49 protein-coding genes and 1 pseudogene (2 of these 50 running past the window's edge) are annotated in these 56,991 nt (G+C 71.6%); 24 read left to right on the top strand and 26 right to left on the bottom strand.

Translation table 11 applies throughout. The features are described 5' to 3' along the window. From ACIQHQ_RS04265 to lipB, 4 genes are all read right to left on the bottom strand, one after another. Positions 1-171: the 5' portion of a DUF4191 family protein gene (locus ACIQHQ_RS04265; RefSeq protein ID WP_390980422.1), read on the bottom strand. 531 nt of this gene lie to the left of the window's left edge; the window shows 171 of its 702 coding nt (coding positions 1-171); it begins with the start codon at positions 169-171; the stop codon falls past the left edge of the window. Positions 172-244: 73 nt separating this feature from the next. After that, complete coding sequence (locus tag ACIQHQ_RS04270) at positions 245-448, bottom strand: hypothetical protein (protein WP_352115899.1); 204 nt, start codon at positions 446-448, stop codon at positions 245-247. Between the two features lie 262 nt (positions 449-710). Beyond that, the gene (lipA, locus tag ACIQHQ_RS04275) at positions 711-1,676 is read right to left on the bottom strand and encodes a lipoyl synthase (RefSeq protein WP_402609906.1); all 966 of its coding nucleotides are present in this window, start codon (positions 1,674-1,676) and stop codon (positions 711-713) included. A 102-nt stretch (positions 1,677-1,778) separates the two neighbouring features. Next, complete coding sequence (gene lipB, locus ACIQHQ_RS04280) at positions 1,779-2,579, bottom strand: lipoyl(octanoyl) transferase LipB (RefSeq protein WP_402609908.1); 801 nt, start codon at positions 2,577-2,579, stop codon at positions 1,779-1,781. Between the two features lie 238 nt (positions 2,580-2,817). Between lipB and ACIQHQ_RS04285 the strand changes: the two genes are divergently transcribed. Then, entirely contained in the window at positions 2,818-4,296 is a 1,479-nt protein-coding gene (locus ACIQHQ_RS04285) for a regulator (RefSeq protein ID WP_402609910.1), read from the top strand. Positions 4,297-4,990: 694 nt separating this feature from the next. Here the strand turns inward: ACIQHQ_RS04285 and ACIQHQ_RS04290 are convergent. After that, positions 4,991-6,397, bottom strand: coding sequence for an NAD(P)/FAD-dependent oxidoreductase (locus ACIQHQ_RS04290; protein ID WP_402609912.1), 1,407 nt, complete (start codon positions 6,395-6,397; stop codon positions 4,991-4,993). A 283-nt stretch (positions 6,398-6,680) separates the two neighbouring features. Then, positions 6,681-7,583 (bottom strand): TIGR01777 family oxidoreductase, encoded by a 903-nt coding sequence (locus tag ACIQHQ_RS04295; RefSeq protein ID WP_402609914.1) that lies wholly within the window; start codon positions 7,581-7,583, stop codon positions 6,681-6,683. 71 nt (positions 7,584-7,654) lie between these two features. On the opposite strand from ACIQHQ_RS04295, the gene ACIQHQ_RS04300 reads away from it, so the two are divergent. Beyond that, complete coding sequence (locus ACIQHQ_RS04300; protein ID WP_402609916.1) at positions 7,655-8,152, top strand: GNAT family N-acetyltransferase; 498 nt, start codon at positions 7,655-7,657, stop codon at positions 8,150-8,152. Between the two features lie 7 nt (positions 8,153-8,159). Here ACIQHQ_RS04300 and ACIQHQ_RS04305 read toward each other — a convergent pair whose 3' ends face one another. Next, positions 8,160-9,344, bottom strand: coding sequence for a MarP family serine protease (locus tag ACIQHQ_RS04305; RefSeq protein ID WP_402609918.1), 1,185 nt, complete (start codon positions 9,342-9,344; stop codon positions 8,160-8,162). 277 nt (positions 9,345-9,621) lie between these two features. On the opposite strand from ACIQHQ_RS04305, the gene ACIQHQ_RS04310 reads away from it, so the two are divergent. Continuing rightward, the gene (locus ACIQHQ_RS04310) at positions 9,622-10,398 is read left to right on the top strand and encodes a peptidoglycan recognition protein (RefSeq protein WP_402610619.1); all 777 of its coding nucleotides are present in this window, start codon (positions 9,622-9,624) and stop codon (positions 10,396-10,398) included. Positions 10,399-10,712: 314 nt separating this feature from the next. Here the strand turns inward: ACIQHQ_RS04310 and ACIQHQ_RS04315 are convergent, their stop codons facing one another. After that, positions 10,713-11,231, bottom strand: a complete 519-nt coding sequence (locus tag ACIQHQ_RS04315; RefSeq protein ID WP_402610620.1) for a DUF4240 domain-containing protein — start codon at positions 11,229-11,231, stop codon at positions 10,713-10,715. 56 nt (positions 11,232-11,287) lie between these two features. Further along, positions 11,288-12,274, bottom strand: a complete 987-nt coding sequence (locus ACIQHQ_RS04320) for a helix-turn-helix transcriptional regulator (RefSeq protein ID WP_402609920.1) — start codon at positions 12,272-12,274, stop codon at positions 11,288-11,290. 112 nt (positions 12,275-12,386) lie between these two features. Here ACIQHQ_RS04320 and ACIQHQ_RS04325 point away from each other — a divergent pair. Further along, positions 12,387-12,551, top strand: a pseudogene (locus tag ACIQHQ_RS04325) (RNA-guided endonuclease TnpB family protein); the annotation flags it as partial. Between the two features lie 43 nt (positions 12,552-12,594). Here the strand turns inward: ACIQHQ_RS04325 and aceE are convergent. From aceE to ACIQHQ_RS04360, 7 genes are all read right to left on the bottom strand, one after another. Then, complete coding sequence (gene aceE / locus ACIQHQ_RS04330; RefSeq protein WP_402609922.1) at positions 12,595-15,297, bottom strand: pyruvate dehydrogenase (acetyl-transferring), homodimeric type; 2,703 nt, start codon at positions 15,295-15,297, stop codon at positions 12,595-12,597. A gap of 267 nt (positions 15,298-15,564) precedes the next feature. Continuing rightward, positions 15,565-16,188, bottom strand: a complete 624-nt coding sequence (locus ACIQHQ_RS04335; RefSeq protein WP_033312601.1) for a GntR family transcriptional regulator — start codon at positions 16,186-16,188, stop codon at positions 15,565-15,567. Between the two features lie 239 nt (positions 16,189-16,427). Then, positions 16,428-18,239 (bottom strand): 2-oxoglutarate dehydrogenase, E2 component, dihydrolipoamide succinyltransferase, encoded by a 1,812-nt coding sequence (gene sucB, locus ACIQHQ_RS04340; protein ID WP_402609924.1) that lies wholly within the window; start codon positions 18,237-18,239, stop codon positions 16,428-16,430. Between the two features lie 64 nt (positions 18,240-18,303). Beyond that, positions 18,304-19,692, bottom strand: a complete 1,389-nt coding sequence (lpdA, locus tag ACIQHQ_RS04345) for a dihydrolipoyl dehydrogenase (RefSeq protein WP_402609926.1) — start codon at positions 19,690-19,692, stop codon at positions 18,304-18,306. 491 nt (positions 19,693-20,183) lie between these two features. After that, positions 20,184-21,710 carry a leucyl aminopeptidase gene (locus ACIQHQ_RS04350; protein ID WP_402609928.1) on the bottom strand — a complete coding sequence of 509 codons (1,527 nt, stop codon included), beginning with the start codon at positions 21,708-21,710 and terminating at the stop codon, positions 20,184-20,186. A 572-nt stretch (positions 21,711-22,282) separates the two neighbouring features. Then, entirely contained in the window at positions 22,283-22,474 is a 192-nt protein-coding gene (locus ACIQHQ_RS04355; RefSeq protein WP_402609930.1) for a hypothetical protein, read from the bottom strand. Between the two features lie 190 nt (positions 22,475-22,664). After that, on the bottom strand, positions 22,665-23,447 hold the full coding sequence (locus ACIQHQ_RS04360; RefSeq protein ID WP_402609932.1) for an adenosylcobinamide-GDP ribazoletransferase: 783 nt from the start codon (positions 23,445-23,447) through the stop codon (positions 22,665-22,667). Between the two features lie 60 nt (positions 23,448-23,507). Between ACIQHQ_RS04360 and ACIQHQ_RS04365 the strand changes: the two genes are divergently transcribed. Then, on the top strand, positions 23,508-24,272 hold the full coding sequence (locus ACIQHQ_RS04365) for a hypothetical protein (RefSeq protein WP_402609934.1): 765 nt from the start codon (positions 23,508-23,510) through the stop codon (positions 24,270-24,272). On the opposite strand, the gene ACIQHQ_RS04370 is transcribed toward ACIQHQ_RS04365, so the two are convergent. Both ACIQHQ_RS04370 and cobT read right to left on the bottom strand, forming a co-directional pair. Beyond that, positions 24,212-24,910 carry a hypothetical protein gene (locus tag ACIQHQ_RS04370; RefSeq protein WP_402609937.1) on the bottom strand — a complete coding sequence of 233 codons (699 nt, stop codon included), beginning with the start codon at positions 24,908-24,910 and terminating at the stop codon, positions 24,212-24,214. The genes ACIQHQ_RS04365 and ACIQHQ_RS04370 overlap by 61 nt on opposite strands. 134 nt (positions 24,911-25,044) lie before the next feature. Continuing rightward, a complete protein-coding gene (cobT, locus tag ACIQHQ_RS04375; protein ID WP_402609939.1) occupies positions 25,045-26,172 on the bottom strand; it encodes a nicotinate-nucleotide--dimethylbenzimidazole phosphoribosyltransferase in 1,128 nt (375 codons plus the stop codon). Positions 26,173-26,356: 184 nt separating this feature from the next. On the opposite strand from cobT, the gene ACIQHQ_RS04380 reads away from it, so the two are divergent. Then, on the top strand, positions 26,357-27,403 hold the full coding sequence (locus tag ACIQHQ_RS04380) for a class I SAM-dependent methyltransferase (RefSeq protein WP_402610621.1): 1,047 nt from the start codon (positions 26,357-26,359) through the stop codon (positions 27,401-27,403). A gap of 28 nt (positions 27,404-27,431) precedes the next feature. On the opposite strand, the gene ACIQHQ_RS04385 is transcribed toward ACIQHQ_RS04380, so the two are convergent. Continuing rightward, a complete protein-coding gene (locus ACIQHQ_RS04385; RefSeq protein ID WP_402609941.1) occupies positions 27,432-28,631 on the bottom strand; it encodes a bifunctional adenosylcobinamide kinase/adenosylcobinamide-phosphate guanylyltransferase in 1,200 nt (399 codons plus the stop codon). Positions 28,632-28,852: 221 nt separating this feature from the next. On the opposite strand from ACIQHQ_RS04385, the gene ACIQHQ_RS04390 reads away from it, so the two are divergent. Then, entirely contained in the window at positions 28,853-29,065 is a 213-nt protein-coding gene (locus ACIQHQ_RS04390; RefSeq protein WP_352115922.1) for a hypothetical protein, read from the top strand. 55 nt (positions 29,066-29,120) lie between these two features. Here ACIQHQ_RS04390 and ACIQHQ_RS04395 read toward each other — a convergent pair whose 3' ends face one another. Together ACIQHQ_RS04395 and ACIQHQ_RS04400 are read right to left on the bottom strand one after the other, a co-directional pair. Then, a complete protein-coding gene (locus tag ACIQHQ_RS04395) occupies positions 29,121-29,822 on the bottom strand; it encodes a methyltransferase domain-containing protein (RefSeq protein ID WP_390980371.1) in 702 nt (233 codons plus the stop codon). A gap of 83 nt (positions 29,823-29,905) precedes the next feature. Then, positions 29,906-30,505, bottom strand: coding sequence for a DUF3043 domain-containing protein (locus ACIQHQ_RS04400; RefSeq protein WP_390980369.1), 600 nt, complete (start codon positions 30,503-30,505; stop codon positions 29,906-29,908). Positions 30,506-30,822: 317 nt separating this feature from the next. On the opposite strand from ACIQHQ_RS04400, the gene ACIQHQ_RS04405 reads away from it, so the two are divergent. The 6 genes from ACIQHQ_RS04405 (at position 30,823) to ACIQHQ_RS04430 (ending at position 39,562) form a co-directional block, all read left to right on the top strand. Next, the gene (locus tag ACIQHQ_RS04405) at positions 30,823-31,608 is read left to right on the top strand and encodes a PspA/IM30 family protein (RefSeq protein WP_402609944.1); all 786 of its coding nucleotides are present in this window, start codon (positions 30,823-30,825) and stop codon (positions 31,606-31,608) included. Positions 31,609-31,631: 23 nt separating this feature from the next. Continuing rightward, positions 31,632-31,910, top strand: a complete 279-nt coding sequence (locus ACIQHQ_RS04410; RefSeq protein ID WP_402609946.1) for a hypothetical protein — start codon at positions 31,632-31,634, stop codon at positions 31,908-31,910. A gap of 71 nt (positions 31,911-31,981) precedes the next feature. After that, positions 31,982-33,202, top strand: a complete 1,221-nt coding sequence (locus ACIQHQ_RS04415) for a sensor histidine kinase (RefSeq protein WP_402609948.1) — start codon at positions 31,982-31,984, stop codon at positions 33,200-33,202. After that, a complete protein-coding gene (locus ACIQHQ_RS04420; RefSeq protein WP_402609950.1) occupies positions 33,199-33,882 on the top strand; it encodes a response regulator in 684 nt (227 codons plus the stop codon). Before ACIQHQ_RS04415 ends, ACIQHQ_RS04420 begins: the two co-directional genes overlap by 4 nt. A gap of 160 nt (positions 33,883-34,042) precedes the next feature. Continuing rightward, on the top strand, positions 34,043-37,165 hold the full coding sequence (locus ACIQHQ_RS04425) for an efflux RND transporter permease subunit (protein ID WP_402609952.1): 3,123 nt from the start codon (positions 34,043-34,045) through the stop codon (positions 37,163-37,165). Positions 37,166-37,333: 168 nt separating this feature from the next. Then, complete coding sequence (locus tag ACIQHQ_RS04430) at positions 37,334-39,562, top strand: protein kinase (RefSeq protein ID WP_402609954.1); 2,229 nt, start codon at positions 37,334-37,336, stop codon at positions 39,560-39,562. A gap of 18 nt (positions 39,563-39,580) precedes the next feature. Here ACIQHQ_RS04430 and nadA read toward each other — a convergent pair whose 3' ends face one another. Then, on the bottom strand, positions 39,581-40,765 hold the full coding sequence (nadA, locus tag ACIQHQ_RS04435) for a quinolinate synthase NadA (protein WP_402609956.1): 1,185 nt from the start codon (positions 40,763-40,765) through the stop codon (positions 39,581-39,583). A 283-nt stretch (positions 40,766-41,048) separates the two neighbouring features. Between nadA and ACIQHQ_RS04440 the strand changes: the two genes are divergently transcribed. Then, positions 41,049-41,405, top strand: coding sequence for an iron-sulfur cluster assembly accessory protein (locus ACIQHQ_RS04440; RefSeq protein WP_031109243.1), 357 nt, complete (start codon positions 41,049-41,051; stop codon positions 41,403-41,405). Between the two features lie 91 nt (positions 41,406-41,496). Here the strand turns inward: ACIQHQ_RS04440 and ACIQHQ_RS04445 are convergent, their stop codons facing one another. Then, positions 41,497-43,266 carry a hypothetical protein gene (locus tag ACIQHQ_RS04445; RefSeq protein WP_402610622.1) on the bottom strand — a complete coding sequence of 590 codons (1,770 nt, stop codon included), beginning with the start codon at positions 43,264-43,266 and terminating at the stop codon, positions 41,497-41,499. Positions 43,267-43,796: 530 nt separating this feature from the next. After that, the gene (locus ACIQHQ_RS04450; RefSeq protein WP_402609958.1) at positions 43,797-44,006 is read right to left on the bottom strand and encodes a hypothetical protein; all 210 of its coding nucleotides are present in this window, start codon (positions 44,004-44,006) and stop codon (positions 43,797-43,799) included. 132 nt (positions 44,007-44,138) lie between these two features. Here ACIQHQ_RS04450 and ACIQHQ_RS04455 point away from each other — a divergent pair, with 132 nt between their 5' ends. Further along, on the top strand, positions 44,139-45,113 hold the full coding sequence (locus ACIQHQ_RS04455; RefSeq protein ID WP_402609960.1) for a carbohydrate kinase family protein: 975 nt from the start codon (positions 44,139-44,141) through the stop codon (positions 45,111-45,113). Between the two features lie 61 nt (positions 45,114-45,174). Here ACIQHQ_RS04455 and ACIQHQ_RS04460 read toward each other — a convergent pair whose 3' ends face one another. Next, on the bottom strand, positions 45,175-46,554 hold the full coding sequence (locus ACIQHQ_RS04460) for a cysteine desulfurase/sulfurtransferase TusA family protein (RefSeq protein WP_402609962.1): 1,380 nt from the start codon (positions 46,552-46,554) through the stop codon (positions 45,175-45,177). A gap of 264 nt (positions 46,555-46,818) precedes the next feature. On the opposite strand from ACIQHQ_RS04460, the gene coxB reads away from it, so the two are divergent. The 4 genes from coxB to ACIQHQ_RS04480 all read left to right on the top strand — a co-directional run bounded on the left by coxB (position 46,819) and on the right by ACIQHQ_RS04480 (position 51,296). Next, entirely contained in the window at positions 46,819-47,784 is a 966-nt protein-coding gene (gene coxB / locus ACIQHQ_RS04465; protein ID WP_402609964.1) for a cytochrome c oxidase subunit II, read from the top strand. Further along, the gene (gene ctaD / locus ACIQHQ_RS04470; protein WP_402609966.1) at positions 47,781-49,517 is read left to right on the top strand and encodes a cytochrome c oxidase subunit I; all 1,737 of its coding nucleotides are present in this window, start codon (positions 47,781-47,783) and stop codon (positions 49,515-49,517) included. Before coxB ends, ctaD begins: the two co-directional genes overlap by 4 nt. Then, positions 49,514-49,912 (top strand): cytochrome c oxidase subunit 4, encoded by a 399-nt coding sequence (locus tag ACIQHQ_RS04475; RefSeq protein ID WP_390990242.1) that lies wholly within the window; start codon positions 49,514-49,516, stop codon positions 49,910-49,912. Before ctaD ends, ACIQHQ_RS04475 begins: the two co-directional genes overlap by 4 nt. A 130-nt stretch (positions 49,913-50,042) precedes the next feature. Next, positions 50,043-51,296 (top strand): Ig-like domain-containing protein, encoded by a 1,254-nt coding sequence (locus ACIQHQ_RS04480; protein WP_402609968.1) that lies wholly within the window; start codon positions 50,043-50,045, stop codon positions 51,294-51,296. 79 nt (positions 51,297-51,375) lie between these two features. Here ACIQHQ_RS04480 and ACIQHQ_RS04485 read toward each other — a convergent pair whose 3' ends face one another. Continuing rightward, positions 51,376-51,777: a hypothetical protein gene (locus ACIQHQ_RS04485; RefSeq protein WP_402609970.1), complete on the bottom strand. Its 402-nt coding sequence runs from the start codon at positions 51,775-51,777 to the stop codon at positions 51,376-51,378. A 145-nt stretch (positions 51,778-51,922) separates the two neighbouring features. Between ACIQHQ_RS04485 and ACIQHQ_RS04490 the strand changes: the two genes are divergently transcribed. The 5 genes from ACIQHQ_RS04490 to trpD form a co-directional block, all read left to right on the top strand. Further along, positions 51,923-52,543, top strand: coding sequence for a heme-copper oxidase subunit III (locus ACIQHQ_RS04490; protein WP_033312739.1), 621 nt, complete (start codon positions 51,923-51,925; stop codon positions 52,541-52,543). An 81-nt stretch (positions 52,544-52,624) separates the two neighbouring features. After that, on the top strand, positions 52,625-53,437 hold the full coding sequence (locus tag ACIQHQ_RS04495; RefSeq protein ID WP_402609972.1) for a c-type cytochrome: 813 nt from the start codon (positions 52,625-52,627) through the stop codon (positions 53,435-53,437). Continuing rightward, positions 53,434-54,507, top strand: a complete 1,074-nt coding sequence (locus ACIQHQ_RS04500) for a Rieske 2Fe-2S domain-containing protein (RefSeq protein ID WP_402609974.1) — start codon at positions 53,434-53,436, stop codon at positions 54,505-54,507. Before ACIQHQ_RS04495 ends, ACIQHQ_RS04500 begins: the two co-directional genes overlap by 4 nt. Continuing rightward, on the top strand, positions 54,504-56,126 hold the full coding sequence (locus tag ACIQHQ_RS04505) for a cytochrome bc complex cytochrome b subunit (RefSeq protein WP_402609976.1): 1,623 nt from the start codon (positions 54,504-54,506) through the stop codon (positions 56,124-56,126). Before ACIQHQ_RS04500 ends, ACIQHQ_RS04505 begins: the two co-directional genes overlap by 4 nt. 138 nt (positions 56,127-56,264) lie before the next feature. Then, a protein-coding gene (trpD, locus tag ACIQHQ_RS04510) for an anthranilate phosphoribosyltransferase (RefSeq protein WP_402609978.1) crosses the window boundary here: on the top strand, positions 56,265-56,991 show its 5' portion. The gene runs 338 nt beyond the window's last position; only the first 727 of its 1,065 coding nucleotides appear in the window; its start codon is at positions 56,265-56,267; its stop codon lies off the right edge, out of view.

Here is a 56,991-nt window from a genome sequence, read left to right on the forward strand (position 1 = left end):
GTGACCGATCAAGAAACCGATCGCGAGGAAGACACCGAAGGTGACGATTCCGACTGCCGCGAGTACAAGACCGATCTTCTTGTCGGCCCTGCGGGTCATCTTGTAGGTCAGAGCGATCTGCTTCAGTCGCCCGGGGTTCGCAGCGTCCGCTGCGGGTTCCTTCCTCGCCATGCCACGCAGTCTACGTGGCCCCACAAGCGCCGACGACGGCAGTGTCCGCGGGGCTCCTGGGCAGGGCCGGAGGTCAGGGACGGACGGACAGGGACTGCTCGATGACGCGCTGCGCCTCGACCCGGTCCTTGGCGCGACGGCGATCCTCCAGCACGGAGGTCCAGGCGTTGCGGCGGGCGGTGCGCTGACCGCTGCTCATCAGCAGTGACTCCACGGCACGCAACGCGGTCGTGAAGGACGGAATCGCGGTGGCGCGGACGGGCGGCGCGGCCTGCATGGGTGAGGTCCCCCCTCGGGAGCGGGTGTACGTGCTGTGAGTTCAGCGTCACTGATTGGTGTTACCAGGGCGTGACCGGCCGGTCAAACACCCGTGAAGCCCCGGCGCGCAGTGGTGGAACGCCGACGCGGTCCTGACATGTGCCCTCATCTGCGAGGACGGTCAGGACCGCGTCAAATCGGTCGCTACCGGCGAGTAGTTCCTTGTGCGCGAATTCACACGCTTGTACCGCCCCTGGGTGGGCAGAGGCGGTGGCGGTTCGTCAGACGGCCTGCGCCGCGACGTGCCCGTCCCGCTTCTCCATGGCCATCCCGTAGAGCCGTCCGGCGCGGTAGGAGGAGCGCACCAGCGGCCCGGACATCACGCCGGAGAAGCCGATCTGCTCGGCCTCCTCCTTCAGCTCGACGAACTCCTGCGGCTTGACCCAGCGCTCCACCGGGTGGTGACGCACGGAGGGCCGCAGGTACTGCGTGATGGTGACCAGCTCGCAGCCCGCCTCGTGCAGTTGCTTCAGCGCGTCACTGACCTCCTCGCGGGTCTCGCCCATGCCGAGGATCAGGTTCGACTTGGTGACCAGCCCGTAGTCGCGGGCCTCGGTGATCACCTTCAGGGAGCGCTCGTAGCGGAAGCCGGGGCGGATGCGCTTGAAGATCCGCGGGACCGTCTCGACGTTGTGCGCGAAGACCTCGGGCCGGGAGGAGAAGACCTCCGCCAGCTGCTCGGGGATCGCGTTGAAGTCCGGGGCCAGCAGCTCGACCTTCGTCCGGCCGGCCTCGCGGCCCGCGGTCTGCTCGTGGATCTGGCGCACGGTCTCGGCGTACAGCCAGGCCCCGCCGTCCTCCAGGTCGTCACGGGCGACGCCGGTGATCGTGGCGTAGTTCAGGTCCATCGTGACCACGGACTCGCCGACGCGGCGGGGCTCGTCACGGTCGAGCGCCTCGGGCTTGCCGGTGTCGATCTGGCAGAAGTCGCAGCGCCGGGTGCACTGGTCGCCGCCGATGAGGAAGGTCGCCTCGCGGTCCTCCCAGCACTCGTAGATGTTGGGGCAGCCGGCTTCCTGGCAGACCGTGTGCAGCCCCTCGCTCTTCACGAGCTTCTGCATCGCGGTGTACTCGGGGCCCATTTTCGCCCGGGTCTTGATCCACTCGGGCTTGCGCTCGATGGGGGTCTGGCTGTTGCGGACCTCCAGGCGCAGCATCTTGCGTCCGTCGGGTGCGACTGCGGACACGACCGGCTCCCTAGCGATTGATTCTTCGGCGTCCTCAAGGGTACGCCCGTTGATTTGAATGCCTGTGTGGGCGCTACCCCTCTAGCTCCGCCACGGGCCGATTTATGCCGCCGGCGTCTTCTCGATCTCCCGGGGCTTCGGCTCGGCGTTCTCCAGGACCTCCCGCAGATGGCGTTCGACCACCGGAAGGACCTCCTCGATCGTCACGTCCCGGCCGAGTTCGCCGGCCAGTGAGGCGACGCCCGCGTCGCGGATGCCGCACGGGATGATCCGGTCGAACCACTTGTTGTCGGGGTTCACGTTGAGCGCGAAGCCGTGCATCGTGACGCCCTTGGCCACCCGGATGCCGATCGCGGCGATCTTGCGGTCCTCCCGGCGCTGGCCCGCGTTGGATGGCGCGTACTCGGGGCCGTTCATGCGCGGGTCGAACTCCTCGTCGTGCAGCCGGGGGTCGAAGTCCAGCGACAGCCCGCCGAGCGCGGGGCGCCGCTCGACCGGGTCGCCCAGGACCCACACGCCGCTGCGGCCCTCGACCCGGCTCGTCTCCAGGCCGAACTCGGCGCAGGTGCGGATGAGGGCCTCTTCGAGGCGGCGCACGTGCGCGACGACGTCGACCGGGCGCGGGAGCTTCTGGATCGGGTAACCCACCAGCTGGCCGGGGCCGTGCCAGGTGATCTTGCCGCCGCGGTCCACGTCGATGACCGGCGTGCCGTCGAGGGGCCGCTCGTTGTCCGCCGTGCGCCGCCCGGCCGTGTAGACCGGCGGGTGCTCCAGGAGCAGTACGGTGTCGGGGATCTCGTCCGCGAAGCGCGCCGCGTGCACCCGGCGCTGCTCGTCCCACGCCTCCTGGTACTCGACGGCCTCGTCACCGAACCCCATGCGGACGAACCGCAGCTCACTCACGGCAAGCGCCTCCCTCGGACGGGTGTGTAAGGCACGTATCGCGCCCAAGCCACTGTACGTCCGGCCCGGACGCGTCAGTCCCGGGGTCAATCCTCACACGATCGGATGAATGTCCCCCAAAATGTGTGATGGGGTGTTTACTCTCCGCTACATTCGCGCCGTTCGGCTAGGCATAAGGCCTGCTCACAGGCAATCCCGCGCACACCACAAGGCCGTAAGGCAGGAGACCGCACCGCAGATGACGGAACGACCCGCGCAGCGCACCCCCAACCGACAGCTCGCCGCGCTCATCGCAGAAGCGGGGTTCTCCAACGCGGGACTCGCCCGTCGCGTGGACCAGCTCGGTCTCGAACACGGGCTCGACCTCAGATATGACAAGACCTCCGTCACCCGGTGGCTGCGCGGCCAGCAGCCCCGGGGCACCACCCCCGCCCTGATCGCCGAGGTCTTCACCCGGCGGCTGGGCCGCCGCCTCACCGCCCAGGATCTCGGCCTGGACGCCTGCGCCCCCGTCTACGCGGGGCTGGAGTTCGCCGCCACCCCCGAGGAGGCCGTCGACATCGTCAGCGGGCTGTGGCGCAAGGACTCCGGCAGCCACACCGAGCTCCGCAAGATCGCCTTCACCCCGGCCGGGCTCGTGGTGCCCAGCCGCGACTGGCTGATCGGCCGCGCCGACGAGAAGGTCGCCCGGGGCGAGCCGGCCGCCGCCCGCATCCCGGCACAGGGCCGCCCCCTGCTGCGCCCCACGGCCACGGCCGAGCAGGGCGTGCCGTCCCTGCCCCGCCAGCGCGGCCAGGCCGAACGCGGCCCCGGCCAGAAGGTCACCACCGGAGACATCGCCGCCCTGCGCTCGGTCGGGGAGCTGTTCCGCACCCTCGACGACGCCTACGGCGGCGGCCACGCCCGCCAGGCCCTCGTGCGTTACCTGGAGCACGAGTGCGAGCCCATGCTGCGCGGCACCTACGGGGAGCAGACCGGCCGCCGGCTGTTCGCGGCCGCCGCCGACCTGACCCGGCTCGCGGGCTGGACGTCGTACGACATCGCCGCGCACGGTCTCGCCCAGCGCTACTTCGTGCAGGCGCTGCGGCTCGCCCAGGCGGCCGGGGACCGGGCCTACGGTGCCTATGTGCTGGTCACCATGAGCCGCCAGGCCGTCTACCTCGGGCACGGGCGGGAGGCCGTCCAGCTCGCCCGCGTGGCCCAGCAGGGCGTCGGCACCTCCGGCCCGCCCGTCGTCCAGGCCCTGCTGCACGCCTCCGAGGCGCGCGGACACGGGGTGCTGGGCGAGGTCCGGGCCTGCACCGCGGCCCTGGTCCGCGCCGAACGCGCCCTGGAGACGGCCCGGTCCGGCGACGACGTGCCGCACTGGGCGAGGTTCTTCGACGAGGCGCAGCTCGCCGACGAGTTCGGCCACTGCCACCGCGACCTGCAGCAGTTCCGCGCCGCGGCCCAGCACGCGGAACGTTCCTTGCAGCTGCGGGCCCCGTCCTACGCCCGCAGCCGCCTCTTCTGCCGGATCGTCCTGGCCACCGCCCGCCTGGGCCTCGGCGAACTCGACCAGGCCTGCCAGCTCGCCGCCGAAGCGGCAGGCCAGGCGGCCGAGATGCGCTCGGTACGGGCGGTGGAGTACGTGAGGGACTTCGAGCGGCGGCTGGAGCCGTACAAGGACGCGGTCCCGGTGCGCACGTACCGGGACAAGGTGGCGGCCCTTCTGTAGGAGCGCCGGGCTGTGCCGAGGTGCGGCCGCGCCGCGTGGGCGCGGCAGGCCGCACAGCGCACCCGCGCCCGGCGGGCAGTCCGATGCGCCGGGTGAGCCGGGCTCCTGGAGTGCCTGTGCGTCGCTGGCACCCGTGCCCGGTGCATCCCCGCCCGGTGCATCCGTGCCCGGTGCACCCCCGCCCGGTGCACCCCCGCCTGGCGCATCCGTGCCCAGTGCACCCGCGCACACGCACCCTCGCCGGCGGGCAGGCTGATGCGCCAGGTGAGCCGGGCTTCCTGGAGTGCCTGAGCGTCGCTCGCCCCCGTGCCCGGTGCACCCTCGCCCGGCGCATCCGTGCCCGGTGCACCCCCGCACAGTGCACCCGTGCACAGCGCACCCGTGCCCGGCGGGCAGGCTGATGCGCCGGGTGAGCCGGGCTTCCTGGAGTGCCTGAGCGTCACTCGCACCCGTGCCCGGTGCATCCGTGCCCGGTGCACCCCCGCCCGGTGCCCCCGCGCACAGTGCACCCGTGCACAGCGCACCCGCGCACCCGCGCCCGGCGGGCAGGCTGATGCGCCGGGTGAGCCGGGCTTCCTGGAGTGCCTGTGCGTCGCTCGCACCCGTGCCCGGTGCACCCCGCCCGGCGCATCCGTGCCCGGCGCATCCGTGCACAGCTCACCCGCGCACAGCTCACCCGCGCCCGGCGCGTCGCCTACGCGGCCCGCGGCACGGAGGGCAGGGGGTCCGCGGCGTGCATCGACCGCCCCGCCCCCAGGTCCGCCACGATCGCCGCGGAGGCCCGGTGCCCGGAGTGCAGGGCCCCCTGGACCGTGCTCGTGTCGCGGTGATCCCCGCACACGTACAGCCCGGCGATCAACCGCACCGGCCGCCGCAGGTCGTGCGGCGGCCGCATCGCCGGCACCGCCTCGGCCGTGTGGTGCACGGCCAGCGTCTCCCACCGGGCCGTCGACACCCCGTACAGCCGCGCCAGATGCATCCGCACCGCCGTGTCGACGTCCCCCGGCGGCCGTCCCAGCACCGTCGAGGACACCAGTGCCCGTCCCGCCGGTGCCCGGGACGGATCGACCCGGCTGATCACCGCCGTGTGCGCGACGGGCCCGCCCAGGTCCGCGTCGAGCAGCAGCGACGCCTCCGTCTCGGGCGGCTCGTCGGTCGTGTGGTGCACCACCGTCACCGGATGGAACTCCGGCACCCGAAGACCCGGCAACAGCTCCGCCGCGGCCCGGGCGTCCGTCGCCACCAGCACCGCCCGGCAGCGGATCTCGCCGTGTTCGGCGGTGGTCACCGAGGTCGTCGAGACGGAGGTGACGCGCACGCCGGTGTGCACCGTGCCCGGCGGCAGCGTGCGCGCGAGCAGCTCCGGCAGGGCCTCGGCGCCGCCCTCCGGCAGGCACAGCCGGCCCCGGGCGAAGGAACGCAGTGCGAGGTCCGCGCACCGGCTGGACGTCGTCAGGCCCGGATCGCACAGCAGGGCGGCGAGCAGCGGACGCAGAAAGCCGTCGATCGTACGGGCGGGCAGCCCGCGTGCCGCCAGGGCCTCACCGGCGGGCAACTCCGGGCGGGCCAGAAGCCGTTCGGCCGGTGTGCCCGCCAGCCGGGTCAGGGCGGCGCCCAGCCGGGCCTGGTCGACCGCCGTGCCGAGCGGGGCGCCGGACCGGCTCCGGGGGACGGAGACCTGCCGTCCGGGCACGGCCACCGGCCGCCTGGGCGGCCTGGGCGCGGACGACGGCCGGGGAGCACCCGCCAAGGCGCGCACCGCGTGCAGTGCGCCCCGTGCGCCCCCTGAGCCCGGCTGGACGCCGGCCCGGTGGTGGCGTCCGTCGCCGTGCAGCAGGACGCCGGGCGCGAAGGGCCGCAGCACCAGCCCGTCGAGACCCGGCGTCCGTCGTAGTTCCGGATACGCCGTCGACAGCAACTGGCCGACCCTGTCGAGCCGGAAGCCGTCGACCTTCTCCGTCGCCATCCTGCCGCCGACCCCATGGGCGGCCTCCAGGACCATGGTCGTCACTCCTGCGCTGGTCAGCCGGTGCGCGGCCGAGAGTCCGGCGACCCCGGCCCCCACGACGACCACGTCCGCCTGGTACGCGGGCTCAAGCACGTGCCCCTCCTCGAGGTTGCGCGGGCGCTGGAGACGTCATGCCCTCAACAGGCCGCCGGGATACGCGAGTTCTGGTCGAGGGTAGGGCCGTGATCGGTCAGCGGGAGTCGCGCATGAACAGGGCACGGTCGCACGGCGGTCGCATTCGGACGTCTTGTGGGCATGAAGTGGTCGCAGGAGGCTGGTGCGCGGATCGAGGAACTGTCTCGGACCTGTCGGTCGGATCTCGGACAGGCGGCCGGTCCGCGTCGCGCGGGCCCGTTCCGGCCGGACGCGGGGGCCGTCAGAGCGCCGCCCGGATCGCTCCCTCGATCTCCGGGAACGCGAACCGGAAGCCCGACTCCAGCAGGCGCGTCGGCAGCACCCGGGCGCTGCCGAGGACGTCCCCGGCCATCTCGCCCAGCACGCTCCGCAGGACGGGCGCGGGCACCGCGAACAGCGTCGGCCGATGCAGCACGCGTCCCATCGCCGCAGTGATCTCACGGTTCGTCAGGGGGGTCGGGGCGGTGACGTTGAACGGCCCGGACAGGCCGTCGGTGTCGACGAGATGCCGGATCGCGGCGACCTCGTCGTGCAGGGCGATGTACGACCAGTACTGCCGCCCGTCGCCCATCCGTCCGCCCATCCCCGCTTGGAACAGCGGAAAGAGGCGCTGCCAGGCTCCGCCCTCACGGGAGACGACCAGCCCGGTCCGCGTGAACACCGTGCGCACACCGGCCCCCTGGGCGGGCGCGGCGGCCCCCTCCCACTCCACGCACAGCTCGGGCAGGAAACCCTCTCCCGCGGGCGCGCTCTCGTCCACCGTCCGCTCGCCGGTCTCGCCGTAGTAGCCGATGGCGCTGCCGTTCACGAAGACCCGCGGCCGGTCCGCGCCCTCCAGCGAGGCGATCGCCTCGGCGATCGCCGCCGTGCCCTTCACCCGGCTGTCGCGGATCCGCTGCTTGTAGGCCTCCGTCCAGCGACGGTTGCCGACGCCGGCCCCCGCGAGGTTCACCACCGCGTGGCACCCGGCCAGCCCGGCCGCGTCCACGTGCCCGCCCTCGGGGTCCCAGCGGATCTCCCCGGCCGCCCGGGGCGTGCCGCGCACCAGGCGGCGCACCTCGTGTCCGTCGGCGATCAGGGACCGCACCAGGGCGCTGCCGATGAGACCGGACGCACCCGCCACCGCCACTCTTGAATGCTCCATGAACCCATCCTGCCGGGTGGCTCCGCACATCCCTTGTAAGGTCTCGGTCCGCTCGCCGTAGGGTGACGCCCATGCCCGAGCTCCCCGCACCGCGCATCCGCGCCGCCCGGCCCGACGACGACGGCGAGCTGGCCCTGCTCGACCGGCTCACCTGGTCGCACCTGCACGCGGTGATGCCCGAGCCGCAGCCGCCGTACGCTCCCTTCTTCAGCGAGCGGCACACCCCCGACGACTGCCTGGTCGCCGAGCTCGGCGACCGGCTCGCGGGCTATGTCCACCTCGGTTTCCCCACTCCGCTCGACTCGAACCGGCACGTCCGCCAGATCCAGGGACTCGCCGTCGCCGAGGAGGCACGCGGCCGGGGGGTCGGGCGGGCGCTGGTCCGGGCCGCCACCGACGAGGCCCGCCGGCGCGGCGCACGCCGCATCACCCTGCGGGTCCTCGCGCACAACACCCCGGCCCGGGCGCTCTACGCGGCCGAGGGGTTCGTGGTCGAGGGGATCCTGCCCGAGGAGTTCCTGCTCGACGGGAAGTACGTCGACGACGTGTTCATGGGGCGATTCCTGTGAACCGGTGCTACGAGGCGGCCGGCTCGCCCGTGTCCACCGGTGCCGTGGCGCCCGCCGCGTTGCGCGCGTCGGAGGCGACCTCGTCCGCCGTCAGGACGTAGCCCGTCTCGGCGTCCGAGGTGGAGCGGGCGAAGACCACGCCGAACACCCGGCCGTCCGTGGTGAGCAGGGGGCCGCCGGAGTTGCCCGGGCGGACCGTGGAACGGATCGAGTAGATCTCCCGGGTGGCCGTCCCGTCGTTGTAGATGTTCTGGCCCGTCGCCCGCACCCGGTTCGCGACCGTGGCCGCCTGGAGGTTCAGGTCGCCGTCCTGCGGATAGCCCGCGACGACCGCGGAGTCGCCGCGCTCGGCGTCGTCGTCGAACCGCAGCACGGGCGCCCTGAGACCCGGCACGTACAGCACGGCCACGTCCTTCTGCGGGTCGAAGAGCACCACGCGTGCCTCGTACGTCCGCCCGACCCCGCCGATCTGCACGGTCGGCTCGTCGATGCCGGCCACCACATGGGCGTTGGTCATCACCCGCTCGCGCGCGTACACGAACCCGCTGCCCTCGCGGCCCTGCGTGCCCGCGACGCCCTCGACCTTCACCGTGCTCCGCTTGGCGGCCTCGGTGGCGGCGGCCGTGACACTGTCGCCGGTGGGCTTGGCGACCTCGGCCGTCGACTCGTTCTCGAAGGGGTTGAAGACCTGCGGGAAGCCCGCCTGCGTGAGCGCGGAGGTGGCCCCCGAGAACCAGGCCGGCGTCGTGTCCGGCATCGTCCGCTGCACCGCGCCGAGCAGCCGCGAGTCCCGGATCGCCGAGGTGACCAGCGGCGACGAGGACGCGCCCAGGACACTGGCGACCACCCACGCCACGATCAGCACGGCCACCGAGTTGGCCACGGCCCCGCCGATCCCGTCCGCCACCCTGAGCGGTCCCCGGTCCAGCTCCCGCCGCAGCCGCAGCGCGAGGCGCCCCGCCAGCTCATGCCCCACCACCGCCGGGAGCAGCACCGTGAACACCGCCGTCACCGTCGCCCGCGTGGTCCCCGGCTCCACCAGGTCCATGACCCACGGCAGGATCCACACGCCGACGACCGCACCGCCCACGAAGCCCGCCAGCGACACGCAGCCGGCCACCAGGCCGCGCCGGTACCCGGACGCCGCGTAGGCCAGGACGACCAGCAACAGCAGGATGTCGAGCAGGTCCACGCACGCCGCCTTTCTCTCGGAACCCCTTAATACGCGGGGGGAGGGCCCGGTGATCAGTCACGCGCGCGTGGATGATCGGAATCGGCCACGCGAGCGTGCACACGGAGAAACGTCGCGGACCGTGACGATGGTTCCACCGGGTGGCACATCACACATCGCGGACGGACCGGATCAGGCCGACAGTGGGATCATGCGTGTCTCGCGAAGACGGCGTGGCGCACGCAGGCACTCCGTCGCCGGGACACCCGGCACAGCCGGTCTGCCGCGCGCGGCCCGGCTGGTGCTCGGCTGCCTGCCGGGCGTCGCCGCCGCCGTGGCGCTGCTGCTGTGCGCCCACGGCGTCGAGAACGCCGCCGAGACCGGCTCCCGCGCCGCCCCGGCCCGATCCGCCGCCACGCCCCACACCGCTCCCCGCCCGCCCATCGTGCCCAGAGCACGGTGGCTGGGCGACGCCGCCCGCGCGCAACCCCGCCCCCGCTACGACGACCGGGTCGCCGCCGTCTTCGTGCACCACACGGACTCGCCCAACGGCTACGACTGCGCCGACGCGCCCCGCATCATCCGGGACCTGTACACCGGCCAGACCGGCACCCGCGACTGGGACGACATCGGCTACAACTTCGTCGTCGACCGCTGCGGCACCGTCTACGAGGGCCGCGCCGGGGGCGTGGAGCGCGCGGTCACGGGCGCCCACACCCAGGGCTTCAACCACCGCACGGCGGGCGTCGCGGCCCTCGGCACCTTCACCGAGGGCATGCCCGTGCCGCACCCCATGATCCGCGCGATCGCCGCGCTGTCCGCCTGGAAGCTCGGCCTGACCGGCACCGACCCGCGCGCGGACGTCCGCCTGGTCTCCAGCAACGGCCTGAGCCGGTACGCGGCCGGCACCACCGCCCGGCTGCCCGCCGTCGCGGGTCACAACGACGGCTACATGACCAGCTGCCCGGGCGCCGCACTGCACGCCCGCCTGCCCGAGATCAGACAGCTCGCCGCCCGGCTCCAGGGCCGGCCGGACGGCCCACGGCAAGGTCACAGCGAACGCCCAGCGTCCTGAGATCCGCGCCCCCTACGGTCGGTCCCCACAGACAGCCGACCGGAGGCGGGGAGCATGAGCGACGGTCGTACGAAGGCGGGGGACGCGCGGCGCCCGGGGACGCGGGCGGAGGCCGTGCGCGGAGGCCGTGCGCGGAGGCCGTGCGCGGTCCCTGGGCGATGCTCCGCGCGGCCGTGACGGTCGCCCTGGGCCCGGCCGCGGTCACCGCGTCCGCCCTCGACCAGGCCAACGCGGCTCCGCTGCACCACGCGGTGCGGGCCGACCGGGCCCACGCGTGCCTTCCGTCCGGCGCGAGCCGCCGCAGGGCCGCCTGCTCAGCCCCTGAAACGCTGCCACAGCCGGGGGTAGCGCTCGGCGAGCAGCCCCTCGTTCTCGAAGTCGAGGGGCGTGCCCTCGGGTTCGGGCGGCGCCGGCGCGATTCCCAGGTCGGGGGCGACCACACCGGTGAGCTGCTCGTAGGCCTCGTCCGCCGCGTAGCCGAGTTCCTCGCCGTCGCCGTCGATCTCCTCGTCGAAGTCGCCCAGCAGATCGGCGAGCGCGTCCGGGTCGTGCACGGCACCCTCGAAGACGTCGCGGCCCTGGCCGATCAGCCAGCATCGGAAGAAGTCGAAGGCGTCGTCGCTCGCCCCGTCGAGCAGTACCCAGGCGGCGCCCCACAGGTCCCAGCGGTAGGCGCGGTTGTAGCGGGACTCGAAGTGCCGGGCGAAGTCCAGGACCGAGTCCGGGTCCAGCTGGGCGAGCCGGTCCACGAGCAGGTCGGCCTGCTCCTCCGGGTCGCCCTCGGCTGCCTCCCGGGCCTCGTCCACCAACTCCCAGAACTCCGTCTCGTCCATCACGGGTCAAGCATCGGCCCTGGGACACAGGGGCGCACCCGGAGTGCGCGGGATCGTTATGCGTCGTCCCCCGGCCGGTAGAGCCGGGCCAGCCGTGCCGCGTCCGCGGCGAACCGCTCGCGCAGGCTCCCCGGCGCCAGCACCTCCACCTCCGGTCCGAGGGTCGCCAGCTGGGTGTGGGCGACCTCCTCGGACTCCACCGGCAGGGTCACGGTCACCCACCCGTCACCGTCGGGGCCCTCCGCGTCCGCCAGCGCCTCCCGGGCAGTCATCGAGTCGAGGGCGTGGGGCAGTGCGCGCACACCGTCGGGGGACAGCCGCACCACGACCCGGGCCCGCAGAATGGACCGTGCGAACTGCTCCGCCCGCTCCTCCCAGAACGCGGGCAGGTCGAAGTCCGGTTCCCGCTCGAAGCGCTCGCCGCCCGCGTCCACGGCCGTGAACCGGTCGATCCGATACACCCGGAAGGACTCCGAGCCGGCCACCCGGGCGCACAAATACCAGACGCCCGCCTTCAGCACGAGCCCGTACGGCTCCAGCTCGCGGACCACCTCGTCCTCCCCGCGCCGGTAGCGCGCGCTGATGCGCCGGTCGTCCCACACCGCGTCGGCGACGGCCGGCAGCAGCGCGGGCGTCTTCGGCTCCTTGAACCAGCTGGGCGCGTCCAGGTGGAACCGCTGGGAGGCCGTCCTGGAAGCGTCCCGCAGGGACGGCAGCAGCGCCGCCGACACCTTCAGCCGGGCCGCCGAGGCGGCGTCCTCCAGGCCCATCTCGCGCAGCGCCCCGGGCACCCCGGACAGGAACAGCGCCTCGGCCTCGCCGCGGTGCAGGCCGGTCAGCCGCGTCCGGTACCCGCCGACCAGCCGGTAGCCTCCGGCCCGGCCCCGGTCCGCGTACACCGGCACGCCCGCCTCCGACAGCGCCTGCGCGTCCCGGGTGACCGTCCGCTCCGACACCTCCAGCTCACGGGCGAGTTCGGCGGCGGTCATGGAGGGCCGGGACTGGAGCAGCAGCACCATCTTGATCAACCGGGCAGCGCGCATGGCCACATCATGCAGCAGGCCCTCGCCGAAGCGAGGGCCTGCCGATCCAGCGGTCCGAGTTCGAGACGACCATGCGAACTCCGTGCCTGTGGTCGCTGGCCGGTGTCGTGACCATGCACGGCCAACGGGCGGGCGCACCTACAGGTGCGACGCGTGCGGAGCCGTGTCCCCACGGGACAAGAACTCCGCACGCGTGATGCCACACCGGGCCGGTCTTGACCCGGCCGGCGATGACGGCGCGAGGCCCCCTGGAGCGCTGCTCCAGGAGGCGGCCTGAGCCAGGAATCCCCGACCTGCGGGAAGGGGAGGACTCGAAGGACTCAAAGACCGTACTTCTCGCGCGCTTCCTTCACGGACACCGCCTTGACCTCGCCGCGCCCCGCGAGCTGGGCCAGTGCCGCGACGACGATCGACTCGGCGTCCACACCGAAGTGGCGGCGGGCCGCCTCACGGGTGTCCGAGAGTCCGAAGCCGTCGGCGCCCAGCGAGGACCAGTCCTGCTCGACCCACTGCGCGATCTGGTCCGGGACCTGGCGCATGTAGTCGGAGACCGCCAGCACCGGGCCCTCGGCACCCTGGAGCGCCTGCCGCACGAACGGCACGCGCTCCTCGCCGCGCAGCAGCGCCGCGTCCGCCTCCAGGGCGTCCCGGCGCAGCTCGCTCCAGGACGTCGCCGACCACACGTCGGCCGCCACGCCCCACTCCTCGGCGAGCAGCCGCTGCGCCTTGAGCGCCCAGTGGATCGCCGTACCGGAGCCGAGCAGCTGGATCCGCGGGGCGTTGGCCGGGGGCGTGATGCCCGCCGACTCCGCCGTGTTGAAGCGGTACAGGCCCTTGACGATGCCCTCGTCGACACCGGCGGCGGACGGCTTCTCGGGCTGCGGCAGCGGCTCGTTGTAGACGGTCAGGTAGTAGAAGACGTTCTGGTCCTCGTCCGGGGCCGCCTCGCCGTACATCCGGCGCAGACCGTCCTTGACGATCGTGGCGACCTCGTAGGCGAAGGCCGGGTCGTACGTCAGCGCCGCCGGGTTGGTCGCGGCGATGACGGGGGAGTGGCCGTCGGCGTGCTGCAGGCCCTCACCGGTCAGGGTGGTGCGGCCGGCCGTGGCACCGACGAGGAAGCCGCGGCCGAGCTGGTCGCCGAGCTGCCACATCTGGTCGGCCGTGCGCTGCCAGCCGAACATCGAGTAGAAGATGTAGAACGGGATCATCGTCTCGCCGTGCGTCGCGTACGACGTCGAGGCGGCGATGAAGTCGGCCATCGAACCGGCCTCGGTGATCCCCTCGTTGAGGATCTGGCCGTTCTTGGCCTCCTTGTAGTACATCAGCTGGTCGCGGTCGACCGGCTCGTACGTCTGGCCCTTGGGCGAGTAGATGCCGAGCGAGGGGAACAGCGACTCCATGCCGAAGGTGCGCGCCTCGTCGGGGACGATCGGCACCCAGCGCTTGCCCGTCTCCTTGTCGCGGACCAGGTCCTTGACGAGGCGGACGAACGCCATGGTGGTGGCCACGTTCTGCGAACCGGAGCCCTTGTCGAAGGACGCGAACGCCTTCTGAGCCGGGGCGGGCAGCGGGGCGACCGGGTGGACGCGCCGGGTCGGGGCCGGACCGCCGAGGGTGGCACGCCGCTCCTGGAGATAGCGGACCTCGGGGGAGTCGGCGCCCGGGTGGCCGTAGGGGACCACGCCGTCGACGAAGTCGCTGTCCTTGATCGGCAGGCCGAGCAGGTCGCGCATGTCCTTGAACTCGTCCACCGAGAGCTTCTTCATCTGGTGGTTGGCGTTCTTCGACGCGAAGCCCTCGCCCAGGGTGTGGCCCTTGACCGTCTGGGCCAGGATCACGGTCGGCGCGCCCTTGTGCTCGACGGCCGCCTTGTACGCGGCGTACACCTTGCGCGCCTCGTGACCACCGCGCGAGAGGTGGAAGCACTCCAGGATCTTGTCGTCGCTCAGCAGCTTCGCCATCTCCACGAGCGCCGGGTCGGCGCCGAAGAAGTCCTGGCGGATGTAGGCCGCGTCGCGCGTCTGGTACGTCTGGATCTGCGCGTCCGGTACCTGGCGCAGCCGGCGTACCAGCGCGCCCGTGGTGTCGAGCTGGAACAGCTCGTCCCAGGCTGTGCCCCACAGCGTCTTGATCACGTTCCAGCCGGCGCCGCGGAACTGGGCCTCCAGCTCCTGCACGATCTTGAAGTTGGCGCGGACCGGGCCGTCCAGGCGCTGCAGGTTGCAGTTGATGACGAACGTGAGGTTGTCCAGCTCCTCACGGGCCGCGAGCGCCAGGGCCGCCGTCGACTCGGGCTCGTCCATCTCGCCGTCGCCGAGGAACGCCCACACGTGCGAGGCGGAGGTGTCCTTGATGCCGCGGTTGGTCAGGTAGCGGTTGAAGCGCGCCTGGTAGATGGCGGAGAGCGGGCCCAGACCCATGGAGACGGTCGGGAACTCCCACAGCCAGGGCAGGCGGCGCGGGTGCGGGTAGGAGGGCAGGCCGTTGCCGCCCGACTCGCGGCGGAAGTTGTCGAGCTGCTCCTCGTTCAGACGGCCGTCGAGGAACGCGCGGGCGTAGATGCCGGGGGAGGCGTGGCCCTGGATGTAGAGCTGGTCGCCGGAGCCGTCGGCCTCTTTGCCCTTGAAGAAGTGATTGAAGCCCGTCTCGTACAGCCAGGCGGCGGAGGCGAAGGTGGCGATGTGGCCGCCCACGCCGTATTTGCTGCCCCGGGTCACCATCGCGGCCGCGTTCCAGCGGTTCCACGCGGTGATCCGCTGCTCCATCGCCTCGTCACCGGGCACGGCCGGCTCGGCGGAGGTGGGGATGGAGTTGACGTAGTCGGTCTCGAGGAGCTTCGGCAGCGCGATGCCGGCGCCCTCGGCGCGCTCCAGCGTGCGGCGCATCAGGTATGCGGCACGGTGCGGCCCGGCAGCCTTGGTGACCGCGTCCAGGGAGGCCTGCCATTCGGCGGTCTCCTCCGGGTCCCGGTCGGGGAGCTGGTCGAGCTCGCTCGGCTGGATGGCGTTGGGGTCGGTCATGTCGCCGCCTTCCTCAGTCGAAGGGGGTTCCCTCACATAAGGGGATCGGGGGTGCCCTTTGTCTTTGGCAGGACAGGGCGAGGGGCTCGGGTGGAAGCCCGTCGGCGACTGTAACTCGCTGATCGATGATCGATCAAAGGGTTGAGGGGCAAAACTTCTTGATCACGAGAAAGTAGGCACGGGGTGCCTCCGACGGTGGCACGCGGTGACCTGTTGTCGAACGGTTTTCGCAGGTCGGAGGCGTTTGAGCGCAGGGGTGCTCGGGTGTCACGCCCGGGGCGCGCAGCCCAGGACGTGCGCCTTCACGAGTTCCGCGATCCGGGGGTCACGGCGCTTGAAGGCGGCGACCAGCTCCTCGTGCTCCTCGGCGTAGGACTGCTGCTGCGTGCCCAGCCAGCGGATGGACAGGGCCGTGAACACCTCGATGCCGAGGCCCTCCCAGGTGTGCAGCAGGACGGAGTTGCCCGCGGCGCGGACCAGTTCGCGGTGGAAGGCGACGGTGTGGCGGACCTGAGCCGTGCCGTCGGAGACGCGGTCAGCCTCGTACAGGGCGCTGACGTGGGGTTCCAGCGCCGAGCAGTCCTCCGCGAGCCCCTGGGCGGCCAGCTCCGCGGCGATGGCCTCCAAGCCGGCCCGGACCGGGTAGCTCTCCTCCAGGTCGGCGGCCGTGAGGTTGCGGACGCGCACGCCCTTGTTCGGAGCGGACTCGATCAGACGCAGGGACTCCAGCTCGCGCAGGGCCTCACGGACCGGGGTCTGGCTGACCTCCAGCTCGGTGGCGATCCGGCGCTCGACGATCCGCTCGCCCGGCTGCCAGCGTCCGCTGATGATCCCCTCCAGGATGTGCTCGCGGATCTGCTCGCGGAGCGAGTGGATGACGGGCGCGGTCATGAGGGCTCCTTACGCGGGATCGACGTTTAGACAATACGGCCGGTTCGCGCCGCGGGTGAGGCCGACGAGGGCGCTTCGCGCAGGTGAGACGAGACTTACACGGGGTGTGTGGCGCGCCGTTCGGCTGACACGTGGTGTGCGGCTTGTCGCGCTGTTCCCCGCACCCCCGAAAACGGGCGGTGCCCCCACCCGGAGACGATCCGAGCGGGGGCACCGAACAGCCGTACCGGCGAGGGAGGTCAGAGGCCGAGCTCGACCTCGAACTCGCCCGCCTCCAGGATGGCCTTGACCGCCGTCAGGTAACGGGCGGCGTCGGCGCCGTCCACCAGTCGGTGGTCGTAGGACAGGGTCAGGTACGTCATGTCGCGGACGCCGATGGCCGTGCCCTCCTCCGTCTCGATGACGGCGGGGCGCTTGACCGTCGCGCCGATGCCGAGGATGGCGACCTGGCCCGGCGGCACGATGATCGTGTCGAAGAGCGCGCCGCGCGACCCGGTGTTGGAGATGGTGAAGGTCGCGCCGGACAGCTCGTCCGGGGTGATCTTGTTGGCCCGGACCTTGCCCGCGAGCTCGGCCGTCGCCTTGGCGATACCGGCGAGGTTGAGGTCACCCGCGTTCTTGATGACCGGGGTCATAAGGCCCTTCTCGGAGTCCACCGCGATACCGATGTTCTCGGTGTCGAAGTAGGTGATGGTCCCCTCGGCCTCGTTGATCCTGGCGTTGATCGGCGCGTGCGCCTTCAGCGCCTGGGCCGCGGCCTTGACGAAGAACGGCATCGGGGAGAGCTTGACGCCCTCACGCGACGCGAACGCGTCCTTGGCACGGGCGCGCAGCTTCATCAGGCGGGTGACGTCGACCTCGACGACCGAGGACAGCTGGGCCTGTTCGTGCAGGGCCTTGACCATGTTGTCGCCGATGACCTTGCGGATCCGCGGCATCTTGATGGTCTGGCCGCGCAGCGGCGACGCCTCCAGCGCCGGGGCCTTCTTCGCCGCCGACGGAGCGGCGGCGGGGGCCGGTGCGGCGGTGGCGGCCTTCGCGGCCTCGGCGGCGGCGACGACGTCCTGCTTGCGGATACGGCCGCCGACGCCGGTGCCCTTGACGGCGGCCAGGTCGACGCCCTGTTCGGCGGCGAGCTTGCGCACCAGCGGGGTCACGTAGGCGCCGTCGTCGGCCGGCTTGGCGGCGGCCGGAGCGGCCGGGGCCTGGGCCGGAGCCGGGGCGGGCGCCGGAGCGGCCGGGGCCGGGTCGGGAGCGGGGGTGGTCTGCTGCTGCGGAGCCGGGGCGGACGGCGCCTGCGGGGCCGGAGCCGGGGCGGACGGCGCCTGCGGGGCCGGAGCGGCCTGCTGCGGGGCCGGGGCCTGGGCGGGCTCGGGCTGCGCCGGGGCGGCCGGGGCCTCCTGCGCGGGGGCGGCGGCCGGAGCGGCACCCGCCTCGCCGATGACGGCGAGCTTGGCGCCGACCTCGGCGGTCTCGTCCTCGCCGACCACGATCTCCAGGAGAGTGCCCGAGGTGGGCGCCGGGATCTCGGTGTCGACCTTGTCGGTGGAGACCTCGAGCAGCGGCTCGTCGGCCTCGACGCTGTCACCGACCGACTTCAGCCAGCGCGTCACGGTGCCCTCGGTGACGGACTCGCCGAGCGCGGGCAGGACGACGTCCGTGCCCTCGGCGGAGCCGCCGCCGGTGGCGGCGTCGGCGGTGGGAGCGGGCGCCGGGGCGGCCTGCTCGGTGGACGGGGCGGCCGGGGCCGGCTCGGGAGCGGGCTCGGCGACCTGCTCGGCCTGCGGGGCCGGGGCGGCGGCGGGCGCGCCGCTGCCGTCGTCGATCAGGGCCAGCTCGGCACCGACCTCGACCGTCTCGTCCTCGGCGACCTTGATGGAGGACAGCACGCCGGAGGCAGGGGAAGGGATCTCGGTGTCGACCTTGTCGGTGGAGACCTCGAGCAGCGGCTCGTCGGCCTCGACGCGCTCGCCCTCGGCCTTCAGCCAACGGGTGACAGTGCCCTCGGTGACGCTCTCGCCGAGCGCCGGAAGGGTTACGGAAACCGCCATGGTTTCGGTTGCTCCTTACGGAAAGTGCGGAAGTCTGTGTCGTCGCGTTCGTCGACCGAGGGGATCAGTCGTGCGCGTGGAGGGGCTTGCCGGCCAGGGCCAGGTGGGCCTCGCCGAGCGCCTCGCTCTGGGTCGGGTGGGCGTGGATGAGCTGCGCGACCTCGGCGGGCAGCGCCTCCCAGTTGTAGATCAGCTGGGCTTCGCCGACCTGCTCGCCCATGCGGTCACCGACCATGTGCACGCCGACGACGGCACCGTCCTTGACCTGGACGAGCTTGATCTCGCCCGCGGTGTTCAGGATCTTGCTCCTGCCGTTGCCCGCGAGGTTGTACTTCAGAGCGACGACCTTGTCCGCACCGTAGATCTCCTTGGCCTTGGCCTCGGTGATCCCCACGGAGGCGACCTCGGGGTGGCAGTACGTCACCCGCGGGACACCGTCGTAGTCGATCGGAACGGTCTTCAGACCGGCCAGGCGCTCCGCCACCAGGATGCCCTCGGCGAAGCCGACGTGCGCGAGCTGGAGGGTCGGGACGAGGTCACCGACGGCGGAGATGGTCGGCACGTTCGTGCGCATGTACTCGTCGACCAGGACATAGCCGCGGTCCATCGCGACGCCCTGCTCCTCGTAGCCCAGGCCCTGGGAGACCGGGCCGCGGCCGATGGCCACCAGCAGGACCTCGGCTTCGAACTCCTTGCCGTCGGCGAGGGTGACCTTGACGCCGTCCTGGGTGTACTCGGCCTTCTGGAAGAAGGTGCCCAGGTTGAACTTGATGCCGCGCTTGCGGAAAGCGCGCTCCAGAAGCTTGGAGGAGTTCTCGTCCTCGACCGGGACGAGGTGCTTCAGGCCCTCGACGATCGTGACCTCGGTGCCGAAGGACTTCCACGCGGAGGCGAACTCGACGCCGATGACACCGCCGCCCAGGATGATCGCGGACTTCGGCACGCGGTCCAGGACGAGGGCGTGGTCGGAGGAGATGATCCGGTTGCCGTCGATGTCCAGGCCGGGCAGCGACTTCGGCACGGAGCCGGTCGCGAGCAGGACGTGGCGGCCCTCGACGCGGCGGCCGTTCACGTCGACGGACGTGGGGGAGGACAGCCGGCCCTCACCCTCGATGTACGTCACCTTGCGGGAGGCGACGAGCCCCTGCAGGCCCTTGTACAGGCCGGCGATCACGCCGTCCTTGTACTTGTGGACCCCGGCGATGTCGATGCCCTCGAAGGAGGCCTTCACGCCGAACTGCTCGCTCTCGCGGGCCTGGTCGGCGATCTCGCCCGCGTGCAGCAGGGCCTTGGTGGGGATGCATCCCCGGTGCAGGCAGGTGCCGCCGACCTTGTCCTTCTCGATCAGGGCGACGTCCAGGCCCAGCTGCGCCCCGCGCAGGGCGGCGGCGTAACCACCGCTGCCACCGCCGAGGATCACTAGGTCGAAAACGGTGCTGGCGTCGTTCGCCACGTCACGTCCTCCATGCATGTGCGCCGTGAGCCGGTCTTCGATGACCGGCAGGCGGCTGGTGTCCGGCCGCTCGTTCTTCGGCCCTTCGGTGGGGCCCTGTCCTGCCGAGCCCCATCTTCGCACTTGTCAGCACACAAGGAGACGCCGGGCTGCGGTGTGAGACACCCCACGTTCGGATGAGCCGCCCCGAGGCGCGGCGCCCGAGGGGCGCGGGGCTGTGTCTGATCTGCGGCTGCGCCGCGCGGGCGCGACCAGCTCTCACGCGTGCGGGCGGTCGACGGCCGGGAGGCTCGCCCGGAAGGGGCGCGGGGCTGTGTGTGATGTGCGGCTGCGCCGCGCGGGCGCGACCAGCTCTCACGCGTACGGGCGCGGGGAACTGCGTGACCAGCCCCCCACGCCCTCGCACTCGCCGCACAACCGGCGGGACCGGGCTCTTCGGCGATGCTTCACCTCCGCCGCACAGCCGGCGAGGCCGGGCTACCGGGCGAGGATCAGCCCAGTTCCCCGGCGGCCGTCAGCTCCGCGACCCGCACCAGCGTCCGTACGGCCGACCCCGTGCCGCCCTTCGGCGTGTACCCGAACGGCCCGCCCTCGTTGAAGGCCGGCCCGGCGATGTCCAGGTGCGCCCAGGTGATGCCCTCGCCCACGAACTCGCGCAGGAACAGACCGGCGACCAGACCGCCGCCCATCCGCTCGCCCATGTTCGCGATGTCGGCCGTGGCCGAGTCCATCCCCTTGCGCAGGTGCTCCGGCAGCGGCATCGGCCACGCAGGCTCCCCGACCTCCTCCGCCGCCTCGTGCAGCGCCGCACGGAACGCGTCGTCGTTGCCCATGATCCCGAACGTCCGGTTGCCCAGCGCCAGCACCATCGCCCCCGTCAGCGTCGCCACGTCCACGATCGCGTCCGGCTTCTCCTGCGACGCCGCCCACAGCGCGTCGGCCAGCACCAGCCGGCCCTCCGCGTCGGTGTTGAGCACCTCCACGGTCTTGCCGCTGTACATCCGCAGCACGTCACCCGGACGGGTAGCGGAACCGGAGGGCATGTTCTCGGCCAGGGCGAGCCAGCCGGTGACGTTGACCTCCAGGCCGAGGCGCGCGGCGGCGACGACCGCGGCGAACACGGCGGCCGCCCCGCTCATGTCGCACTTCATCGTTTCGTTGTGGCCGGCCGGCTTCAGCGAGATGCCGCCCGAGTCGTACGTGATGCCCTTGCCGATGAAGGCGAGGTGCTTCCTGGCCTTGGAGGAGGTGTACGACAGCTTGACCAGGCGCGGTCCCGCCGCCGAGCCCGCGCCGACGCCGAGGATGCCGCCGTAGCCGCCCTTGACCAGGGCCTTCTCGTCGAGCACCTGCACCTTGATGCCGTGCTCCTTGGCCGCGGCCTGGGCGATCGCGGCGAACGACTCGGGGTTCAGGTCGTTCGGCGGGGTGTTGACCAGGTCGCGGGCGCGGTTGAGCTCCTCGGACACGGCGACGGCACGCTCGATCGCGGCCTTGTACGCCTTGTCGCGGGGCTTGCCGCCGAGCAGGGCGACCTCGGCGAGAGGAGCCTTGCCGTTCTTCGCCTTGGGGTCCCGGCCGTTGGCCTTGTAGGCGTCGAAGGAGTACGCGCCGAGCAGCGCGCCCTCCCCGATCGCGCCGGCGTCGGCGGCGTCGGTCAACGGCAGCGCGAAGGCGGCCTTCCTGGATCCGGCCAGGGCGCGGGCCGCGACACCGGCGGCCTTGCGCAGGGTCTCGGTGTCGTAGTCGGCGTCCTTCTCCGGGACCGCGCCCAAGCCGACCGCCAGGACGAGCGGTGCCTTGAAGCCGGACGGCGCCGGCAGCTTCGTCACCTCGCCCTCGCCGCCGGAGGCGCCGAGAGTCTCCAGAACGCCGGCGAGCCTGCCGTCGTACGCCTTGTCCAGGGCCTCGGCGCCCGGTGCGACGACCGGTCCCTTGGCACCCTTGGCGACACCGATCACGATCGCGTCGGCCCGCAGGCCGGACGCCGCGGTGGTGCTGAGAGTGAGAGCAGTCACGGTGGTGAAATCTCGCTTCCGATGTGAAGTTGCAGTGGTCGAACGATGTGGGTCGACCGGGCCCGACAGCCGACCCTATTCCGACCTCAGGGTCCGGTATCCACGGGGCCTTCCCCGGTACGGCGAACACTCGACGTCGAGACTACGCGCGTGGGTCCGTTCGTTCCTTCCTGCGGGCGTTCACCTGCCGGTGGCGTAGTGGCCATTTCTCGACCCCTCACACCGGTGAACCGGGTCACACTCCTCGCCTTCTGGAGCGCCCTCCGTGCCGCTTTGCGTGATTCCCACACGGCCGCCGCGGCGCCACCGACGCCGTCAGTGACGTCACCCGGCACCGCGACTGGTACGGGACGACGGCGCCTTCCCCGAACAAATGCCGTCCGTGCCCGAGCGGTTCGAGCACCACCAGGAGCCGGTGGTGGCCGCCCGGGGCGTCGGCCGCGGGACCCTCGCCCTCAACACGGCAGGGCCCCTGGGGCACGTACCGTGCCCTGCCCGGGCGCGGGGCGCGGCGGTGCACTGCGCGGTGCCGGGGACCGGAGATCATCCGTGGGGGCAGCTCAGTTCGCTGCTCAAGGAAAACGAGCCAGGGGTGTGGCGACGGGCCTGCCGAACCCGATCCCGGTGACCGCCGTGCCCGCGATCCGGTCGGCGAGGGACCGGCGGCCAGGGGTGACAACCGGCAGCGCGTTCGGCAGGAACAGCACCACCGCGACCGCCGACACCAGCACCGACGGCACGGCCTGACCCTCCGTCAGCAGCACGCACCCCACGGCGTACACGGCGACGTCCGCGGCGGTGGTGACCGCGGCCCGGCGTGCCGCCCTGAGCCTGCGCGGGAGGTACGGGGTGACGTTCAGCCCGGTCGGGCCGTGCCGATCGTGCGGCCGGCCCGGCCGGGGCGGGAAGCCGGCGGCTGAGCGGCCCGTGCAGGAGAGGGGCGAGGAAACATTTTCAGCCCAGTGACAGAACGACCAGCGCCGTGGTCGCCGCCGTCTCCGCCAGACCGCCGAAGACGTCTCCCGTGACCCCGCCGAAGCGGCGGACGCAGTGGCGCAGCAGCGTCTCGGCGGCGGCCAGGGAAACCACGACCGCGAGCACGCCGCGGGCCGCGTCGTACGGCCCGAGGAGGGCCCCGGCCGCCGCGGCGGCCCCCGCGACGGCCACGGCGGTGATCACCGCCCGCCACAGCGGCACCACACCGGCGACCGCCGCCCCCAGCCCCTCCGGCCGTGCCGCCGGCACCCCGGCCCGGGCCGCGAGGGTCAGGGCCAGCCGGGCGAGTGTCGCGGCGACGACGGCGGCGGACGCGCCCCGGGCCCAGGAGGCCTCGTACGCCTGGGCGAGCGCGGCGGCCTGCGCGAGCAGGGCGAGGACGAGGGTGATGACCCCGAACGGCCCGATGTCCGACTGCTTCATGATCCGCAGCGCGTCCTCGGCGGGCTTCCCGCTGCCCAGTCCGTCGGCGGTGTCCGCGAGCCCGTCGAGATGCAGCCCGCGCGTGAGCACGGCCGGCACGGCGACGGTCGCCACGGCGGCGAGCGGCGCCCCCGCGCCCAGGGACAGCAGCACCAGCCCGAGCAGGGCGGCCGCCGCCCCCACCGCCAGCCCGGCCAGCGGAGCGCACAGCATGCCGCCGCGCGCGGCCTCCCGGTCCCATCGGGTCACCCGGACCGGGATCACCGTGAGGGTGCCGAAGGCGAAGCGGAGGCCGTCGAGGGGCGAGGTACGGGGCACCGGCGCAGGCTACCGGCCGGTCAGAAGAGCGCGAACGGCAGCCGAGGATAAGGTTCGCATATGGGATGGTTCGAGCGAAACATCATGGAACCCGGCAAGCTGCCGCTGCTTCTCGCTCTCGTCTCCTTCGTCCTGACCTTCGTGATCACCCGGGGTATCACCCGTCTCATCCGGGCGGGCAAGGGCCCCTTCCGCAACATCAGCGGCAGCGGCGGTGTCCACGTGCACCACGTGGTTCCCGGGGTCATCCTGACGATCATCGGCGGCTTCGGCGCGGTCGCCGGCGGCCAGTACGGCTTCGGCTCGGCGCTGGCCGCGGTGATCTTCGGCATCGGTGCGGGCCTCGTCCTCGACGAATTCGCCCTGGTTCTGCATCTCGCCGACGTCTACTGGACCCCGGACGGCCGCAAGAGCGTGGAGATGGTCATCCTCACCGCCTCCCTCGTCGGCCTGCTCCTGATCGGCTTCTCGCCGCTGGGCGTCAACGACCTCGACGAGGACCAGCAGCAGAACCGCGCCGTCGTCCTCGCGAACGTCCTCGTGAACTTCGCGTTCGCCCTGATCGCCCTGTTCAAAGGCAAGGTCCGCATCGCCGTCCTGGGTTTGATCGTTCCCCTCGTGGCCCTGATCGGCGCCGTACGGCTGGCCCGCCCCACCTCCCCGTGGGCCAAGCGGTTCTACCGGAACCGGCCCCGTGCCCGGGCCAAGTCCGGCCTGCGGGCCTACCACCACGACCGCCGCTGGGCCGGCCCCCGGCGCACCTTTCAGGACTGGATCGGCGGCGCGCCCGACCCCGAACCGGCCCGGTCCCTCGAACGCCGCTGACGCGGCTCGACGACCGCGCACAGCACCAGCACCGCCACGATCGCCGCGAGGTGCTCCTTGCCCGCGAGGTTCTCCTTCAGTGCCACTTCGACCACCATCGCCACGACCACCACCGAGGCGGTGACCCAGGCGCGGTAGCGCCACCCGAGGAAGACGGCCAGACCCACCACCGCCGCCGACGGCCCGGCGTCCACCACCCACCGGTCCGAGGCGGGCAGACCCAGCGGCGAGCCCGGACCGAGCCAGATGCCCAGACGCGCGTACAGCGTGCCCGCGAGCGTGGCGACGTAGGCGATGACGAGGGTCCGCCACCAGCCCAGACACAGCTCCGCGAGGCCGAACACCAGCAGGATCTGCGCGAGCGCGCCCCACACCGGCAGATCCAGCGCCGGCACGAACAGCGACAGCGGCGTCCGCAGCAGCGCCGCCCACAACGGGTCAGCGGCCCGCACACCGCCCACGTCCTGCACGAACCGATAGCCCCACGCCTGGTGGTGCACGAGGTGCAGCAGGGCCGTGAGACACACCGCCGTGACCGCCATCGGCACGGCACACCACCGCCGCTCGGCCAGCGGCCCGCGCACCGTGGCGAACAGAGCACCCCACTCTGCGCGGGCCCAGCGGGCGAGCGTGGTCATCCGGCGGTCGTCCTCGTCCGTGCGGGGATACGTCTGAGGGTGTCTGCGACTCAGTCAAACCGACACCACGTTCCAAGACCGACCGGAACGGGACGACGTTGAGCCAGGCGTGAGTGACCTGGATCTCGGGGGTGTTACTGCCCGGCAGCCGCCTCGGGCGCCTCGGACGCCTCGGACGCCTCGGACACCGCCGGCCCGGCCGGCTCCTCGGACTCCTTCGGCTTCTCCGGCAGCTCCGCCGCCAGCGCGGCCGCGGCCTGCACGAGCGGCAGCGCCAGCAGACCGCCCGCGCCCTCGCCGACGGTCACTCCATGGGACAGCAGCGGCTCCAGGGCCATCCGGTCCAGTGCCTTCGCCTGTCCGGGCTCCCCGCTGTCGTGCGCGGCCAGCCACCAGTCCGGTGCCCGGAACGCGATCCGCTGTCCGACCAGTGCGCACGCGGCCGTCACGACCCCGTCCAGCACCACGGGCAGCTTGCGCACCGCGCTCTGCAGCAGGAAGCCCGTCATCGCGGCGACGTCCGCTCCGCCCACCGCGGCCAGCAGCTGCAACTGATCCCCGAGCACAGGCCGCGCCCGGCGCAGCGCGTCCCGGATCGCCGCGCACTTGCGCATCCACGCCAGGTCGTCGATCGCCAGCCCGCCCCGCCCGGTGACGACCGACGCGTCGACCCCGCACAGCGCCGCGACCAGCACCCCCGCCACCGTCGTCCCGCCGACGCTCACATCACCGAGCACCACCAGGTCCGTGCCCGAGTCGGCCTCCTCGTCGGCCACCGCGACCCCGGCCCGGAACGCCGCCTCGGCCTCCTCCGGAGTCAGCGCGTCCTCGATGTCGATCCGCCCGCTGCCGCGCCGCACCCGGTGCCGTACGACGGCCTCGGGCAGCGAATCGGGGTCGCAGTCCAGGGCCATGTCCACCACCCGCACCGGCACGCCCATCCGCCGGGCCAGCACCGACACCGGCCGGCCGCCCTCCAGCACCTCGCGCACCAACTCCCCGGCGCCACCCGCCGGCCGGGCCGAGACGCCCAGCTCGGCGATGCCGTGGTCACCGGCGAAGAGCACCACCCGCGGTTGTTCCACCGGCCGCACCGGCACGGCTGACTGCGCCGCCGCCAGCCACTCACCCAGCTCGTCGAGGCGCCCCAGCGATCCGGGGGGCACGACCTGTCGCTCCCGGCGCGCCTCGGCGTCACGGCGGATCCCGCCGTCCGGACGCTCGATCAGATCGGTGAAGTCGTCGAGATTAAGCGAGCTCATTCGCCGAACAGTACCGGCACCGGCCGAACGGCACGGCGCCACATCACCACTCCGTCGAGGCGACGTCGTTGCACCTGAGATCGGCATCCCATACGTTCCGTTTTGCAGAGGATTGTCGTACGTGGCTCGTGCGGCGTCCCCGCCGTACGTCCTTGCCGTACGCCGCCGCGCCCGGGAGCCGCCCATGCCCGCACACCCCGCCCCCTCAGCGCCCTCCGCCCCGCAGGCGACCACTCGGGTCCACGAACCGCGCCGGGAGGACTGCCCCTGGTGCGGCTCCGCCCGGCTGCGCAACCGGCTGCGCACCGGTGACCTGCGGCAGTACAAGCCCGGCAACTTCACCGTCGACGCGTGCCGCGACTGCGGCCACACCTTCCAGAACCCCCGTCTCACCGCGGAGGGCCTGGCCCTCTATCACCGGACCGTGCGCGGGGCGCCCAGGGACCCGGCGAGCGACGGCCTCCTGGCCCTGCGCGCGAGTCCCCGCCGCCACCGCTCGGCGGCCCGCGCGATGCTGCGCTTCGGTGAGCCGGAGAGCTGGCTCGACGTGGGGACGGGGTACGCCCGCTTCCCGGCCACGGCCCGGCGCTTCTTCCCGTACACGGCCTTCGACGGCCTGGACCCCACCCCGCGCGTGGTCTGCGCCCGCTCGGCCGACCGCGTCGAGGAGGCCCACGTCGGCAGCCTGACGGACCCTCGGATCGCCGCCCCCCTGCGCGCTCGCTACGACGTGGTCAGCATGCTCCACCACCTGGAGGGCACCCCGGACCCCCGAGCGGAACTCCACGCGGCCCTGTCCGTCCTGCGCCCCGGCGGCCACCTGCTGCTGGAGACCCTGGACCCCCGCAGCCTCTTCTCCGTCCTCCTGGGCCGCTGGTGGCTCGCCCACGACCAGCCCCGCCACCTCCACCTGATCCCCCCGCCCAACCTCCGGGCGGAACTGGAGGCGGCCGGCTGCACGGTCCTGACACTCGACCACCGCCCGGTGCACGTCCCCCACGACCTCGCGGGCGCCATGTCCCTGGCCCTCTCCCACGCCCTGCCGGCCCCGGACACCCCCTGGCGGGCGATCCCCCCGCACCTCGTCCACCGGCACGCCCGTACGGTTCTGCTCCGCGCGGGCATCCCGCTGGTGGCCCTGGCGGCGGTGGCGGACCTGCTCCTGGCACCGGTGGCCCGCCGCACGCGCTGCGCGAACACCTACCGGGTGATCGCCCGCAAAACCCCGTAGCCGCCCGGGGGCACAGCCGTGGCCCTCGTCAGTCCCGCAGCACCACGGCCTGCCCCGCCACCACCAGCAGCACGTGCTCGCACTCGTCGGCGAACCCCGCGTTCAGCCGCCCGAGTTCATCCCGGTACCGCCGCCCCGACGCCGTAGCCGGCACGATTCCCGAGCCCACCTCGTTCGACACGGCCACCACGGTCCGCCGGGTGGACCGCACCGCCTCCGTGAGCTCCCGCACCCGTTCCCGCAGCACCTTCTCCCCGCGCTCCGCCCACACCGCGTCGTCCCACGCCCCGGCGGCATCCATCGCGTCGGTCAGCCACAGCGACAGACAGTCGATGAGGACAGGCGGCCCCTCGGCCTCCAGGAGCGGCACCAGATCGCAGGTCTCGACCGTCTGCCACGACCCCGGCCGCCGGTCCCGGTGCGCCGCCACCCGCGAGGACCACTCGGTGTCACCGTTGCGCGAGCCGCCCGTCGCCACGTACAGCACGTCCGGGAAGGCCTCCAGCCTCCGCTCCGCCTCCACCGACTTGCCCGACCGCGCCCCGCCCAGCACCAGCGTCCGCCGCGGCACGTCCGGCACGTCCTCGTAGGCACCCACCGCCAGCGTCACCCCGTCCGGTACGGCCCGCGCCCCGGCCGCCGCGAGCCGCCGCCCGAGCTCGGGGCCGGGCGGCACGTCGTGGTCGAGGTGGACGGCGACCACATCGGTCGTCGGCCCGACCGCCCCCACCGCCCGCAGTTTCGCCAGTGCGTCCGGCCGGCCCACGACGTCCGCCAGGACCATGTCGTAGGACTCGGCCGGTGCCTCCAGGCCCGCGAGCGCCCCACCCGGCGGCAGATACAGCAGCCGCTGCCCTTCCGGCCCGGTCACCGCGTACCCCGTGCCCGGCGCGTCCAGCGCCACCGCCCGCACCCGGTGCCCCGTCAGCAGCGTCAACTCCCGCCCGTCCGGCACCCGTCCCGGCTGCGGCAGCCCCGCGGGCACCTCCACCGCCGGCCCGTCGTGCGGATGCGACAGCAGCACCTGCCGTACGCCGGTCAGGGAACGGCCCGCCCGCGCCGCCGCGAACGCCGCGCCCGGTGTCAGGTCGAGCAGCAGAGCTCCGTCCAGGAGCAGCGCGGTGGCCGCCCGCGCGTGCGGGCCGAGGGCGGCCGCACAGGCCGCGCAGGGACAGTCGGGGCGGGGGAGGCCCTCGGGGGCGCCGGTGCCGAGCAGAGTGAGTTCCACGGCACCGATTTTCGCCTGCCCGCCCGGCTCCTGCGCGCCTGGCACCCCGGATGGAGCCCCCGCGCGAGCACGGACGGGAGGCGGGGGTGACAACCCGCGCGCAACCGGTCACCCGCAGTCCTGTGACGGGACACCCGGCGGAGCGCATAGGCTCGGGGCGGGAGCCGGACCAAGATCCGGCTTTTCGCTGTGCAGTGTGCTCACACACATGGGAGGCGTACATGGCGGCATGGACGTGGCGGTTCGAGAAGACCGACGGGACGGAGGTCCAGCCCGCGGTGCCGCCGGAGGAGTTCCCCACCCAGGGGGACGCCGAGTCCTGGATCGGAGAGCACTGGAAGGCCCTCCAGGAGGGCGGTGCCGACCAGGTGCGGCTGTTCGAGGACGCCGCGGAGATCTACGGGCCGATGAGCCTGCACGCGGCCGAGGCGTGAGCCCCGGGCGGGGGCCGACGGTCCCCGCCCATCCCTCGTGCGCGTCGTCCGTGTGTCAGCCGCGCACGCCACACAGGTGCAGCAGCGCGGCCACCCCGCGGTACGGATCCGTCCGCCCGGCCTTCTCCTCCACCGCGAGCAGCGTCTCCACGTCGGCCGGGACCTCCGCGCCGTCCGCCGCCGTGTCGGTGAACACCCGCACCCCGTACCAGGCGTGCAGCGGCGCCCCGATCCCCGCGAGCGTCGACGTCAGGTCCTTCAGCCGGTCCGCGCGCACGTCGAGCCCCAGCCGGTTGCGGTAGGACACCGTGTCGAAGGCGGCCAGGGCCCCCGGCCAGTCACCGGACAGGCCCGGCCGGAAGGCGAGCGCGTCACCGTTGCGCACGAGCAGGGACAGCAGCCCGCCCGGCGCGAGCATCCGGGCGAGACCCGCCAGCAGCGGGTCCGGCTCCTCGACGTACATCAGGACGCCGTGGCACAGCACCACGTCGAAACTGCCGGGCAGGAAGTGCACTCCGGTGTCCCGGCCGTCGCCCTCGATGATGCGCATCCGCTCCCGGATACCCTCCGGTTCCCCGGCCAGGGACTCCCGGGCCGCGGCCACCATCGTCGAGTCCTGCTCCAGACCGGTCACCTGGTGCCCGGCCCGGGCCAGCCGCAGCGCCTGCGTGCCCTGGCCCATCCCCACGTCGAGCACCCGCAGGCGCTGACCGACCGGGAACCGGCCGACTATCTGCTCGTCCAGCTGGCGGGCCACCAGCTCCTGCCGGACGACATCGCGCAGCCCGCCCAGCCTGTCCAGCCAGGCCTGCGCCGCACCCCCGGAGAACGGCGTCGTGGTCAGGGCCGCTCTCCACGCTTGACCTGCGGCTTCGGCAGCCGGAGCCGGCGCATCTGGAGGGAGCGCATCAGGGCGTAGGCGACGGCGCCGCGCTTGTTGTCACCCGCGAAGCGCTCGTTCAGCTGCTTCTTCAGACGGAAGGACGTGACGAACGAGTCGAGCACGATCAGCACGATCACCACGAGCCACAGCAGCAGGGCGATGTTCTGCAGCGCGCCCACCCGCACCATGCTCAGCACGAGGATGACCACGGCCATCGGCAGGAAGAACTCCGCGATGTTGAACCGCGAGTCGACGAAGTCGCGCGCGAACCGGCGGACCGGTCCCTTGTCGCGCGCGGGCAGATACCGCTCGTCGCCGCTCGCCAGCGCCTGGCGCTGCCGCTCCATCGCGGCACGGCGCTCCTCGCGCTGTCGCTTGGCGGCCTCCTTGCGCGTCATCGACGTGTTGGCCACGCTGCGACGCGAGGACTGGGCCTGGCTGCGCTTGGGCGTGGGGCGGCCCTTGGGGGCCTCGGGGTGACGGGGCTGACTGGAGTCGGTCACCGGCGCCTTGTCGGCGTCCTGGGCCTTCTCATCCTTCGCACGGCTACGGAACACAAAACCCAAGGGTAAGGGCTTTTGGGCATGGACCCCACTCCCGTGGGGAACGATCCGGCAACACCAGTCGTCACTAAGGGGACAGAGGGGACGTTGCATACGCCTCCGGACCTTTCCCGGGGTGTACGGCTCCGGTGGCCCCGGGGATCACCTACTCCCTGCGCCGGAGCGGGAGCGTACGCAGTCGTCCTTGGGGATGAGCGCATCCGTCCCCGAACAGTGCGGTAATGGATGCAGGGCCCGTACTGTGGGTTCTGTCGCAGGAGCAGCTGCCGGAGTCGGTCAGAAGGGGGCGCGCGAAGCCCATGAGCGGTGTCATGAAGCGTATGGGGATGATCTTCCGCGCGAAGGCGAACAAGGCCCTGGACCGGGCCGAGGACCCGCGCGAGACCCTCGACTACTCGTATCAGAAGCAGCTGGAGCTGCTGCAGAAGGTCCGCCGCGGCGTCGCCGACGTGGCGACCTCCCGCAAGCGTCTGGAACTCCAGCTGAACCAGTTGCAGTCGCAGTCGGGCAAGCTGGAGGACCAGGGCCGCAAGGCGCTCGCGCTGGGCCGTGAGGACCTGGCCCGCGAGGCGCTCTCCCGCCGGGCCGCGCTCCAGCAGCAGGTGACCGACCTGGAGACCCAGCACGCGACGCTCCAGGGCGAGGAGGAGAAACTCACCCTCGCGGCCCAGCGGCTCCAGGCCAAGGTCGACGCCTTCCGCACGAAGAAGGAGACGATCAAGGCGACGTACACCGCGGCCCAGGCGCAGACCCGGATCGGCGAGGCCTTCTCCGGCATCTCCGAGGAGATGGGCGACGTCGGCCTGGCCATTCAGCGCGCCGAGGACAAGACGGCCCAGCTCCAGGCCCGCGCCGGCGCGATCGACGAACTGCTCGCCTCCGGCGCCCTCGACGACCCCTCCGGCATGCACAAGGACGACATCCAGGCCGAGCTGGACCGGCTCTCCGGTGGTACGGATGTAGAGCTGGAACTGCAGCGCATGAAGGCCGAACTGGCCGGAGGCTCGGGCAGCGGGCAGCAGGCCCTCGAAGGTGGCACGAGCCAGCAGCAGGCCCCGCAGCAGCCGCAGGACACACCGCGCTTCGACAAGCAGTAGGGGTCCACGCCTAGGAGGGCGACATGATCGTACGGATCATGGGGGAGGGCCAGGTGAGACTGGCCGACGGCCACCTCGCCGAGCTGAACCGGCTGGACGACGAACTCCTGGCGGAGATGGAGAACGGCGACGGCCCCGGCTTCCGCCGCACCCTCCAGGCCCTCCTGGCCAGGGTCCGGGACCTGGGCGACCCCCTGCCCGACGACTTTCTGGAACCTTCGGAACTGATCCTGCCGTCTCCGGACGCCACGCTGGAGGACGTCAGGGAACTCCTGAGCGACGACGGTCTGATCCCGGGCTGAGTGCCGCACCCCATGGTCGGGCCGAGGAGGGGCTGGGGGCGCGGCCCCCGGCCCGGCTACCGTGAACAGCCGTGAGCACTCTCGCGCGGGCCCGATGCCGGGCCAAGGCGCATCCCCTGGCCATGGACGCGGTCCTGGCCGCGGCCGTCCTGATCTGCATGGTCGCCGGCTCGTTCGTGGAGCCCCGGCACCGGGACAGCGTCAGCTGGGCGCTGCGCACCCCCGACTCCCTCAGCCTCGTCCTCATGGCCCTCGGCGCCGCCGCCCTGGTCTTCCGCCGCCGGGCTCCGATGACGGTCCTCGCCCTCACCGGCACCGTCTCCGTGGTCGAGTCGGTCACCGGCGACCCCCGCGCCCCCGTCGCGATGTCCGCCGTCGTCGCCCTGTACACCGTCGCCTCCACCACCGACCGCCCCACCACCTGGCGCGTCGGCCTGCTCACCATGACCGTGCTGACCGGCGCCGCCATGTCGGCCGGCTCCCTGCCCTGGTACGCCCAGGAGAATCTCGCGATCTTCGCCTGGACCGGTATCGGCGCCACCGCCGGCGACGCCGTCCGCAGCCGCCGCGCCTTCGTCCGGGCCATCCGGGAGCGCGCCGAACGGGCCGAGCGCACCCGCGAGGAGGAGGCCCGCCGCCGGGTGGCCGAGGAGCGCCTGCGCATCGCCCGGGACCTGCACGACGTCGTCGCGCACCACATCGCCCTGGTCAACGTCCAGGCCGGAGTCGCCGCCCATGTCATGGACAAGCGCCCCGACCAGGCAAAGGAGGCCCTCGCACACGTCCGCGAGGCCAGCCGCTCCGCGCTCAACGAGCTCCGCGCCACCGTCGGCCTGCTGCGGCAGTCCGGCGACCCGGAGGCCCCGACCGAACCCGCACCGGGCCTGGACCGCCTCGACGACCTCACCGGCACCTTCCGCAGTGCCGGCCTGCACATCGAGGTCGCCCGCGCCGACCAGGGCACCACCCTCCCCGCGGCCGTCGACCTGGCCGCCTACCGGATCATCCAGGAGGCCCTCACCAACGTGCAGAAGCACGCCGGGCCCCGGGCCAAGGCGGAGGTCAGCGTCGTACGCGTCGGACCGAACATCGAGATCACCGTGCTCGACGACGGCAGCGGCGGGAACGAGACCCAGCACAGCGGCGGCGGCCACGGACTGCTCGGCATGCGCGAGCGCGTCAGCGCCCTGCGCGGCACCCTCACCACCGGTCCCCGCTACGGCGGCGGCTTCCGCGTCCATGCCATCCTGCCGGTCAAGAACCGCACACCCATCGAGGAGGACCCCGCATGACCATCCGTGTCCTGCTCGCCGACGACCAGGCGCTGCTGCGCAGCGCGTTTCGCGTGCTCGTCGACTCCGAGCCCGACATGGAGGTGGTCGGTGAGGCCTCCGAGGGCGCCGAGGCGGTGCGGCTGACGAAGGAGCGGCGCGCGGACGTCGTCCTGATGGACATCCGCATGCCCGGCACCGACGGCCTCGCCGCGACCCGCATGATCAGCGCCGACCCCGACCTCGCCGAGGTCCGGGTGGTGATCCTGACGACGTTCGAGGTCGACGACTACGTCGTGCAGTCGCTGCGCGCGGGAGCGTCCGGCTTCCTCGGGAAGGGCGCCGAGCCCGAGGAACTGCTGAATGCCATCCGTATCGCGGCCGGCGGCCAGGCGCTGCTCTCCCCGGCGGCCACCACGGGCCTGATCGCCCGGTTCCTCGCCACGCAGGACCCGGCCGACGACGAGCGCGACCCGGCCCGCGGCCAACGGCTCGACTCGCTCACCGTCCGGGAGCGCGAAGTGCTCGTGCAGGTCGCCGGCGGGCACTCCAACGACGAGATCGCCGAGCGCCTCGAAGTCAGCCCGCTGACGGTGAAGACGCACGTCAACCGGGCCATGGCGAAGCTGGGCGCCCGGGACCGGGCCCAGCTGGTGGTCACCGCGTACGAATCCGGCCTGGTCCGTCCAAGGGTGGAGTGAGATCGACCCGGGCGTACTGCGGCGGGAGTATGCGCCGCATAAGGAAATGGACCTGGGGCCTACGAAACCCGGTTCCCCCATGGCTCAGGGTGTAGGGGCGGGCGCTCATCTGCGCGTCCGCTGCCGCTTCTGCCGCCAAACAGGAGAGAGACCCTCACCCATGTCCTGGCTGTCCAGGTTCAGCCTCGCGCAACGGGCCTTGATCGGGCTGATGTCGATCATCGCGCTCGTCTTCGGGGCGATCGCGATACCCCAGCTCAAGCAGCAGCTGCTGCCCACCATCGAACTGCCCATGGTGTCGGTGCTGGCCCCGTACCAGGGCGCGTCACCGGACGTGGTCGAGAAGCAGGTCGTCGAACCGATCGAGGACACCCTCGAAGCCGTCGACGGCATCAGCGGCGTCACCTCCACCGCCAGCGAGGGCAACGCCGTGATCATGGCGTCCTTCGACTACGGCAATGACACCGAGCAGTTGGTCGCCGACGTACAGCAGGCCGTCAACCGGGCCCGCGTCCAGCTCCCGGACGACGTCGACCCGCAGGTCGTCGCCGGTTCCACGGACGACATCCCGACCGTCGTCCTCGCCGTCACCTCCGGCCGGGACCAGCAGGCCCTGGCCGACCAGGTCGACAAGACCGTCGTGCCGGACCTGAAGAGCATCGACGGCGTCGGCCAGGTCACCGTCGACGGTGTCCGGGACGTCCAGGTCACCGTTACGCCCGACGACGCCAAGCTCGCCAGGGCGGGTCTGACCTCGCAGTCCCTCTCCCAGGCGCTCCAGGCCGGCGGCGCGACCGTCCCGGCCGGCTCCTTCGACGAGGGCGGCGCCAACCGCACGGTCCAGGTCGGCGGCGGTCTCACCTCGCTGAAGCAGATCCAGGACCTGATGGTGACGGGCGAGCCCGGCGCCAAGGGCAAGCCGGTGCGGCTCGGTGACGTCGCCACGGTGAAGCAGCAGGAGGCCACGGCCGACTCCATCACCCGCACCGACGGCAAGCCCAGCCTCTCCGTCGCCGTCACCATGGACCGCGACGGCAGCGCGGTCGCCATCTCCGACGCCGTCCGGGACAAGCTGCCCGACCTGCGCAAGGACCTCGGTTCCGGCGCGACCCTCACGGTCGTCAGCGACCAGGGTCCGGCCGTGTCGAAGTCCATCAAGGGCCTGACCACCGAAGGCGCGCTCGGTCTGCTCTTCGCGGTCCTGGTGATCCTGGTCTTCCTGGCCTCGATCCGCTCGACGGTCGTGACCGCGGTGTCCATCCCGCTGTCCGTGGTGCTCGCCCTGATCGTGCTGTGGACGCGCGACCTGTCGCTGAACGTCCTCACGCTGGGCGCCCTGACCATCGCCATCGGCCGGGTCGTCGACGACTCGATCGTGGTCCTGGAGAACATCAAGCGTCACCTCGGCTACGGCGAGGAGCGTCACTCGGCCATCCTCAACGCCGTCCGCGAGGTGGCCGGCGCGGTGACGTCCTCGACGCTCACCACGGTCGCGGTGTTCCTGCCGATCGGCCTGGTCGGCGGCATGGTGGGCGAGCTGTTCGGCTCGTTCAGCCTGACCGTGACGGCCGCCCTGCTGGCGTCCCTCCTCGTCTCCCTGACGGTCGTGCCGGTCCTGTCGTACTGGTTCCTGCGGCCCCCGAAGGGCACCCCCGAGGACGCGGCCGAGGCACGTCGGCTGGCCGAGGAGAAGGAGGCCAGGAGCCGCCTCCAGCGCATCTACGTCCCCGTCCTGCGCTTCGCGACCCGCCGCCGACTCACCAGCGTGGCCATCGCCGTCGTCGTCCTGGCCGGCACGTTCGGCATGGCGCCGCTGCTGAAGACGAACTTCTTCGACCAGGGCGAGCAGGAAGTCCTCACCGTCAAGCAGGAACTGAAGCCCGGCACCAGCCTGGCCGCGACCGACGCCCGGGCGAAGAAGGTCGAGCAGCTGCTCGCCGCCACCGAGGGCGTGAAGGACTACCAGGTCACCGTCGGCTCGTCCGGCTTCATGGCGGCCTTCGGCGGCGGCACGGACAGCAACCAGGCCTCGTACCAGGTGATGCTGGACGACTCGGCGTCCTACGAGGACGTCCAGAGCAGCATCGAGAAGGGTCTGGCGGGCCTGAAGGGCATCGGCACGACCACGGTCGCCGCCGGTGACGGCTTCGCCAGCCAGGACCTCAGCGTGGTCGTGAAGGCCGCCGACGCCGACGTCCTGCGCACGTCCGCCGAGGAGGTCCGCAAGGCGGTCGCCTCCCTCGACGACGTCACGGACGTCTCCAGCGACCTGGCGACCAGCGTGCCGCGCATCTCGGTCAGGGCCAACGACGAGGCGGCCGCGGCCGGTTTCGACGACCAGACCCTCGGTGCGGCCGTCGCCCAGGCCGTCCGCGGCACCACCGTGGCCAAGGCGGTCCTGGACGACACCGAGCGCGACGTCGTCATCCGCTCGGCGAAGCCCGCCACGACCCTGAAGCAGCTTCGGGACCTGCGCCTGGGCGGCACGGTGAAGCTCGGCGACATCGCCACCGTCAAGCTGGTCGACGGGCCGGTCTCCATGACCCGCATCGACGGGCAGCGCGCGGCCACCATCACCGCGAAGCCGGCCGGCGACAACACCGGCGCGGTCAGCGCCCAGCTTCAGTCCAAGATCAACGCGCTGAAGCTCCCGGACGGCGCCACGGCGTCCATCGGCGGCGTCTCCGAGGACCAGGACGAGGCGTTCGCCAACCTGGGCCTGGCGATGCTGGCGGCCATCGCGATCGTGTTCATGCTGCTGGTGGGCACCTTCCGGTCCCTGATCCAGCCACTGATCCTGCTCGTCTCCATCCCGTTCGCCGCCACCGGCGCGATCGGCCTCCTGATCGCCACCGGCACCCCGATGGGCGTCCCGGCCATGATCGGCATGCTGATGCTGATCGGCATCGTGGTGACGAACGCGATCGTGCTGATCGACCTGATCAACCAGTACCGCAAGCAGGGCCACGGCGTCGTCGAGGCCGTGATCGAGGGCGGTCGGCACCGGCTGCGTCCGATCCTCATGACCGCCCTGGCGACCATTTTCGCCCTGCTGCCCATGGCCCTCGGCATCACCGGTGAGGGCGGCTTCATCGCCCAGCCGCTGGCCGTGGTCGTGATCGGCGGCCTGGTGACGTCGACGCTGCTCACCCTGCTGCTGGTGCCGACGCTCTACGCGATGGTCGAGCTCCGCAAGGAGCGCCGGGCGAAGAAGCGCGCGGAGAAGAAGGGCCTGCCCGCCGAGCGGGCGGACGCGGAGGAGCCGGAGCCCGCGAACGTGTGACGGCCTGACCCGGCGGCGGGGGGGGCCCCCCCCCCCCCCCCCGGGGGGGCGCCCCCCCCCCCGGGGGGGGGGGGCCCCCCCCCCCCCGGGGGCGGGGCCCCCCCCGCCCGCGTGTGCGTTCCGTATCCTGTGGCCTCGAACTGCTTTACGCGTTAAGGGGATTCAGGCGTGCCGCTGCACAGCGACGACCCGAAGTCGGTCGGCGGTTACCGGCTGCTCGACCGGCTCGGGGCCGGGGGGATGGGCGTCGTCTACCGGGCCAGGGCGCGTTCGGGCCGTGACGTGGCCATCAAGGTCGTGCACGCCCAGTACGCGGCGGACCCCGTCTTCCGCGCCCGGTTCCGGCAGGAGATCGCGGCGGTCCGCAAGGTCAGCGGAGCCTTCACGGCACCGGTCCTGGACGCGGACCCCGAGGCGGCCCGGCCCTGGATGGCCACCCAGTACGTGCCCGGGCCCTCACTCGCCCGGCGGATCCGCGACCAGGGCGCCCTTCCGGACGCCGAACTGCGCGGTCTGGCCCTGGGCCTGGTGGAGGCCCTGCGCGACATCCACCGGGCAGGGGTGGTGCACCGGGACCTGAAGCCGGCCAACGTCCTGCTGGCCGAAGACGGCCCGCGTGTCATCGACTTCGGCATCTCCCGCGCGGCGGAGAACCACCAGACGCTGACCGAAACCGGCCAGATGATCGGCACACCACCTTTCATGTCCCCCGAACAGCTCGTCGACGCCCGCACGGTCGGCCCGGCGTCGGACGTCTTCTCACTCGGGGCACTGCTGGTGTACGCCGTCACCGGACGCGGCCCCTTCGACGCGGACAGCCCCTATCTGACGGCGTACCGGGTGGTGCACGACGAACCCGTGCTGGACGGCGTCGGCGCGCCGCTGCGCGGGCTGCTGGGGCGCTGCCTGTCCAAGGAGCCCGCGGACCGGCCCGGACTCGACGAACTGGCCCGGGAGCTGGTGGCCGTCCTGCCCGCGCCGGCGGACGGCGACCCGGCCACCATGCCGCTTCGCGCGAACAGGCTCCCGGCCGTCGAGCCCCTCCACCCCGCGACCGTGGCCGACCCGCCGGGCGCCACCCGCCCCCGCCGTCGTGTCCGCCCGCTGCTCGCAGCGACGGGCACGGTCGGCGCCGTCGTCCTCGGCCTGACGGCCTATCTGACGCTCGGCCCCGGCTGGGCGCGGAGCACCGACCGGCCGGGCACCTCACCGTCCGCGAACTCCCGGTGGGCGGCACCGCCGGCCGGCTGGAAGCCCTGGCAGACGACCGTGTACGAGACGGCCGGGCGCGGTGTGCGGAAGGCGCAGCAGCCGCAGGCCGGCGGGTCGCGGGGCGGGCCGGAGTGCCGGGCGTACGAGGGGGCCGTCTACTGCGCGGGCGACGGGATCCTCCCCGTCCGCCTGGACGGGAAGACGGGCGAGACCGTCTGGCGCGCGGGCCCGGCGGCGTCCGTCACCGGCGACGACTTCTCCAGGTTCGTGATCCTCGCCTTCTGGGACGACACGGTCCTGGTGCGGCAGGAACCCCCGGGTGAAGGCACGACCCGGGTCTTCGCGTTCGACACCGGGACCGGTGACCGGCTCTGGGACCGCGAGGTGAACGACGAGTGGTCTGAGGTGGCCTTCTCCGGCGGCATCGTCGTCATCCCGGAGGGCGACGGCACCTCGGTCACGGCCCGCTCGGCCCGCACCGGCGCCGCGCGCTGGACGGAACGGCTGCCCGCGAAGCACGCCTGCGGGATCACGGAGGTCACCCGGAAGCTGTACCTGCAGTGCGGCCCGGAGGAGGGAGGGGAGGACGGTCTCGTCATGGCACTGCACCCGGCCGACGGCCCGGCGCGCCGGCTGAGCGTCCCGATCGGGGCCGGGCTGCTCGGCGCCTTCGAGGGCCGGCTCCTGTTCCTTGACCCGACTCGGGACGAGGACGGGAACATCCTCATGGGGCAGGACGCGCCGTATGCGGGAATCCGGCTGGTGGACCCCGGCACAGGTGCGCAGAGCACGACGAAGCTGGCCGAGAAGTACGAGGGCGAGGTGGCACTGGCGGACGGCACTCTGTGGTTCGCCACCTCCAGCGGACGGGTCACCGCCGTGTCGGCCCGCACGGGCCGACCGCTGTGGCAGACCCCGACCAGCCTGGAACAGCCGGGCGAGGCGACGTACGACCCGCGGACCCGCGCCGTGTACCTCGCCAGTGCCAGCGGCCGCGTCGGGGCGCTCGACGCGAAGAAGGGCACGCTGCTGTGGGAGACGCAGCCGCGGGCCCAGAGCAACGCCACCAACTGGGGCGCCACCCCGGTGCGGCTCCTGGAAGGCGCCCTGGTCGCGGCCACTCCCGGTGGCAGCGTCTTCAGCCTCGACCCCGCGCACCCCGAGCGGAAACCGCGCTCGGGGTGACGTGGGGCAGGGCGACGGCTACGGCAGGGCCAGCATCCGCTCCAGGGCCAGCTTCGCGAAGGCCTCCGTCTCCTTGTCCACCTGGATGCGGTTGACGAGGTTGCCCTCGGCCAAGGACTCCAGGGCCCAGACGAGGTGGGGGAGGTCGATGCGGTTCATGGTCGAGCAGAAGCAGACCGTCTTGTCGAGGAAGACGATCTCCTTGCCCTCGGGCGCGAAACGGTTCGCCAGCCGGCGGACCAGGTTCAGCTCCGTGCCGATGGCCCACTTGGAACCGGCCGGCGCGGCCTCCAGGGCCTTGATGATGTACTCCGTCGAGCCGACGTAGTCCGCCGCGGCCACGACCTCGTGCCGGCACTCGGGGTGGACCAGGACGTTCACCCCCGGGATGCGCTCGCGCACGTCGTTCACCGAGTCCAGGCTGAAGCGGCCGTGCACCGAGCAGTGGCCGCGCCACAGGATCATCTTGGCCGCGCGCAGCTCTTCGGCCGTCAGACCGCCGTTCGGCTTGTGCGGGTTGTAGAGGACGCAGTCCTCCAGGGACATGCCCATGTCCCGCACGGCGGTGTTGCGGCCCAGGTGCTGGTCCGGGAGGAAGAGGACCTTCTCGCCCTGCTCGAAGGCCCAGTTCAGGGCGCGCTTGGCGTTGGACGAGGTGCAGATCGTGCCGCCGTGCTTGCCCGTGAACGCCTTGATGTCGGCGGAGGAGTTCATGTACGAGACGGGTACGACCTGCTCGGCTATGCCGGCCTCGGTCAGCACGTCCCAGCATTCGGCGACCTGCTCGGCCGTCGCCATGTCGGCCATCGAGCAGCCGGCGGCGAGGTCGGGCAGCACGACCTTCTGGTCGTCGGACGTCAGGATGTCCGCCGACTCCGCCATGAAGTGCACGCCGCAGAAGACGATGTACTCGGCCTCCGGGCGGGCGGCCGCGTCCCGGGCCAGCTTGAACGAGTCGCCGGTCACGTCGGCGAACTGGATGACCTCGTCGCGCTGGTAGTGGTGGCCGAGCACGAACACCTTGTCCCCGAGCTTCTCCTTCGCCTTGCGGGCGCGCTCCACCAGGTCCGGGTCGGACGGCGAGGGCAGGTCGCCGGGACACTCCACACCGCGCTCACTCTTCGGGTCGGCCTCACGGCCGAGGAGCAGCAGGGCGAGGGGCGTCGGCTGTACGTCGAGGTCCTGGGTCTGGGCGGTGGTCACGACACGCACCCTTTCTGTTTCTGCGACTTTTCGTCGATTTGACGCTATCTATCATAACCGCTTCACGTCACTTTGCCGATGGCCATAGCGTCGGTGTGACGTGAATCCCGGTGAGGCGCCGTTCATTCCCGGGAAGACCCGGAAAGAGCCGTTTTCCGGTTCCCGGTGCGTGTGCGAGCATGAAAAGGAGCCGAGATCGAGCGCCCGGCTCCGGAATGAATCCGGGGCCCCGCCGGTTGGAACCGTCGGCAAGCAGTCTCCGTACAACCCGGGAGAGATGTAGATGTCCGTATCGGACGAGACCAGCACCGTCACCGACGGCATCATCCTGACCGACGCCGCCGCGTCCAAGGTCAAGGCGCTGCTCGACCAGGAAGGCCGCGAAGACCTCGCGCTGCGCGTCGCCGTCCAGCCCGGCGGCTGCTCCGGTCTGCGCTACCAGCTCTTCTTCGACGAGCGCGCCCTCGACGGCGACGTGGAGAAGGACTTCGGCGGTGTGAAGGTCGTCACCGACCGCATGAGCGCCCCGTACCTGGGCGGTGCCACGATCGACTTCGTGGACACCATCGAGAAGCAGGGCTTCACGATCGACAACCCGAACGCGACGGGCTCCTGCGCCTGCGGCGACTCCTTCAGCTGAGCCTGCCGAGCCGCCCCAGGCGGCCGCGCACACGACGAAGGCGGCGACCCCCCTTGCGAGGGGGTCGCCGCCTCGTGCTGTACGCCCGTTCCTACCGCTCCCGCGTCGGGGGAGCCGGCAGCCGCGCGCCCTCCTTGGCCAGCGGGACCGCCTTGCCGTCCGCGTTCACCACGGCCCGGTCACCGAGCGGCTCGTCCAGCTGCACGGTCTTCTGGAACTGCTTGGCGATCATGATGCAGACCTTGCCCTGCCACGGGGTCGACGTCACCGTGACCGTTACCTCGTCGCCCTTCTCGCTCGCCTTCACGTCGTAGTCGGCGCACACCCCGCCCGTGAAGGTCACCGTCAGCTCCGAGCCCTCGGCCCGGTAGCCGTCCACCTTCACCTCGCGAGGACCGGGAGCCGACGTCGGCCGGTCACCGGGCCCGTCCGTCTCCGTCTCCGGGGAGACCAGGTACTTCGGCTCCACCGCCGGGTACGTCACGGTGAACGGGTCCTTCGCGCCCGGTGCCGTCACCTCGAACAGCCAGGACGGCACCAGTGCCTGCCGTCCGTCCACGACGTGCGCGGCCAGCCCGAACACCGCGTTCTCGACCGTGACCGCGTCCTGCTTCCCGGCGCCGCTCGCCGGCTGCTCGCAGGGCTGCTCCCGGCGGTCCTCGAGCGGCACGGGACTGGCGCAGCCGCCGATGCCCATCCGGTGATCGTTCTTCGGCTGCCCGTTCATCAGCTCCAGCGCCTTCTCGGCGCCGACCACGGGGTAGGTGTCGCCCTTCACCGGCGTCTTGAGCTGACCGCTGCCGCCGACGACCTCCCCGTCCGAGCCGACGGTGATCCCGGTGGCCCAGCCGTGCGTGGGCAGTCCGCCGACCTCGGGTGCGGCGTTCACCACCCGCTGGGCCCCCGTGACCTGGCTCGCGTCGAGCTTCGCGTCGTCCTGGCCCACGGCCTTCAGCACGGGCGCGGCGGCCTTCTCGGCCACCTCCTCGCTCACCGGTGAGCCCCCGGACCGCGGGGCGGTACAGGTGTCGGTGCCCTTGCAGTTGTCGGTGCCCGGGGCGTAACGGCTGAACGTCCAGGTCCCCGGCGCCTGCCTGTTCACCTGGAGGCTCGGCCCGGACCCGTCCTGACCCCCGATCCTCCAGGCCTCGCCCTGCGCCCTCGGCGTCCCCTCGACCCCGAGGGCCTTCGCCAGCCGGGCCACGTCCTCCTTGCTCACCTCGCCCCGCGCCCGGTACACCGGCGCCTTGCCCGGACCGTCCGGCAGGGCGCCGTCGGCCCGGTACGTGGCGCCGTAGGGGTTGGGCTCGCCGGGCGCGATGCCGTTCCGGCCGTCCGTCGTGGACTCCGAGTGCCCGTCGAGTGCGAGCGGCGGGGGAGTGCCGTCCCCACCGGGCGCACCGGGCGTCGTACCGCCACCCGCCCCACCGGACGCGGTGGAGGCGAGCCAGGCTCCGCCCCCGCCGATCAGCAGCACGGCGGCGGCGACGGAGGCGATGATCGCGGGCGTGCGGGGGCGGCCACCCGCGTGGTGGAACAGATCCTCCTCGTCGCGGGGGAGGCCGCCACCCGGCGCCGCGGCGGCACGGGGGTGGGCTGTCCCGGCGCCGGTGTCGTCCGCGGCGGCGTCGTGGGCCGGTCGCGGGGTGGTGCCGGGGCGGGTTCTCCGAGTGCCGGCGTCGTCCGGGGCGGCGTCGCCGGACGGCTCCGGTGCCGGGGCGGGGTGGGCCTCCTCGGCGCCCGCGCCTTCGGAGGCGGGCTCGCGATCCGGGGCCGACTCGGCAGCGGCTTCCCGGCCCCCGGTCGCCGGGGTCCGCCCGTCGTCGGCCTGCCGGTCGTCGGCCTGCCGGTCGTCGGGCACGTCCGGCTGAGCGGCTTCCGGCGCACGGTGCTCGTCGGCCTGTGCGGCTTCCGGCGCACCACGCTCATCCGTCCGTGCGGCTTCCGGCCCGCCGTGCTCGACGGCCGCCGGGGCCGCCGCCTCGGCCTCGTCGCCCTCCGCCGGCTTGGCCTCAGCAGCCCGCTCCCCGTCACCGGGGGCGCCGGAGGACTCGGCCGCCCCGGCGTCCCCGGCGTCCTCGTCGAACCCGGCGGTACCCGGCGACACCTCGGCTTCGGCCGACGCCTCGGCCCGCGCCGAGGTTCCGGCGTGCGCCGGACCCGGCCGCTCGGCCTCCCGGGCGCCGGCGGTCGCGCCGCCCGCTTCCCTGGCGTCGTCGTCGTTGTCGGGTCGCTCGGTGTTCACCGCATCGCTCCTTCGGCTGCACAGCTGTCCCATGGGACCCGGCCCGTCACCTACGGGCCCGCTGGTGGGTCGTATCCCGCCTCCCCTTTACGGGGGACAGCGATGGGACGCAGCGGGGGAGCACACGGTTCCCGCTGATGCGCCGTTCAGTCGCCGTAGTCCTCCATGGCGTCGAGCAGCCGTGCGGACGCCGGGGGTACGGACACGCCGTGGATCAGGGCCGGGGAGACCGGCCGCGAGGCGACCCGGTCGGGGACCGCCCAGTGCGGAGCCATCCGTGCCCCGTCACCCGGCAGCGACGCCAGTTCGCCTTCCAGGTCGACCGGAGCGGCCACGTGGACCTTGAGGTTCGTCATAGCGGCACCGTAGGCACGGTCGAGCTCACGGAGAAAGATCTACTATCGGGTAGTTTCGATTCCTTCAGAGCCGCCCCGCCCACCCGATAGCGTGAACCGTCAAGGTCCGCCTCCCTCAGGAGAGTCCACGCCGTGCGCATCGCAGTCTCCGGCTCCATCGCCACCGACCACCTCATGACCTTCCCCGGCCGCTTCGCCGACCAGCTCGTAGCGGACCAGCTGCACACGGTCTCGCTGTCGTTCCTGGTCGACAAGCTCGACGTCCGCCGCGGCGGCGTCGCCGCGAACATCGCGTTCGGCATGGGACAGCTCGGCACCCGGCCGATCCTGGTCGGCGCCGCGGGCGCGGACTTCGACGAGTACCGCGCCTGGCTGGAGCGGCACGGCGTCGACACCGACTCCGTCCGCATCTCCGACACACTGCACACCGCCCGCTTCGTGTGCACGACCGACGCCGACCACAACCAGATCGGCTCCTTCTACACCGGCGCCATGAGCGAGGCCCGCCTCATCGAGCTCAAGACCGTCTCCGACCGCGTCGGCGGTCTCGACCTCGTCTCCATCGGTGCCGACGACCCGGAGGCCATGCTCCGCCACACCGAGGAGTGCCGCTCCCGGAACATCCCGTTCGCCGCTGACTTCTCCCAGCAGATCGCCCGGATGGACGGCGAGGAGATCCGCATCCTGCTGGACGGGGCGACGTACCTCTTCTCCAACGAGTACGAGAAGGGCCTCATCGAGACCAAGACCGGCTGGAGCGACGCCGAGATCCTGTCCCGGGTGGGCCACCGGGTCACCACCCTCGGCGCGCGCGGCGTACGCATCGAGCGGACCGGCGATGACCCGATCGAGGTCGGCACGCCCGACGAGGAGCGCAAGGCCGACCCCACGGGTGTCGGCGACGCCTTCCGCGCCGGTTTCCTCTCGGGTCTGGCGTGGAGCGTCTCCCTGGAGCGCGCCGCGCAGGTCGGGTGCATGCTGGCGACGCTCGTCATCGAGACGGTGGGGACGCAGGAGTACCAGCTGCGGCGCGGGCACTTCATGGAGCGGTTCACCAAGGCCTACGGGGACGAGGCGGCGGCGGAAGTGCAGGCGCATCTTTCCTGATCGTCGTCCGTTCGTGGGCGCGGGGGCCGGTCGCGCAGTCCCCCGCGCCCCGTCGGGCCGGTCAGCCCACCCGGCGGACCAGATAGGCGGTCCCCCGGTCCGCCGGCTCCTCCCCGACGTACTCCTGACCGCGCATCTCGCACCACGCGGGAATGTCCAGCCGGGCCGCCTCGTCGTCCGACAGCACCCGCACCAGAGCGCCCACCGGCACATCGCCGATGACCTTCGCCAGCTCGATCACCGGAATCGGGCAGCGTTTGCCGAGGGAATCCACGACCAGGACGTCCTCCTCGCGGGCGACCACGGAGGCGGCCGGCGCGCCCAGCTTCTCCCGGACCGCCGCCACGGTCCCGGGAAGGACGGCCAGGAACCTCTCCACTTCCTCCTCGGCAGCGCCCGGCGGCAGCGAAACCCGCACGTTCCCCTCACTCAGCACGCCCATGGCCCGCAGCACATGGCTCGGCGTCAGCGTGCTGCTCGTGCAGGACGATCCGGACGAGACGGAGAAATCCTCGCGGTCCAGTTCGTGCAGGAGCGCCTCGCCGTCGACGTACAGGCAGGAGAAGGTGACGACCCCGGGCAGCCTGCGCACCGGATGCCCCACCACCTCGACGTCGGGGACCAGCCGCGGCACCCGTGCCCGGATCCGTTCCGTCAGCTCCCGCAGCCGCGCCGCCTCCTCGGCCGCCTCCGCCCGTACGGCCCGCAGCGACGCGGCCGCCGCCACGATCGCCGGGATGTTCTCGAAACCGGGTGCCCGCCCCGACTCCCGCTCGTCCACCGGCCCTTGCGCCGCGAACCGCACACCCTTGCGCACGACGAGCAGCCCGACCCCGGACGGCCCGCCCCACTTGTGCGCACTGGCCGCGAGCAGTGACCAGTCCCCTTCCACCGGCCCCCACCCCAGCGACTGCGCCGCGTCCACCAGCAACGGCACCCCGGCCTCCCGGCACACCTCGGCCACCGCCGCGACGGGCTGCTCGGTCCCGACCTCGTGATTGGCGGACTGGAGACAGGCCAGCGCGGTGTCCTCGCGCAGGGCAGCCGCGTAGGCCGCCGGATCCGCCGACCCGGTGCGGTCCACCCCGACCTGGGTGACGCTCCCTCCGGCCGCCTCGAGGAGCTCCGCCGAATGCAGTACAGAGGAGTGTTCGACCGCGGACACGATCAGGTGACGCCCGACCCGCCGCCGCCCGGCCAGCGCCCCGGCAATCCCCGTGTGCACGGCACGGGTTCCGGACGAGGTGAAGGTCAGCTCGTCCGGCCGGCATCCCACCGCCTCGGCGGCACTCTCCCGTGCCGCGTCCAACAGCACCCGGGCGCGCCGCCCCTCCCTGTACAGACGTGCGGGATCCGCCCACCCCTCGTCGAGCGAGGCCAGCAGAGCCTGCCGGGCGATCGGATGCAGCGGAGCAGCGGAAGCAGCGTCGAAGTAGGCCACACGGCAACGCTAGAACGTCCCCGGGGACAGCGAACCTCTGGGGCCCGGGGAACTGCGCGAACAGCCACAAACCACCCGCAGCCGCCAAATCGGCGAACCACCCGGGTGAGTAGGCACCCCTCCCCGAGAACCCCCGGAAGGCGTCGGCTAGGGTTTGCTCCGCATAAACATCCAAACCCCTGCCCGACGCAGGGCCGCGACCGACCAGCGAGAAGGCCAGGCCGCAGCCGATCCGCGCGGGCGAGACTCTCGGGAAGGCGCTACGTGAGTCCCAACGGCTCCGACCGCTCGCCGCGGCGCCCGATGCGGCGGAAGCTGCTGCAGGCACTGACCGCGGGCCTGGTCTTGGCGACAGCCACCGGTTGCTCGTACAACTGGGAAGACTTCCCCCGCCTTGGTATGCCCACCCCGACCACGGAAGAGGCTCCGCGGATCCTCTCCCTGTGGCAGGGGTCCTGGGCGGCTGCGCTCGCCGTCGGCGTGCTGGTGTGGGGTCTGATCCTGTGGAGTGCTTTCTTCCACCGGCGCAGCCGCACCAAGGTCGAGGTTCCTCCGCAGACCCGGTACAACATGCCCATCGAGGCGCTGTACACCGTGGTCCCGCTCATCATCGTCTCGGTGCTGTTCTACTTCACCGCCCGTGACGAGTCCGAGCTGCTCAGCCTCAAGAAGAAGCCCGACGTCACGGTCAACGTGGTCGGCTTCCAGTGGAGCTGGTGCTTCAACTACATCGAGCCCGTCGCCGGTTCCTCCGGTGACGCGAAGACCTCCAAGGACCTGGACGCGATCCCGGACCGCTTCAAGGAGGCCTTCCCGGCCAACGCCGGCGGCACCTACGACTGCGGCACCCCCGGTACGCGGAACCCGCAGACCAACAACCCGGGCCCGACCCTCTGGCTCCCCGAGGGCAAGACGGTCCGCTTCGTCCTGACCTCGCGTGACGTCATCCACTCGTTCTGGGTGGTGCCGTTCCTCATGAAGCAGGACGTCATCCCGGGCCACACCAACGCCTTCGAGGTGACCCCCAACAAGCAGGGCACCTTCCTCGGCAAGTGCGCCGAGCTCTGCGGCGTCGACCACTCCCGGATGCTGTTCAACGTGAAGGTCGTCTCCCCCGAGCGCTACGAGCAGCACCTCAAGGACCTCGTGAAGAAGGGGCAGACCGGTTACGTTCCCGCCGGCATCGAGCAGGCGGGCCACGAGAAGAACCGGGAGTCGAACGTACTGTGAGCATCCTGAATGAACCCAAGGGTGCCGCGGCAGCTGGGTCCCACTACGAGGACGAGTTGCCGGTCCGGCGCCAGAACCGCGGCAGTGTCGTGGTCAAGTGGCTGACGACCACGGATCACAAGACGATCGGCACGCTGTACCTGGTGACGTCGTTCGCGTTCTTCGTCATCGGTGGTGTGATGGCGCTGCTCATGCGCGCCGAGCTCGCCCGCCCTGGTCTGCAGATCATGTCGAACGAACAGTTCAACCAGGCGTTCACGATGCACGGCACGATCATGCTGCTGATGTTCGCGACGCCGCTGTTCGCCGGCTTCGCGAACTGGATCATGCCGCTGCAGATCGGCGCGCCGGACGTGGCGTTCCCGCGGCTGAACATGTTCGCCTACTGGCTGTACCTGTTCGGCTCGCTCATCGCGGTCGGCGGCTTCCTCACCCCGCAGGGCGCCGCGGACTTCGGCTGGTTCGCCTACAGCCCGCTCTCGGACGCGGTCCGCTCCCCGGGCATCGGCGCCGACATGTGGATCATGGGTCTGGCCTTCTCCGGCTTCGGCACCATCCTCGGCTCGGTCAACTTCATCACCACGATCATCTGCATGCGCGCCCCGGGCATGACGATGTTCCGCATGCCGATCTTCACCTGGAACGTGCTGCTGACCGGTGTCCTGGTCCTGCTCGCCTTCCCGGTCCTGGCCGCGGCCCTGTTCGCCCTGGAGGCGGACCGCAAGTTCGGCGCCCACATCTTCGACTCCGCCAACGGCGGCGCGTTGCTGTGGCAACACCTCTTCTGGTTCTTCGGCCATCCGGAGGTGTACATCATCGCCCTGCCGTTCTTCGGCATCATCTCCGAGGTCATTCCGGTCTTCTCCCGCAAGCCGATGTTCGGCTACACGGGTCTGATCGGCGCGACCATCGCGATCGCGGGTCTGTCCGTGACGGTGTGGGCGCACCACATGTACGTCACCGGCGGTGTGCTGCTGCCGTTCTTCTCCTTCATGACGTTCCTCATCGCGGTCCCGACCGGTGTGAAGTTCTTCAACTGGATCGGCACCATGTGGAAGGGCTCGCTGTCCTTCGAGACGCCGATGCTCTGGGCGACCGGCTTCCTGATCACCTTCACCTTCGGTGGTCTGACCGGTGTCATCCTGGCCTCGCCGCCGATGGACTTCCACGTCTCCGACTCCTACTTCGTGGTGGCCCACTTCCACTACGTCGTCTTCGGCACCGTGGTCTTCGCGATGTTCTCCGGCTTCCACTTCTGGTGGCCGAAGTGGACCGGCAAGATGCTGGACGAGCGCCTCGGCAAGATCACCTTCTGGACGCTGTTCATCGGCTTCCACGGCACGTTCCTGGTCCAGCACTGGCTGGGCGCCGAGGGCATGCCGCGCCGTTACGCCGACTACCTGGCGGCCGACGGCTTCACCGCGCTGAACACGATCTCGACGATCAGCTCGTTCCTGCTCGGCATGTCGATCCTGCCGTTCTTCTACAACGTGTGGAAGACGGCCAAGTACGGCAAGCCGGTCGGCGTCGACGACCCGTGGGGCTACGGCCGTTCCCTGGAGTGGGCGACCTCCTGCCCGCCGCCGCGGCACAACTTCATCACCATGCCGCGGATCCGCAGTGAATCCCCGGCGTTCGACCTGCACCACCCCGAGATCGCCGCTCTCGACCAGCTCGAGAACACCGGTCACGGCGACAAGGCCCTCGCTGGCGGCAAGGAGGCCGGCAAGTGAAGATCCAGGGCAAGATGTTCATGTGGCTGAGCGCATTCGTGCTCGTCATGGCGGTCGTCTACGGCTTCTGGTCGCAGGAACCGGCCGGCACCACGGCCCTCTTCCTGGCCTTCGGCCTGTGCATCATGATCGGCTTCTATCTCGGCTTCACGGCCAAGAGGGTCGACGTGGGCGCGCAGGACAACAAGGAGGCGGACGTCGCGGACGACGCCGGCGAGGTCGGGTTCTTCAGCCCGCACAGCTGGCAGCCGCTCTCGCTGGCCATCGGCGGCGCCCTCGCCTTCCTGTCGATCGCGATCGGCTGGTGGCTGATGTACTTCTCGCTGCCGATCATCCTGATCGGGGTCTGGGGCTGGGTCTTCGAGTACTACCGCGGTGAGAACCGCACCCAGTAACACGCGCCGAGCGCACAGGGGCCCGGACACTCCGAGAGGAGGGTCCGGGCCCCTTCTTCTGCCGCAATACATGTCACTCGTACGAGTCATTCGGCGTGCCGCTGTTGACCCTGCTTCCTAGCGTGGGGTCATGAGCCACACAGTGATCTCCCGCCCCCGCACCGCCGTGGGCTGCACGCTGCTGGTGATATCCCTCTGCGCGGGCGTCACCGCCTGCGGCTCGGACGGCAACCCGCTCGCCGCCCGCCCCTACGACGCCGCGGACCAGGTGTCCTTCAACGCCCCCTCCGAGGGCCGCGAGAAGGCCGACCCGGACAAGCCCCTCGAAGTCGTCGAGGACTCCGGCGGGCGCATCACGGACGTCACCGCCCACGACGCCTCAGGACGCTACGTGGCGGGCGAACTCGCCGCCGACGGCAGCCGCTGGCACAGCACCTCCCCGCTCGCCGCCAACGCCAGCTACACGGTCCGGGTGAGCACCGAGGACGAGGACGGCGCGCCCGGACGCAAGGTCGTCACCTTCGACACCGGCAAGCCGACCACCAAGAAGCGCCTGGACGTCACCTTCGGCCCCAGGGCGGGCACCTACGGCGTCGGCCAGCCGATCACGGCCGAGCTGAGCCAGCCCGTCAAGGTCAAGGCCCAGCGGGCCGTCGTGGAACGCGCCCTCAAGGTCTCCTCGACCCCCGCCACGGACGGCGCCTGGCACTGGGTGGACGACAAGAAGCTGCACTACCGTCCCAAGGACTACTGGCCCGCCCGGGCCACCGTCCAGGTCCGCAGCAACCTCCAGGGCATCAAGATCGGCGACCGGATGTGGGGCGGCAAGGCCAAGCCGCTGACCATCACCACCGCGGACAAGCTCATAGCCCTCACGGACGCAGCCGCCCACCGGATGACCGTCTACAAGAACGACGAGATCGTCCGGGAGATCCCGGTCACCACGGGCATGCCCGGTTACGACACGCGCAACGGCGTCAAGGTCGTCCTGGCCAAGGAGGGCACCGTCCGCATGACCAGCGCCAGCATCGGCGCCTCGGACTTCTACGACCTGGTGGTGCACCACTCGGTCCGGGTCACCCACAGCGGCGAGTACGTCCACGCCGCCCCCTGGTCCGTCGGCTCCCAGGGCTACGCCAACGTCAGCCACGGCTGCACCGGCATGAGCACCGAGAACGCGGCGTGGTTCTACGAAACCGTCCGCGAGGGCGACATCGTCAAGGTCGTGAACTCCGGCGGCGACACGATGGCGCCCTTCGGCAACGGCTTCGGCGACTGGAACCTCGACTGGGCGAAGTGGCGCACCGGCAGCGCCCTCGTGGGCGGCACCCCGGACGGCCCCACCGCGGCCGACAGAGCCCGCCTGCGCCCGCAGAGCGTCTGAACGCCCTCAGGGGCGCGGGGAACCGCGCGAACAACCCCCCACGCACCCAGGTCGCCATACAAGCGGAAGCGCCGAGTCCTCAGGCGTTCAAGGCCGCCTTCTCCCGCAGCAGGGACGCCAGCGCGGACGCGAACTCCACCGGTTCCACCGGCAAGGTCACGGCCGACTCCGCACGACTCCAGGTCGCCAGCCACGCATCCTGGGGCCGTCCCATCAGCAGCAGAACCGGCGGGCAGTCGAACACCTCGTCCTTGATCTGCCGGCACATCCCCATGCCGCCCATCGGCACGGCCTCGCCGTCCAGCACACAGACGTCGATCCCACCCCGGTCCAGCTCCGTGAGCACCGCGGCGGGAGTCGCGCACTCCACGAACTCCACCACGGGAACGTCCGGAGCCGGCCTTCGTCCCGTGGCGAGCCGCACCTGCTCCCGGGTGTTGGAGTCGTCGCTGTAGACCAGCACCGTGGCGGTCGGCTGCATTGTTCCTCCGTGACGTCAGCGTCGTAAGGACAGGCCCGTTGGGCCGGATGCTACTCCCTTGAAGACCACGTCAACACCGGTACGACCGGCTCAGACACTCCGAACGGCACCCCCCGGAGTGAGGGCGGGATAAGCGACCGACATAATGTCGGTCGTGGCGACAGCAACGACAGTAGAAACCGGGCACGCGCACCCGTCGGTCAACCGGCCGAACCTCACCAGCGTCGGAACCATCATCTGGCTGAGTTCCGAGCTGATGTTCTTCGCGGCCCTCTTCGCGATGTACTTCACCCTGCGATCGGTGACGGGTCCCGATCACTGGAAGGAGATGGCTGCCCATCTCAACTTCCCGTTCTCGGCGACGAACACCACCATCCTGGTGCTCTCTTCACTCACCTGCCAGCTCGGCGTCTTCGCCGCCGAGCGCGGTGACGTGAAGAAGCTCCGGATGTGGTTCATCGTCACCTTCGTGATGGGTGCGATCTTCATCGGAGGTCAGGTCTTCGAGTACACGGAGCTGGTCAAGGAGGCGGGCCTGTCCCTGTCCTCCGACCCGTACGGCTCGGTGTTCTACCTGACCACCGGCTTCCACGGCCTGCACGTGACGGGCGGTCTCATCGCCTTCCTGCTGGTCCTCGGCCGGACCTACGCGGCCCGGAGGTTCACCCACGAGCAGGCGACGGCCGCGATCGTCGTGTCCTACTACTGGCACTTCGTCGATGTCGTCTGGATCGGTCTCTTCGCCACGATCTACATGATCAAGTAGCAGGGCCCGCATCCGCGCGTGCTCGAAGAAGCGCGCATCCCAGAAGCATCGACGCAGAAGATCCTGACACCGGGGTAATCCGTGAAAAAGCTCTCCGCACGACGACGCCACCCGCTGGCGGCGCTCGTCGTCCTACTCCTCGCGCTGGCATGCACCGGGGGGCTGTACGCCGTGTTCGCACCCGCGGGCCAGGCGCAGGCCGACGAAACCGCCCAGTCCCTCACCATCGAGGAGGGCAAGAAGCTCTACGCCGTCGGCTGCGCCAGTTGCCACGGCACCGGCGGTCAGGGCACCTCCGACGGGCCGAGCCTGGTGGGTGTGGGCGCAGCGGCCGTAGACTTCCAGGTGGCCACCGGCCGGATGCCGGCCGCCACCTCCCAGGGCCCCCAGGTCCCGGAGAAGAAGAACATCTACTCGCAGGCCGAGATCGACCAGCTCGCGGCGTACATCGCCTCGCTGGGCGCCGGTCCGTCCGTCCCGACGGAGGAGCAGTACGGCCCCCAGGGTGCCGACATCGCCAAGGGCGGTGAGCTGTTCCGCAACAACTGCGCGCAGTGCCACAACTTCACCGGCAAGGGCGGCGCGCTGACGCACGGCAAGTACGCGCCGAGCCTCGAGGGCGTCTCCCCGAAGCACATCTACGAGGCCATGCAGACCGGCCCGCAGAACATGCCGTCCTTCCCCGACACCACGCTGTCGGAGAAGAACAAGAAGGACATCATCGCGTACCTCGACGCGGTCAACAGCGAAAAGACCGAGAGCCCCGGCGGCCTCGAACTGGGTGGCCTCGGGCCGGTCAGTGAGGGCCTCTTCGGCTGGATCTTCGGTCTCGGCGGTCTGATCGCCGTCGCCGTGTGGGTCGCCGCCCGGACCGCAAAGGCCAAGAAGTCATGAGTAGCCAAGACATTCCAGAAGAGAACCTGCCTGCCGCGCAGTCCGCAGGACATGACGAGCACGGGCACGGCGCGGTGAGCGTCGCGGACGACAAGCACCCGTTCGCCGACCCGGGCCTGCCGCCTCACGAGCACCGCATCCAGGACGTCGACGAGCGGGCCGCCAAGCGGTCCGAGCGCGCGGTCGCCCTGATGTTCACGACGTCGATGCTGGCCACCATCGCCTTCATCGCCGCGTTCGTGGCGATCCCGGTCGACAAGGCGGTCTACATCTGGCCGCTCGGCCACATCAGCGCCCTGAACTTCGCGCTGGGCATGACGCTCGGCATCGCGCTGTTCTGCATCGGCGCGGGCGCGGTCCACTGGGCCCGCACCCTGATGTCGGACGTGGAGGTCGCCGACGAGCGGCACCCGATCGAGGCGACGCCCGAGGTCCGCGAGAAGGTCTTCGCGGACTTCAAGCAGGGCGCCAAGGAGTCCGCGCTCGGCCGCCGCAAGCTGATCCGCAACACCATGCTCGGGGCGCTCACGCTGGTGCCGCTCTCCGGAGTCGTGCTGCTGCGCGACCTCGGCCCGCTGCCTGGTGAGAAGCTCCGCCACACGCTCTGGTCCAAGGGCAAGCTGCTCGTCAACATGAACACCAACGAGCCGCTGCGTCCCTCCGACGTCGCGGTCGGTTCGCTGACCTTCGCCAAGCCCGAGGGCCTGGAGGAGCACGACCACGACTTCCAGAACGAGATCGCCAAGGCCGCCCTGATGATCGTCCGGATCCAGCCGGAGAACATCAAGGACAAGCGCGAGCTCGAGTGGTCGCACGAGGGCATCGTCGCGTACTCGAAGATCTGCACCCACGTCGGTTGCCCGATCTCCCTGTACGAGCAGCAGACGCATCACGTGCTCTGCCCCTGCCACCAGTCCACCTTCGACCTCTCCGACGGTGCCCGAGTGATCTTCGGTCCCGCTGGTCACGCCCTGCCGCAGCTCCGCATCGGCGTGAACGACGAGGGCTACCTCGAGGCGCTCGGCGACTTCGAAGAGCCCGTCGGCCCTGCTTTCTGGGAGCGCGGATGAGCACTGCACAGACACGCCGCAAGGCGCCCGCGGGTGAGCGGGTAGCCGACTGGGCCGACGGCCGCCTCGGGATCTACTCCCTGGCCAAGGCCAACATGCGCAAGATCTTCCCGGACCACTGGTCCTTCATGCTGGGTGAGATCTGCCTCTACAGCTTCATCATCATCATCCTCACGGGTGTGTACCTGACGCTGTTCTTCCACCCGTCGATGAACGAGGTGGAGTACCACGGCAGCTACGTGCCGCTCCAGGGGCAGCTGATGTCGGAGGCGTTCGCCTCCACCCTGGACATCAGCTTCGACGTCCGCGGCGGTCTGCTCATCCGGCAGATCCACCACTGGGCGGCGATCATCTTCCTCGCCGGCATGTTCGTGCACATGATGCGCGTCTTCTTCACCGGCGCGTTCCGCAAGCCGCGCGAGATCAACTGGCTGTTCGGCTTCCTGCTGTTCGTCCTGGGCATGTTCACCGGTTTCACCGGTTACTCGCTCCCGGACGACCTGCTCTCCGGCACCGGTGTCCGCTTCACGCAGGGCGCGATCCTGTCCGTGCCGATCGTGGGCACGTACATCTCGATGTTCCTGTTCGGCGGGGAGTTCCCGGGCACCGACTTCGTCGCCCGGTTCTACTCGATCCACATCCTGCTGCTGCCGGGCATCATGCTCGGGCTCGTGGTCGGCCACCTGATCCTGGTCTTCTACCACAAGCACACCCAGTTCGCGGGTCCCGGCCGGACCAACAAGAACGTCGTCGGCATGCCGCTGCTGCCGGTCTACATGGCCAAGGCCGGAGGCTTCTTCTTCCTGGTCTTCGGTCTCATCTCGGCCCTCGCCGCGATCGCGACGATCAACCCGATCTGGGTCCTGGGCCCGTACCGGCCCGACCAGGTGTCCACCGGTGCCCAGCCCGACTGGTACATGGGCTTCGCCGAAGGCCTGATCCGGGCGATGCCGGGCTGGGAGATCAACCTCTGGGGCCACACCCTCGTCCTGGGCGTGTTCATCCCGCTGGTGCTCTTCGGTGTGTTCCTCGCGATCATCGCCCTCTACCCGTTCATCGAGTCGTGGGTCACCGGGGACAAGCGCGAGCACCACATCCTGGACCGGCCGCGCAACGCCCCGACCCGCACCGGCGTCGGTGTCGCGTGGGTCACCGGCTACATCATCATGCTGATCGGCGGTGGCAACGACATCGTCGCCACGCACTTCCATCTGTCGATCAACGCGGTGACCTGGTTCGTCCGGATCGGGTTCTTCGTCGGACCGGTCATCGCCTTCATCGTCACCAAGCGCATCTGCCTCGGCCTGCAGCGCCGGGACAAGGAGAAGGTGCTGCACGGCCGCGAGTCGGGCATCATCAAGCGCCTGCCGCACGGTGAGTTCATCGAGGTGCACGAGCCGCTCAGCCAGGAGCAGATGTACACGCTCACCGCGCACGAGCAGTACAAGCCGGCCGAGATCGGCCCGACGGTCGACGAGAACGGTGTCGAGCGCAAGGTGAAGGGCTCCGAGAAGCTGCGCGCCAAGCTCAGCGACGCCTACTACGGCGAGGGTGCCCAGATCCCGAAGCCCACCGCCGAGGAGTACCGGGAGATCACGAGCGGCCACGGCCACCACTGATCACTGCTTCGCCACGCCACACCGAAGGGCCCCGTCCGATCGTCGGACGGGGCCCTTCGCCGCGCTCGGGGCTGGATAGGGTGGACCTCGTTGAGATTCTCGTCCCGTAGTGCGGGACGCCTGACCCTGGAGCGGCTTATGAGCGCTGTGACCCCCGCTGGAGGCGACACCGCGGCGGGCCGCTCCTGGCCCCTGCTGCTGAACGGCCTGCTGGACGGCAGGCACCTGGGCGCCGACGACACCGCCTGGGCGATGGACCGCATCATGCGCGGTGAGGCGACCGAGGCGCAGATCGCCGGGTTCGTCGTGGCCCTGCGCGCCAAGGGCGAGACCGTCGAGGAGATCAACGGCCTGGTCCGCGCGATGTACGAGCATGCCAACGTGATCGAGGTGCCCGGGGCGACGGTCGACATCGTCGGCACCGGCGGTGACGGCGCGAAGACGGTCAACATCTCCACGATGTCCTCGATCGTCGTCGCGGGCACCGGCGCGAAGGTCGTCAAGCACGGCAACCGGGCCGCGTCCTCGGCGTCCGGGGCCTCCGACGTGCTGGAGAAGCTCGGGGTCAACCTGGAACTGCCGCTGCACCGGGTCGCCGAGGTGGCCGAGGAGGCCGGGATCACCTTCTGCTTCGCGGTGAAGTTCCACCCGGCGCTGCGGCACGCGGGCGCGGCCCGCGGCCAGTTGGGTATCCGCACGGTGTTCAACGCCCTCGGCCCGCTGACCAACCCGGCCCGGGTCCGGGCCCAGGCCGTCGGCGTGGCGGACCCCCGCATGGCGCCGATCGTCGCGGGCGTGTTCGCCGAACGCGGCAACTCGTCCCTGGTCTTCCGGGGTGACGACGGCCTCGACGAGCTCACCACCA

Origin of the sequence: Streptomyces sp. NPDC092370 (assembly GCF_044755265.1) — a bacterium.
Lineage (GTDB): Bacteria > Actinomycetota > Actinomycetes > Streptomycetales > Streptomycetaceae > Streptomyces.

Excerpts from the sequence above, each read along its gene's own strand:
- ACIQHQ_RS04405 (WP_402609944.1), top strand. The coding sequence starts at position 30,823 with ATGAAGCGTATGGGGATGATCTTCCGCGCGAAGGCGAACAAGGCCCTG.
- ACIQHQ_RS04295 (WP_402609914.1), bottom strand. The coding sequence starts at position 7,583 with ATGGAGCATTCAAGAGTGGCGGTGGCGGGTGCGTCCGGTCTCATCGGC.
- ACIQHQ_RS04370 (WP_402609937.1), bottom strand. The coding sequence starts at position 24,910 with ATGACCACGCTCGCCCGCTGGGCCCGCGCAGAGTGGGGTGCTCTGTTC.
- ACIQHQ_RS04490 (WP_033312739.1), top strand. The coding sequence starts at position 51,923 with ATGTCGGTCGTGGCGACAGCAACGACAGTAGAAACCGGGCACGCGCAC.
- ACIQHQ_RS04315 (WP_402610620.1), bottom strand. The coding sequence starts at position 11,231 with ATGGACGAGACGGAGTTCTGGGAGTTGGTGGACGAGGCCCGGGAGGCA.
- ACIQHQ_RS04285 (WP_402609910.1), top strand. The coding sequence starts at position 2,818 with ATGACGGAACGACCCGCGCAGCGCACCCCCAACCGACAGCTCGCCGCG.
- ACIQHQ_RS04500 (WP_402609974.1), top strand. The coding sequence starts at position 53,434 with ATGAGTAGCCAAGACATTCCAGAAGAGAACCTGCCTGCCGCGCAGTCC.
- ACIQHQ_RS04365 (WP_402609934.1), top strand. The coding sequence starts at position 23,508 with ATGGGATGGTTCGAGCGAAACATCATGGAACCCGGCAAGCTGCCGCTG.
- ACIQHQ_RS04320 (WP_402609920.1), bottom strand. The coding sequence starts at position 12,274 with ATGCGCGCTGCCCGGTTGATCAAGATGGTGCTGCTGCTCCAGTCCCGG.
- ACIQHQ_RS04380 (WP_402610621.1), top strand. The coding sequence starts at position 26,357 with ATGCCCGCACACCCCGCCCCCTCAGCGCCCTCCGCCCCGCAGGCGACC.
- ACIQHQ_RS04270 (WP_352115899.1), bottom strand. The coding sequence starts at position 448 with ATGCAGGCCGCGCCGCCCGTCCGCGCCACCGCGATTCCGTCCTTCACG.
- aceE (WP_402609922.1), bottom strand. The coding sequence starts at position 15,297 with ATGACCGACCCCAACGCCATCCAGCCGAGCGAGCTCGACCAGCTCCCC.
- ACIQHQ_RS04450 (WP_402609958.1), bottom strand. The coding sequence starts at position 44,006 with ATGACGAACCTCAAGGTCCACGTGGCCGCTCCGGTCGACCTGGAAGGC.
- ACIQHQ_RS04480 (WP_402609968.1), top strand. The coding sequence starts at position 50,043 with ATGAGCCACACAGTGATCTCCCGCCCCCGCACCGCCGTGGGCTGCACG.
- ACIQHQ_RS04390 (WP_352115922.1), top strand. The coding sequence starts at position 28,853 with ATGGCGGCATGGACGTGGCGGTTCGAGAAGACCGACGGGACGGAGGTC.
- ACIQHQ_RS04420 (WP_402609950.1), top strand. The coding sequence starts at position 33,199 with ATGACCATCCGTGTCCTGCTCGCCGACGACCAGGCGCTGCTGCGCAGC.
- ACIQHQ_RS04485 (WP_402609970.1), bottom strand. The coding sequence starts at position 51,777 with ATGCAGCCGACCGCCACGGTGCTGGTCTACAGCGACGACTCCAACACC.
- cobT (WP_402609939.1), bottom strand. The coding sequence starts at position 26,172 with ATGAGCTCGCTTAATCTCGACGACTTCACCGATCTGATCGAGCGTCCG.
- ACIQHQ_RS04300 (WP_402609916.1), top strand. The coding sequence starts at position 7,655 with ATGCCCGAGCTCCCCGCACCGCGCATCCGCGCCGCCCGGCCCGACGAC.
- ACIQHQ_RS04425 (WP_402609952.1), top strand. The coding sequence starts at position 34,043 with ATGTCCTGGCTGTCCAGGTTCAGCCTCGCGCAACGGGCCTTGATCGGG.
- ACIQHQ_RS04505 (WP_402609976.1), top strand. The coding sequence starts at position 54,504 with ATGAGCACTGCACAGACACGCCGCAAGGCGCCCGCGGGTGAGCGGGTA.
- ACIQHQ_RS04440 (WP_031109243.1), top strand. The coding sequence starts at position 41,049 with ATGTCCGTATCGGACGAGACCAGCACCGTCACCGACGGCATCATCCTG.
- ACIQHQ_RS04335 (WP_033312601.1), bottom strand. The coding sequence starts at position 16,188 with ATGACCGCGCCCGTCATCCACTCGCTCCGCGAGCAGATCCGCGAGCAC.
- sucB (WP_402609924.1), bottom strand. The coding sequence starts at position 18,239 with ATGGCGGTTTCCGTAACCCTTCCGGCGCTCGGCGAGAGCGTCACCGAG.
- ACIQHQ_RS04410 (WP_402609946.1), top strand. The coding sequence starts at position 31,632 with ATGATCGTACGGATCATGGGGGAGGGCCAGGTGAGACTGGCCGACGGC.